The following is a 57,671-nucleotide window of genomic DNA, read 5'->3' as shown; positions in this document are numbered from 1 at the left end:
ACAGCTACAGCTTCGCCTGAACCACTCTCAAGCAAGCTTCTCAGCATCCATGCATTTTTCTCATGAATCTGCAAACGCTGGGTCATCAGGTCAATTGTTGGCTGATCGTTTGCCTTGTCGGCCAAATCCAGCACTTCCCGCGCCGTACGGGTTACTGTTTGCGAGGCAACGATAACATCGCGAATCATGTCTTCGGCCGATGGAACACCTTCTACTTCTTTAATAGCGGAAAGTGTGGCAAATTCGGCCATGGTTCCTGGAGCAGGAAAACCGAGCGAACGAATACGTTCGGCAATTTCGTCCAACGCATTCCACAATTCGGTATATTGATCCATAAACATCACATGCAATGTCTGGAACATGGGCCCTTTGACATTCCAGTGATAATTATGTGTTTTCAGATACAGGCAAAAACTGTCTGCCAGCATTCGCGACAAACCGTTACTGATGATTTCTCTGTCTTTGTCACTGATTCCGATTTCAATTGCCGGGATGTTCATGGTCACACTCCTTTTCCTAGATGAATTTTACGAAAGTCTGATCCGCGATGCGGACTTTTTGCTGGAAACTGTCGCTATCAAGGTGACAGGGTGACTTTTCCTTCCAAATCTTCCTGCCATTCTGATCTGCAGATATTGTACCCACATTTCAAAAAAGTTTTCGAAGAGGAAAATTTCCTTTCGGGCGATTTTATAAGGTAACTGGCTGAAAATGAACAACTTAGGCAAAAACGCTGTTGTCATCAAAAGAAATTTTTATTCATAATTGCTGAATAAATGGCTCGTTTTCCAAAAATTTTTCATATTTCCTCCTAATTAACTCAGGAATTTTCGTAAATCAGGGTATTTTCATCATATACTTACCCTTACTTGCTGTTTACCGAAATAAAGTCTGGTGATTTCATAATGGCCATATAAATCATGCTGAAAAATTCAGGCGTAGACGATATTTAAAAGGGAAAGAACATGAAAATTGCGATCATAGGAGCCGGAGCGATAGGAGGCTACGTTGGGGTGAAGCTGGCGTTGTCCGGAGAAGACGTGACCTTCATCGTGCGGGGTGCGAACCTGGAAGCCATCAGAAAAGACGGCATGAAGCTGATCATGGAAGACGGGACAGAACACGTTGCCAGGGACGTCAAAGCCACCAACAACTATGATGAAGTAGGACCACAGGACGTGGTCATTCTGGCTTTGAAAGCCCATCAGGTCGATGCGGTCGCCAACGACGTGCCCAAACTGTTCGGTCCGGACACCGTCGTTGTCACCATGCAAAACGGCATTCCGTTCTGGTACTTCCACAAACACGGAGGCCCCCATGAAGGCCAGCGCGTCCAAAGCGTCGATCCGAGTGGACTGATCAGTGCCAACATCCCGGCCGAACGTATTTTGGGTTGCGTGGTTTATCCCGCGTCTGCCCTGATTGCCCCGGGTGTGGTCAAACACATCGAAGGAGACCGTTTCCCGATAGGCGAGCTGGATGGAAGCGTGACCGAACGGGCCCAGAAAGTTTCCGAAGCCTTCATCAAAGCCGGCTTCAAATCACCCATTTTGGAAAACATCCGTGCCGAAATCTGGCTGAAACTGTGGGGCAACCTGAGCTTCAACCCCATCAGTTCCCTGTCGCACTCCACCCTGGTCGACATCTGCCAGTACCCCTTGTCGCGTGAACTGGCCGGAAACATGATGATAGAAGCCCAGCGAATCGCCAACAAACTGGGCATTGAATTCCGGGTACCGCTGGAAAAACGGATACGGGGAGCAGAAAAAGTGGGCAAACACAAAACTTCCATGCTGCAGGATGTGGAAGCGGGAAGAGCGCCCGAAATTGATGCGCTGGTAGGTTCCGTGGTCGAGCTGGGCCGCATCACCAACACGGCCACCCCGTCCATCAACGCGGTCTATGCCCTGGTCAAACTGCTGGCCAAGACGATGGAAGAAGAACACGGCAAAGTCAAAATGGAACCGTGTTGATCGTCAAAAAAGCGACAACTGCCCTGGACTGAACAGGCCGGGGCAGAGAAATCTGTTCCAGGAACAGAAAATGGTGGAAAATAATGGATTAGGACATTATTTGGGTCAGGCACCCCATCTCCTGACAAACTTTTTATTTCCTAGTGAGACAAAAAAAATCATGGCAGCAGCTTCGCATAAAAAAATTACCTCATTTCATCCGCCACAACGCGTCTTGATGGGGCCTGGCCCCTCCAACATCAATCCGCGCGTACTGGCGGCAATGAGCCTTCCCGTCATTGGCTATCTTGATCCGGCTTTCGTCGAGATGATGGACGAACTCAAATCCCTGTTACGGTATGCCTTCCAGACCGACAACCAGTTGACCTATCCGATTTCAGGACCGGGCTCCGTCGGTATGGAAAGCTGTTTCGTCAACATGGTGGCTCCGGGAGACAAAGTCGTCGTTTGTCGTAACGGCGTCTTTGGCGGGCGCATGATCGAAAATGTCGAGCGTTGCAAAGCCACGCCGGTCATCGTGGAAGGGACCTGGGGAGAACCGGTCGATCCGAACGCGCTGGAAGATACCCTGAAGAAAAACCCGGACGCCCGGGTCGTGGCTTTCGTCCATGCCGAAACGTCGACCGGTTGCGTTTCCGACGCCAAAGCCCTGGCTGAAGTAGCTCACCGGTACGACTGCCTGACCATCGTTGACGCGGTCACTTCGCTGGCTGGCTGTCCGCTTTATGTCAAAGAGTGGGAGCTGGATGCCGTTTATTCCGCCAGCCAGAAATGCCTGTCCTGCACGCCGGGTCTGTCTCCGGTCACGTATTCCGACCGGGTCATCGACTATGTGACTGGCCGCAAAGACAAGGTTCAGAGCTGGTTCATGGATTTGAACCTGATTCTGAACTACTGGGGCAATACAGTCAGAACGTACCATCACACGGCGCCGATTAACGGTCTGTTTGCCTTGCATGAAGCCCTGCTGTTGCTGAAAGAAGAAGGGATTGAAAATACCTGGGCGCGTCATCAGAGACACTATCAGGCGTTGAAAGCCGGCTTTGAAGCAATGGGATTGAAGTTCCTGGTGAAAGAAGAAAACCGGTTGCCGCAGATCAGTGCCATTATGGTGCCGGAAGGCATTAATGAAGCGGAGGTACGTTCGAAGCTGCTTTCCGAATTCAACCTGGAAATCGGGGCAGGGTTGGGCCCGTTGGCGGGCAAGGTCTGGCGTTTCGGTTTGATGGGATATACGGCCCAATCGGCCAATGTCATGTTGTGTTTGTCGGCTTTGGGGTCGGTCTTGTCCAAGATGGGCTATCCGGTCAAGGTCGGTGAGGCTGAGGCAGCCGCTCATCAGTCTTATGCCAATCAGCATGCCAGTGCCGCACAGCAGGCCCGATCCCGCTCCTGACCCCACTGCCTCTCTTTCTCTCAACTTGTACAAACGCCCTCTCCTCTTCTTACCTCGGGCGTTTGTATTTCTGACAGGTGAGAAAAACAGGATTAATCGTTGGGCCAGGCCAAAAGAAAAACATCCGACAAAAACGCGACCATCTGTCGCGTTTTTTGTCGGAAAAAGATTCGTATCTCAAAACTGATCCGGTTTGTCGCCCAGCCGGACAGCGTTGTTCAGTTTTTCCAAAGCCAGCAATGCCGCCGCCTGATCCGCTTCTGCATGATCCGCCAGCAAACCGTTAAACAAATCGGCTACAACAGCGGTCAACGGCAATTGTAATCCTGCATCCCGAGCTGCAGCCACAATATTGGCATGATCTTTTGCCTGGCTTTTAATCTGGCCGCCCGGTTTGAAATTACGGTCCAGCATACGTTGCCCATGCACTTCAAGTATCCTGCTTTCGGCAAACCCTCCACGTATCGCATTTCGCATGGCAGCCGGGTCGGCTCCTCCGGCCTGAGCCAGCAACATGGCTTCCGCCACGATAGCGACTGTTCCGCCGACAATGAGCTGATTGCACAATTTGGCAATCTGTCCGCTTCCGACAGGGCCGACCAAAGCAGGACGTCCCATCACTTCAAATACCGGTTTGGCACGCTGAAAATCTTCTGGACTTCCCCCGGCCATAATGGCCAAGGTGCCCGCTTCCGCGCCGACCACGCCCCCGGAAACCGGCGCATCCAGAAAAGAGACTTGCTTTGGCATCAGCAGTTGATGAACGTCTCTGGCTTCCGACTGTTTGGTTGAGCTCATGTCGATTACCAGGGTATCCGGCCGCAGTGATGGCAGCATCAGCTCTATGACGCTCTTGACTACCGGGCCTGCCTCCAGCATGGTAATAACGATATCTGCGGATCTGACCGCCTCCTCCAGGGAATAGGCAATGTTCGCGCCAAGCTGGGCCAATGGAAGGGCTTTTTCGCGAGTCCGGTTCCAGGCCCACAGTGGATAGCCCGCCCTGACCAGTCTGGCAGCCATAGGCAAGCCCATCAGTCCGATACCGATAAAGGCAATTCGGGGCAAAGTCGGGGTATTCAAGATATTCGTTCCGTATTGTCAGAAGTTGTCAGAAACGATAAGCGCCACGCAATACGATGAAATTTTCACCATCGTTCGGTTTGCTGATACCGGCATTGGAATAGTGCTGAACTCTCAGGCCCAAATCGAAATTGTTTCTGAAGACATATCCGACACCGATATGGTCGGCAAATTCAAAGGATGTCCCCATCTTGTTGCCGTTGTTATTGTAGTTTTCAGAGAAAAGACTGGCTCCGATACCGGCTTCGACATAGGCGCCTTTCTTGCTGGCGTTTTCCCAGCGGAATACCGGCGTAATACCGATGACACCGATATTTTGTGTTTCGTGTTCGTCGTTGTAGCGGGTTCCATGCCACCAGCCCAGGTTCAGGTCCCAGTACCCATTCAAATGCCAGCCACCTGCCGTTCTGAACCAGTCTTTGTTCCAGTCCCACTGGAAACCGACGCGGGCAAGCTGAACATGTTCGCCGACACCGACTTCGAAAGAAACGCCATCAACAAAACTGTTTGTATTTTGATCGGCCGCCTGGCTTGGTGCGGAAAGAAAAACCAGAGAAGCCAGTATGGCTCCCAGACAGTAACGAACGCCTCGCATAATTTACCCTTTCTTTAAATGATCGTTATTATTCAAATTTTCTTCGCCAATTTTGAAGCAATCCCGGTATAGGATGCCGGGGTCATTTTCAACAATTCTTCCCTGGCCGCCTGCGGCAAACCCAGCTGGCGAATGAATTCGTGCAAGTCCTCTTTTTCGATGCCTTTGCCGCGTGTCAGCGCTTTCAGTTGTTCATACGGGTTTTCTATACCGTATCGCCGCATAACGGTTTGTACCGGTTCAGCGAGTACTTCCCAGGCGTCTTCAAGATCGTGCGTGATTTTGCCGGCATTGACTTCCAGCTTGTTGAGACCGCGAAGGCAGCTGTCATAGGCCAAAACGCTATAGCCCAAGGCGATCCCTATGTTGCGCAACACGGTTGAATCGGTCAAATCCCGCTGCCACCGTGAGACCGGCAATTTTTCGGACATATGTCTCAACAAGGCATTGGCTATCCCCAGGTTGCCTTCCGAATTCTCGAAATCAATCGGATTGACTTTATGGGGCATGGTACTGGAACCGACCTCTCCCACTTTCGTAATCTGTTTGAAATAGCCGAGAGAAATATAACTCCAGATGTCCCTGTTCAAATCGATCAGAACAGTGTTGGCGCGAGCGATCGCATCAAAAAGCTCGGCAATGTAATCATGCGGCTCAATCTGGATGGTATATTCGTTGTACGTCAACCCAAGATGTTTTTCCACGACGTTTCTGGAAAATTTTTCCCAGTCGAAATCGGGATAAGCGGCAAAGTGGGCATTGTAATTGCCGACGGCGCCATTCATTTTCCCCATGATTTCCACTGCTTCGATTATTTTCGCCGACCGCTGCAATCGCGCGACGATGTTGGCCATTTCCTTGCCCAGTGTGGTCGGACTGGCTGTTTGCCCATGCGTTCTTGCCAGCATGGACAGTGAAGCGTGCTCATGAGCGATATTTCTAAGCTTTTCAATCAAGGCATTTAAGGCCGGCAAAACGACTTCATCCCGGGCAGACTTGATCATCATGCCGTGGGAAGTGTTATTGATATCTTCGGAAGTGCAGGCAAAATGAATGAATTCGGCTGCGGAGTGCAATTCTTCTGTTATTGCGCGATCAACATCCACCTTGCGCGGGTTCAGACGGGAGAGTTCAGGGGGCAATTGAAGACCGATGGATTCTTTTATCCAGTACTCAACCGCCTTGACATCGTGATTGGTAACGGCTTCTATTTCTTTTATTCGCGCAGCATCATCCACTGAAAAATTTTCGACCAGCGAATCGAGGAAATGGCTGGCCGTTTCGGAAAAAGGACGAATCTCTGCGAATCCGGATCGGGACAAGGCTTTGAACCATTCCACTTCAACTTTGACACGATGCCGCATAAATCCTGCTTCGGAAAGAATGGGTCTTAAAGCGCCCGTTTTTCTAAGGTATCTCCCATCAAGAGGAGACAATGCGGAAAGTGCAGAGAGTTCCATTTTGAAAAAGCTCATCAGATAAACAATACGATTGTTTAGTTTAACATTTTCCGCCCCGCAATGACCTGTTCTACCCGTTGTACTGACGTATATCCGACACGCAAATGCTATAATTTCCGGGTTTTTTATACATCGCATCCTATGAAACTGATCGGCATCCCTACCAGTCCCTACGTCCGAAAGACACGAATCGTCTTAATTGAAAAGAAAATCGAATACGAATTCGTCGTTACAGACCTGAATTCGCCTGATAACATCGCAACCCGATATAACCCGCTGGGCAAGGTACCTTGCCTGGTAATGGATGACGGAAAGGTCCTGTACGATTCACGTGTTATTGTGGATTATCTGGATACGACAACGCCTGTCGGCAAACTGCTTCCTGAAGGCAATCGGGCACGTACGGATGTGAAATGTTGGGAAGCGCTCGCCGATGGGATCATGGATGCCGCTATTCTTGTCAGGCTGGAAAGCAAACGTCCGGCCGCACAGCAAAGCCGGGAATGGGTCCGTTTGCAAACGGGAAAGATACACTCGGGATTGAAAGCACTGTCTGAGCAGCTCGGGAACAGGTTCTTCTGTCACGAAAACAGTTTTTCACTGGCAGACATCGCGACGGGATGCGCGCTGGGCTGGCTTGATTTCCGTTTTCCGGAAATCGCCTGGAAAAAAGACTACGACAATCTGGCCCGCTTTTTCGAACGCCTGTCCGAGAGACCGTCTTTCCGGCAAACCGTGCCACAATGAACCCGTATAGTCTTGCTGTGACACCCTGCAATACCGGTTCGTGACCAATCTACTTTTCGACAATGAGTGAATTGTCGATGATTCCGCCTCCGAGACAAACGTTTCCTTTATAGAAAACAGCAGACTGTCCCGGCGTAATGGCCCATTGCGGTTTTTCGAAACTGGCAGTAAGTTCCGAATTTCCGGTTACATTGAGCACACAGGGAACATCTTTTTGCCGATAGCGCGTTTTAACAGACAGTTCCCCATCTTCCGGTGATATGCCGGCAATCCAGCTTGACTGTCCCGCTTCGAGAGAAGGCGATAACAGCCAGGGATGGTCATGTCCCTGCACGACATATAAAGTATTGTTGTGCGTGTCTTTTCTGGCAACATACCATGCATCGCTGGTGCCGTCCGGTCTTCTGAACGACTTCAGCCCTCCGATCCCGATCCCTTTCCGTTGGCCAATGGTATAAAAACTGAGCCCGACGTGCTGGCCGATTTCATCGCCTTCCGGCGTTTTTATCGGGCCGGGTTCGTAAGAAAGATAGCGGTTCAGAAAAGCGCGGAACGGCCGTTCGCCGATAAAGCATATTCCCGTTGAATCTTTCTTTTTCGCATTGGGCAAACCGATTTTTTCGGCAATTTGCCGGACTTCCGTTTTTCTGATTTCTCCCAGCGGAAAAATCGTTTTCGACAACTGTTGCTGGTTCAAACGGTGCAGGAAATAGCTTTGATCCTTGGTATCGTCAACGGCCTTCAACAGTTCGAAAAAACCGTTGTTTTCACGAACCCGTGCATAGTGCCCTGTTGCGATCCGCTCCGCTCCCAGAGAGATAGCATGATCTAAAAACGCCTTGAATTTGATTTCGGCATTGCACAAGACGTCCGGGTTAGGCGTTCGGCCCGCTTCATACTCTTTTAAGAATTCCGAAAAAACCCGTTCCTTGTATTCGGCGGCGAAATTCACCACTTCGATATCGATGCCGATCACATCCGCAACAGTGACCGCGTCCAGCCAGTCCTGACGAGCCGAACAAAACTCGCTGTCGTCGTCATCTTCCCAGTTTTTCATGAAGAGTCCGATCACTTCATAACCCTGCTCTTTCAACAACCAGGCCGATACCGATGAATCAACCCCTCCGGACATGCCAATTACCACTTTTTTCCTGCTCACAATTCCTTATTCCTTTCCACAAAGCATGTGGACAATACTGAAAGAGGGACTCGTTGCCCTTTCAAATAATCTTCAACCGACTTTAAAACCAGTTTGCTGCGATGTCTGTGACGGCTGGCGACAAGCTCTTCGTAAGTCAGCCAGACTGCCCGCAATATATCGGAGTCCAGTGGTTGATCGCGTTTTGAAACAATTTTTCCTGAAAAGGTAAAGCGCAGAAAAGATATTTTCTCGCTCTTTTCAAGGGTATATTGCAGCAAATAGATTCCTACCAGCGAGTCAGGCGCAACGTGATAGGAGGTTTCCTCAAGCGTTTCCCGGACGGCCGCTTCCTGTATGGATTCATCCGCCTCCAGATGCCCTGCTGGCTGGTTCAACTGGATCCCCTGTTCCGTTTCTTCCTCTACCAGCAGAAAACGTCCGCCCTGTTCAATAACGGTGGCAACAGTAATTTCAGGCTTGTACATAAGATATGTTTATGAAATTCATGCTTATTTTAACGCAACAAGGACGCTGATCGCTTAAGACGGCAAAATGCGGCCTATTGTATTGCCCCCTCAACACCACTTGTACAGAACGAGTGGTCAAAAAGCCAATATTTGGATAAAGTTTTGAATGTTTTTGTTTTTTCGTTGAAAAAATTGTGTATTATAAAAAACTTTCCAAAGTGTGGAGGAATTGATAAAAGTCGGCTTTTCTACTATTTTACAATCTGGTAAAACGTGCGTTACGGCGATACCGGAAGCTGTCGAAAACTCCCAGTCACAAAAATGTCGTCAGACCCGGAACATTTGAAAGATGTACGAACAACCAGACCACCGGTATCTTTGGTTTCGATCTTATCGCCGGAAAGGCGCTAATTTCAGAATTCGAATTTTGCGGGCACCGAACCATCAGACGTTTCGGGACTCTTTAACCCATCACATAACGAAATATACGCTAAAAACCTAAAGACGTGTTTCGTAAACAGGAGAAATTGAAAATGCAACGGATTATGTTACGCGGAAAAATCCATCGTGCCACTGTCACACAATGTGATCTGGCCTATGAAGGTTCCTGCGCAATTGATGAAGATCTTATTGAAGCCGCAGGCATGACGGTTTTCGAAAGAATCGAACTTTACAACGTCAATAACGGTGAGCGTTTCGCCACCTATATCATTCCCGGAAAACGGGGAAGCGGAGAAATTTCCTTAAACGGCGCAGCTGCCCGTCGCGCCCATCTTGGAGACTTGCTGATCATTTGTACCTACGGCCTGATGGATGACGAAGAAATCAAGACCTTCAAACCAAAGGTTGTTCTGGTTGATGAAAAAAATAAAATTACCGGGCTGAAGTGAAAAAACAAGCCGCCCGGATCAGGCGGCTTGTGATTTACCGGCCATTCCTTCATTTCATCAACGAAGGGCCGCCCATACGATGATTTCCAAAAACCTGATTGTACTTCAATCAGGTTTTTTATCGGCCGAACTCACGGCGCCATTCACTTTCTCCAACTCCGCTATCGTATTGATGTTTTTCCATTCCCCGCGATAAATTTCGCCGCCGACCTGCCCTCTTGAAATATATTCCCGCAAAATCGTTCCCAACGGCATCTTTTCACCCGGTTTTACAGCATCGAACATGGACATCCGGTAAACGCCTATGCCGGAAAAAGTCCACCTGGGTTCGCCTTCGTTTCTGACTGTAAATGAATGAAGCGCGAAATCGCCTTCAGGATGAAAAGGGGGATTTTTCACCAGATACAACCATGCCACATCTTTCTTATCCACCTCATAGGGTCTTCCCCACACATCTTTATCCTCCAGAACCGTCTCAACCTGTTTGAAATCAAAGTAAGGGCAATAAATATCGGAGGCTACAGCAACAAAAGGATCTTCTCCCAGCAATGGTCTGGCCTGCGCAATACCGCCGGCCGTCTCCAGGGCTGTTTCCTCGCGGGAATAGGATATGGATGCGCCATAAGCGGAACCGTCACCCAGGGCTTCCTCAAGTTTATTTCCCAAATGGGCGTGATTGATCACGATTTCCGTTATTCCTGCACGGACCAGATTCAGAATATGCCAGACGATCAAAGGTCGGCCGTGCACCGTCAACAAAGGCTTGGGACAACTGTCGGTAAGCGGCCGCATGCGATTTCCGCGACCGGCAGCAAATATCATCGCTTTCATTCGTGTATTTTCAGGTTATGTTTCAAGGAATTTCACCTTCAGAAAGAATAGGCCACATCCTGCTTTTTATCCTGCAATTCGTCAAGCAGACGGGCAAGCGGCGCGAGTTCGGCATATCGATGGGCCGTTTTGCTGGCATATTTCATAACCAGAGGCATATCTTTCAGATAAGCGTCTTTTCCGTCCCGATGATATAGGCGCGCAAAAATGCCCAGTACTTTCAGATGACGCTGAACGCCCATGAATTCGAAATCCTTGTAAAAAAGGTCGATATCGGGATTAACCGGCATTCCTGTCTTTTTCGCTTTTTCCCAATAACGAATCACCCAATCCAGAACACGCTCTTCTTCCCATTCTATATAGGCATCCTTCAACAAGGACACCAGATCGTAGGTGATCGGCCCATATAAAGCGTCCTGAAAATCCAGAATGCCAGGATTCGGTCTGGATGTTTCCGCCATGTGCATCAAATTTCGCGAATGATAATCGCGATGAACGTAAACTTGTGGCTGTGACAGATTATTGGCCAGCAAGGTATTGAACGTTTTTTCAAGTTCAGTCTTCCTTTCCGGGGTGAGTGAAAACCGCAGATGTTTCGTCACGTACCACTCCGGAAAAAGATTGAGTTCCCCAAGCAAGGTCACCCGATCATATTCAGGCAGTACATGCGGCTGACTGAACGACTGGAACCGGATCAGTGCATTGATGGCATCCATATAGAGAGAACCCGCATTTTCATCGTCCAACCGGTCAAGATAGGTAAAAGCGCCCAGATCGGACAAAAGCAAAAAACCTTTTTCCGGATTCTTTGCCAGAATTTCGGGAACTGAAACCCCGCTTTTTCCGAATAGCGTCGCAACCTTTACAAACGGCTCGATCTTTTCTTTTTCAGGGGGGGCATCCATGACAATAAATGAATCCTTACCGGAATCGACACGGAAATAACGCCGGAAACTGGCGTCCGATGAGGCAGGTCTTACCGTTTTCGGATCAAGGGAAAATTCCGGCAGGGTTTCAAGCCATTGTATAAGAGAAACAAGGCGGGAATCCAAAGTAATATTTTCAGCTGTTATTGACATGAAAAGCAAAACTATACGTTATCGATGAGAAAGTTCTCATATAATAAGCGATTCCGGATAACATATTGTAGCCTTCTTATTTCGATGCTTTTTTCATGAGCCGTTTTTTTGCATCTTTTCCGCCGTGTGTCTTGTTTTCGTTGCTTGCAACGTTTTCGACGACCCTACTGGCGGCGCCAACGACGCCTGGAAAAGCAAAAAATACCCCCCCTCAACATGTCGAAAACCCGGAAGCCCCGACTATTCTTCAGGCAGAACAGATAACCGGTCGTCCGGCACGTGATCTTTATCTGGACTATGAAGTGGAAATCGAGCGCGACCAGACGCTGATCACCGGCGACCACGGCATTTTTCGACAGGAAGAAAACGAAGCGGAAATTATCGGAAACGTGTTCATCCAGCGCTTCGGCGACCAGTATACGGCAGACCGTGGCAACCTGAATCTCGATACGGGAGAGGGTTCATTAACGCATCCGACTTATAAACTGGCAGCGAACAAGGCTCGGGGTACGGCCAATCGTATCGAGCTGACCGGCAATGACAATACCGACATTTTCAAGGGAACTTACAGTACCTGTGAAGGCAATGATCCCGACTGGTATTTGAAATCCAGCAAACTGCATCTGGACAATGCCCGTAATGTTGGATACGCAACGAGCCCCGTTCTTTATTTCAAGGACGTGCCCATCCTGGCATCCCCGGCCATGACTTTTCCCGTCACGTCTGAAAGAAAATCCGGTGTCTTGCCTCCGACTATGGGAATGACCTCCAAAAATGGACTTGAAGTCATTGTTCCTTATTATTTCAATTTGGCGCCCAATTACGATTTGACAATTTTTCCGAATCTGATGGCACGACGCGGTTTACAGCTGGGCGCCGAAGCCCGCTATCTGGGAAACAATTACTCCGGCACTACCTATGTGGAATATTTGCCGAACGACAGGGAAGCGGATCGCGATCGTTATTTCTTTTCTTCAAGACACCAGCAAGCTTTTAATAACGGATGGTCATATTACTGGAACGTCAAGTCGGCATCCGATGACAATTATCCTGACGATTTTTCCAGTCCTCAAAACCGTTCCGAGCTGGAACGTCTGTTATTACGTGAAGGTGGTATCAACAAGTATTTTGGAATATGGAAAACCACTTTGCGTGCGACCAACTACAAAGTGTTACAGGATGTCGAATCACCTATAATCAGGCCATTTGACCGTCTCCCGCAATTAATGATTTCAGGTGGACAAGAAGACGTCAATGGCATCGACTGGCATTTATACAGCGATCTGACCCGTTTCTGGTTATCCAATTCCGAACTAGACAAAATGCCTTTGCAACAACAGTCACGTGGCAATCGTTTTATTATGAAGCCCGAGATTTCTTATCCGATTTATCGTGGCGGTTACTTCTTCACACCCAAGGCGATTCTGAACGTTGCCAAGTACGACCTGGAAGAGTCTCCTTATGACGTTACTTCCTTGACGCGGGTATTGCCGACGTTCTCTCTGGATGGGGGTTTGATCTTTGAAAGGGATGCGTCCTTTTTTGGCGAAAGCATGATCCAGACACTGGAACCCCGTCTTTTTTATGTCTACACCCCTTACAAAGACCAGAGTGAATATCCTATCTTCGATTCGGGTGAACCCAGCTTTGGTTATGCCCTTCTGTTTACGGAAAACCGGTTTGACGGATACGACCGCATTGCCGATGCCAATAACCTGACTGCTGCGGTCACAACCCGCTTTATTGAAAAAGACGGTGCAGAACGCATGCGTTTTACCATTGGCCAGCGCTACTACTTCAGTGATCAGCGTGTCTACCTTTACAACACCAACCGTGACGAATCCAAGAACCGTTCCGATCTTTTATTGATGGCTAACGGAAAAATTATTCCCACTGTCTCGATCGATACGTCTCTGCAGTACAATCAAAGCACACAGAAGGTATACAGCGCAAACTTCAGCACTCAATGGAAACCGGGCCGTATGAAGCTGTTGAATGCCGAATACCGTTATTTACGCGATACAGTTGACTTTTACGGCAATGAGCTGGACCAGATCAATGTCTCGGGACAATGGCCGATAGCCCAGCGCTGGTATGCTGTCGGACAGATCAGTTATTCATTGCCTGAAAACCGGACTATTGAAAATATTTTCGGTTTCGAATATAACGCAGATTGTTGGATTTTCAGATTGATGGCCCAGCGTTATGCCACTTCATCCATTGAAAGCAACACCGCATTCTATTTCCAGCTTGAATTGAAGGGATTGTCGAAACTGGGAACCAACCCTCTAAACGCTCTGCAAAGAAGCATTCCGGGTTATGAGCCTTTGTCACCCTGATTCCGTTTTTACGCTTCCTTATAAGGACTGCAAATGTTTTTATACCGTCTTTTCAAAAAACAGTCTGTCTTAAACTGGGCTGTTACGCTGCTTTTTGGTTTCGCCTGTTCCACCTGTGTTCTGGCACAGACGGAGAAACCGGTACAGGCGCCGGCACAGGCTCCCAAACCGGTAGTGGTGGACGCCATTGCTGCCGTGGTCAACAATGACGTCATCACTATGGGTGAACTTAATGAACGGATTCAAATGATCGAATCCCAGCTGCAAAAACAAAATGTCAATCTGCCACCCCGTGCGGAACTGCAAAAGCAGGTTCTCGAGCATATGATCGTTGAAAGCGCCCAAATGCAACTGGCCAAGGAAATGGGACTGCGTATCGACGATACCCAACTCGACAGGACGATTGCCAGAATAGCGGAAAGCAAACATATGACTGTTCCACAATTTCAGCAATATATAGAACGGGACGGTACTTCTTTTGAAAGCCATCGTGAAAAAATCCGGTCGGAAATCACCATGCAACGCCTGCGCGATCGGGAAGTGGTGAATAAAATCCAGATCAACGATGCCGAAGTCGACCATTTGCTGGGCGCCGATTCACAAATGCAAATGCCCGAGCAAGTCAGACTGGGACATATTCTCATCCGTATTCCTGAAAACGCCTCTCCGGAACAGATTGCGGAAAAGCGGGAACGGGCAGAAAAAGTTTTGCAGATACTGCAATCGGGAGGCGACTTCCAGCAAAATGCCGCCTCATATTCGGATGCCGATGAAGGCTTGAGCGGGGGGGACATTGGCTGGAGAAGTACCGATCGTTTGCCTAAAATTTTTGCCGATGCGCTGGTCGGCGTAAAACCCGGAAACATTACCGGTATCATCAAAAGCCCTAACGGCTTTCACATCCTGAAAGTTCTCGACAAGCGTTCAATGTCAACCGGCCCGGAACCGGTCGCCGGAGCCGCCGATGGCAACGCCGTTCAGCAAATTCACGCACGCCATATCCTTATCAAGGTCAATCAGCTGGTTTCGGCCGATGAAGCAAAGCGCAAACTACTCGATCTCAAACAACGTATTCAAAACGATTCGGCAAGCTTTGAAGAACTGGCCAAAACCTATTCCAACGATACATCCGCCAGCCGGGGGGGTGATCTGGGCTGGATATACCCTGGCGATACCGTTCCGGAATTCGAAAAAGCGCTGGTTTCCCTCCAGCCGGGAGAAATCAGTGAGCCTGTCGAGACACAGTTCGGTTTCCATCTGATTCAGGTATTGGACAAGAAAACGGACGATGTGTCGCTTGAAAGAAAACGGATCGCAGCCAAGCAGGCGCTTCGTGAACGCAAGATCGCCGAAGCGACGGAAGAGTGGCTCAGGCAATTGCGCGATCGCGCGTATGTCGAATATCGCCTGAACGACAACAAACAGGATATGTAATGTCCAAACCGGTTATTGCCATCACGACAGGAGAGCCGGCTGGCATCGGTCCCGAAATTTCCCTCCGGGGAGCGCATTGTTGTCGTGATATTGTCTTTCCTGTTTTGATTGGCGATTATGCGTGGTTAAAACAACTTGCCGGCAAAATGGACAGCGGCATTAAACTGCAAAAACTCGATTCGGCCCGCTTGCATGAAGCAATAGAAAAAAAAGAAACCGCCTCCATTGGGGTAATCGATTCTCCACTGCAAGCTCCGGTCATCGCAGGCCAGCTTGATCCCCGAAATGGCCAATCGGTGCTGGCTTTTATGGATATCGCCATCGCAGGCGCCATGAACAGACAGTTCGACGCTGTCGTGACCGCCCCCGTGCAAAAAAGCACCCTCAACGATGCAGGGATTGCTTTTACCGGACATACGGAATATTTTGCCGAAAAGACGGAAACAAAGCGTGTGGTCATGATGCTCGCCGGATCGGTCAGGAAACTGGCCGGTGACGGCCACGTCATGTTACGGGTAGCGCTGGCGACAACTCATTTGCCCCTTAAAAACGTTCACAAGGCAATTTCCATTGACTGCCTTCTTGAAACCGTTTCAATCATAAACCGTGACTTAAAAAACCGGTTCGGTATAGTATCGCCCCGAATTTTAGTGACCGGCTTAAATCCCCATGCCGGAGAAAACGGATATCTTGGCGACGAGGAAATCAGAATCATCACTCCGGCCATCCGGCAAATGCAGGAAACAGGTATCCGGGTTTCCGGGCCCTTTCCGGCCGACACGCTTTTCCAGCCCCGTTACCTCGAACATGCCGATTGCGTGCTCGCCATGTACCACGATCAGGGCCTGCCCGTTCTTAAATATGCCACGTTTGGACACGGCGTCAACATAACGCTGGGACTTCCCCTTATCCGAACGTCCGTCGATCACGGAACGGCACTGGATATCGCGTCACGAGGCCTTGGCATGGCCAATCACGGCAGCATGGTAGAAGCCATTCACATCGCTGCTGAAATGGCAGCCGTTTCATCGCAAAATCGCAGGCAAAACGGAAAATGAAGCACCTCCCCCGCAAACGTTTCGGTCAGAATTTTCTCAAAGATCCGTCTGTTCTGGACAAAATCATTGCTGCGATTGCACCGGCTGCCTCGGACATCATGGTTGAAATCGGCCCCGGCATGGGCGCCATGACCGGAAAATTGCTGCCCTCTCTGTCCAGACTGGAGGTTATCGAACTGGATCGGGATCTGGTCGTTTATCTCCGAAATACGTTTCCGCCTGAAAAACTGGTTGTTCATCAGGGAGATGCGCTGGCCTTCGACATGCGTTCGCTTAAAGAACAGAGCGGGGAAAAAATCCGGATTGTCGGCAATCTTCCCTACAATATATCCACCCCCCTGCTTTTCCATCTGCTGGAATTTTCTCTATTTGTCAAAGATCAGCATTTCATGTTGCAAAGAGAAGTGGTCGAACGCATGGTTGCCGAACCCGGCAGCAAGGCTTACGGAAGACTTTCCGTCATGTTGCAGTGGCAATACGACATGGATATGCTCTTTATTGTGCCACCGGAAGCATTCGACCCCCAACCCAAGGTCGATTCTGCTGTTGTACGAATGATTCCGAAAGAAAATCCGGAAAAATGTTCTTTTCCGGCTCTTGAAAAAACCGTAACACAAGCTTTTTCGCAACGAAGAAAAATGCTGCGAAACAATCTTGCCCCGTTTTTCACCGAAGCTGAATTGACTGGCCTGGGGATCGAGCCGACCAAAAGACCGGAAGAATTGTCCGTTGAACAATTTATCAGGCTGGCCAATCATCTGAAATGACATCCCTTTTCTGGCCGGTTTCAGTCCGCTTCTTCCATTATTTTGCGCCGAGCCTCCAGTATGGTTTCAACGGCGACATGCCGGATTTTCATCTCGGCGGAAATGGCATAATACTGTTCCCTTACCCCTTTCATTTCGCCTATCGGAACCGATCTGAACTGGTCTTTCATTTCATCCGCCAAAACAATGGGCGCATGAAACATACCCAATCCGATCCGTCCAAACGTCTTGAGTAAGGCGCTATCGGAAAATTCTCCGGCGATAAACGGACGTATACTGTTTACTTCAAACCATTGATCGAGACGCATCCGGATAGCATTGTTGCGAGTTGGCAACAAAACAGGCGCGCCATTCAGACAATCCGGAAAATTATCCCGATACTTTTCCGCCAGTTCTTCAGTTCCGAACAGCCAGACGGCACGGTCCCCCAACTCATGACTGAAGACACGCAAACTGCTTTTGACATTGGTAGGCCGGTCGGTCAGTACCACATCAAGTTTATGCAACGCCAAATCGGCAAGCAAATTTTCAAAAGTCCCGTCATAACATTCCATGCGTACGAATTGCGGCATTTTCAGGGCCGGTTCCAGCAGACGATAAGCAATCATCTTGGGCAATGAATCTGAAATACCGACAGTCAGGCGCAAGCTTTTTCCGACATCGTCTTCTGCCAGTCTTTCCTGCAATTGTTCTCCCAAAAGGAAAATCTGGTCTGCATAATTCAGCGCGACCCTTCCCGCCTCCGTCAAAACCAGTCTTCGTCCCTGTGGAGCGAACAACGTCTTTCCGACCGATTTTTCAAGAAGCGCCAGTTGCATACTAATGGTTTGTACTGCCACCCCCAGTCGTTCTGCCGCTCTGGTCACTCCCCCTTCTTTTGCCGCGACCCAAAAATAGTAAAGATGACGATAATTTAGATTAGAAGCATTCATTATTCTGTTTTTTTGAAGTAACATTACTATTATCTTCTCTTTTTACTTATTCTTCCATTGTTTAATATGTTTACATAGCAACACATTTGAAGCAGGAGCAAAAAATAGATGGAACCCACTATCATCACCAAAGGAATCAAGGCAGGTGAAGCCATACAGGAATATATAATGGAACGGCTGAACGCGATGCTGGCACGAACACAGGACAGTATCCATTACGTTACGGTTCGTCTGTCCGATACCAATCGCATCAAGAGCGGTTTCAAGAAACGTTGCCTGATTCAACTGGCACTGCCCGGCATGTCGCCTATCGTCGTCACCGAATTTGCCGCCGATGTGAAAGGCGCCTTCGACAGTGCCACCAGACGTGCATCCCGTCTTTTGAACAAGGCTATGTCCAAGACAAAATCGATACCGCACGACACCTTGCCGCTTTATTTCAACAAACCTTTTCTGGCAATTTAGATTCGTTACATGAATAAACGTTACCGATTCGATTCTGCAGCCCTCGCGACCGGACATGTCGGCAAAATACTCGACTATCCAGCAAGACGTGTCCTAAGAAACACTTATTTTCTCTTATCATTGTGTCTGGGTTTTTCCGCCCTGACTGCCGCCGCGGCAATTGCATTGCAACTGCCGCATCCCGGTTTTCTGATTACATTGATCGGTTATTTCGGATTGTTGTTTCTGGTAAGCCGAAATCGCAACAACGGTCTGGGGATCGTGTTCGTGCTGGTCTTGACCGGTTTTATGGGTTACACTCTGGGCCCGATTGTCGGTCACTATTTGCGCTTGCCCCACGGCGGCGAAACAGTGCTTATGGCACTGGGAGGCACCTCCCTGATTTTTATTGTCATGTCCGGTATTGCCCTTTTTTCCCGCCGTGATTTTTCATTTTTGGCAGGCTTTTTGACAACCGGTATACTAGTGGCTTTTTTCGCCGCTGTTATCGCTTTCTTTTTTGAAATACCGGCTTTGTCTCTCGCGGTTTCTGCCGTTTTCGTTTTACTGATGTCTGGACTGATCCTTTATGAGACAAACAGAATTGTCCGTAACGGGGAAACCAATTACGTTATGGCGACAGTGACCCTTTTTGTCGCGTTTTTCAATTTGTTTTCGAGCCTGCTGCACCTGTTGGGTTTTGCGGGCAATTCCGATTAAGGTCGCAATCATGAGCCTGACCATCCTTTCATGTACCAGTGGAGGATGGTCTTTTTTTACCGGCATTATCTCTTTAAATAGAAAGATGTATCCTGTACCCGAGTCCAAACCGGTAAAGTTGTCATGAAATCGCATCTTTCTTACTTCACAACCTCCTTTATCGTTTGCCTTCTCGCCTTGATCGCCGGTTTCATTATCGGCGGTACCGCAGCGGTTGCAACTATTTTTTTTCTGACCGTTCTGGAAGTGGCATTGTCTTTCGACAACGCTGTCGTCAATGCTGGCGTACTGAAGAACTGGAATCATTTGTGGCGCCAGCATTTTCTGATCTGGGGCATTTTCATCGCCGTTTTCGGCATGCGGCTGGTTTTTCCATTGGCCATTGTCAGCGTTGTCGCACACATCAATCCGATCGAAGCCGTCAATGTCGCCTTATACCGGCCGGAAATATACAGCCGTTTAATGGCTGCCGCCCATCATCAGGTAGCCGCTTTCGGCGGCGTTTTTCTGATGATGGTATTTCTCAGTTTTTTCGTAGCGCGGCACAAAACGGAGCATTGGCTCGCTTTCATTGAAAAACCATTGACTCGTCTTGGACAAATGGAAGCGATCCAGGCTGCACTGACCCTGATTACGCTGACAATGTTTTCGTATTTCGTTTCGCAAAGCGAACGCTTCGAGTTTCTTTTGGCAGGGATGTGGGGGCTGATCGTTTATGTTTTGACGAAAGGCATCGCTTCCCTTTTAAGCCCGCACGATGCACACATTGAACAGCACGTTGTCCATCAGGGTGTCGGCGGTTTTCTTTATCTGGAACTGATTGACGCCAGTTTTTCCTTTGATGGCGTGTTGGGCGCTTTTGCAATGACCAACAATCTGTTCATTATCGCCTTGGGCCTTGGAGCCGGAGCCATGTTTGTGCGGAGTTTCACCGTTCTGCTTGTCGAAAAAGGAACGCTGAATCATTACCGCTATCTGGAACACGGAGCCTTCTGGGCAATCGGATCCCTGGCTTTCCTGATGTTGCTGGGTGTGATTTTTGCGATCCCGGAGGCCATTACCGGCCTTTTGGGCGCTATTCTCATCCTGGCTTCGCTTGGCAGCTCCATTCTGGCCAATCGGCAGAAATCATAAAAATTTTGTTCCGAGCCACCAGGCTACGGCAGCAATAAAAGCGGAAGCCGGAATGGTCAGTATCCACGCCCAGACAATATTGCTGGCGACTCCCCACCTTACCGCCGACATTTTCTGCGCGGAACCGACACCGACAATGGCACCGGTAATGGTGTGAGTCGTCGAGACGGGAACCCCAAGCGCCGTGGCAATAAAAAGAGTGAGCGCGCCGCCTGTTTCGGCGCAGAAACCGCCAACCGGTTTCAATTTGGTGATTTTCTGCCCCATGGTTTTTACGATACGCCACCCCCCGAACAAGGTACCGAAACCGATTGCGCCATAACAGGAAACGATAACCCACATTGGCAGATGTCCATCGTCAGCCGCATAACCCGACGCGATCAGCAACATCCAGATAAGACCCATCGTTTTTTGCGCATCGTTTCCTCCGTGGCCCAGACTATACAAAGATGCCGAAACCAGTTGCAGCCGCCTGAACCATCTATCCACATTACGAGGCTGTGATCGTACAAAAATCCAGGAAACGAGCAACATCATGACCGATCCCAGGACAAAACCGAGCAGCGGGGAAATAACGATAAAAGCGATAATTTTCAAAAGACCGGAAGCGATCAGCGAACCGCTGCCCGCTTTCGCAATGGCCGCGCCGATCAATCCCCCGATAAGGGCATGCGAAGATGACGAAGGTATGCCGTAATACCAGGTAATGACATTCCAGCCGATTGCGCCTACCAAAGCGCCGAACACCACATAGTGATCGACAATCGCCGGATCGACTGTTCCTTTCCCGACTGTCGTTGCCACATGCAGATCGAATACGAAAATCGCGATACAGTTCATGAACGCGGTCATGGCGACCGCGGTATGAGGTTTTAACACACCTGTAGAAACGACTGTTGCAATAGCGTTGGCCGCATCATGGAAACCGTTCATGAAATCGAAAATCAACGCCAGGGCAACCAGAAAGACGAGGGCGTAAAGACTGACATGTATAGCTTGCATGAAAATTCAACTTTGTTTGGACATTAATGACTGGAAAAACCGGCAATCTGATTGTTTCAGATACTGATGTCAGGCATTTTCAACAACAATCCCTTCGATGATATTCGCGACGTCTTCACAAATGTCCGTCACATTTTCCAAAATCTCGTAGAGGGCCTTCAACTTGATCAGATTCCGTACATCCGGTTCATCGCGGAACAGCTTCGACAACGCGGCATGCATGACGTGATCCGCGTCGGATTCAAGTCTGTCTATTTCTTCACATATTTCCAGTATTTCACGGGAATGATTCATGTTGTGAAGCAGAGAAACCCCCTCTTTCAGTTTTTCGCAGCATCCCAGACACAATTCGGCAAGACGGATAGCTTCAGGAGTAATGGTCTGTATGTCATAAAGTGAAACAGTCTGCGCCGCATCTTCCATCAAATCCAGGATGTCGTCCATTTTGGTAATCAGACGATGAATGTCTTCCCGGTCTAAAGGCGTGATAAAGGTTTTGTGAAGAATACCGATAGTGTGATAAGTGACCTTGTCTGCCTGTTTCTCAAGCCCCTCAATAGCGTGTAACCGTCTTTCAATATTACTGAAATCTTTCATGAGCTCCAGCAATTCTCTTGCTCCTTTCACGCAGAATTCTGCATGCTGATTGAACAAGTCGAAAAACTTTTCTTCTTTAGGCATCAAACGTCCGAACATAGTCACATCCCATTATATTGAACTGGTCGCCTCAATCGTGTACAGACCATGCACGATCGGTTTTCTGTCAAGGAGATAACGATCATTCACCGTACATTCCTCCTCCACCAGCGTAGTTGTCGAATTTTGTGAATTGCCCGAGAAAAGTCAGTCTGACGCTACCGATCGGGCCATTACGCTGTTTCCCGACGATGATTTCAGCCATTCCCTTGTCAGGCGAATCGGGATTGTAAACTTCATCCCGATAAATGAATAAAATAAGATCGGCGTCCTGTTCAATGGCGCCCGACTCGCGCAAATCGGACATTACCGGCCGCTTGTTCGGGCGCTGTTCGACCGAACGGTTCAACTGCGACAGCGCAATAACGGGGCAATTCAGTTCTTTGGCCAGTGCTTTCAGGCCACGTGAAATTTCGGAAATTTCCGTGGCGCGGTTTTCCCCGGCCGAACTGGGAGCCATCAACTGCAAATAATCGACAATAATAAGCCCCAGTTTGCTGCACTGCCTGGCCAGCCTGCGTGCTCTTGCCCTCAATTCGGTACAACTCAATGCCGGAGTTTCGTCAATGTAGAGCTGTGCCTCATTCATTTTCTGAATGGCAAACGTCAGCCGCGGCCAGTCTTCATCGGCAAGCCGCCCCGTTCTCAAACGGTGCTGATCCAGACGTCCGACAGAACCCAGCATACGCATGGCCAGCTGCGCTCCGCTCATTTCCATTGAAAATACAGCAACCGGAAGACCGCTTTCGATAGCGACATGCTCGCCGATATTGACCGAAAACGCCGTTTTACCCATGGATGGGCGCCCTGCGACAATGACAAGATCTCCCGGCTGCAAACCGGACGTCATTCTGTCCAGATCGATAAAGCCTGTAGGCACGCCTGTTATGTCGTTTTGATTATCCCGATTGTACAACTCGTCAATCCGCTCAACGACCTGCGTCAGCAACGGCTGTATCTCCTGAAACCCTTGCGTTCCGCGTGCGCCTTCTTCAGCAATCGCAAAAATATTGGTTTCCGCTTCATCGAGTATCTGCCTGACTTCTTTTCCCTGAGATTGAAAAGCGCTTGATGAAATTTCATCCGATACCGTAATCAGACGGCGCAAAATGCCCCGGTCCCGGACAATCTGCGCATAATGGCGGATATTGGCGGCAGATGGGGTATTTTGAGCGAGCGCATTCAGATAGGGCAGACCCCCGACTTCTTCCGCTTTCCCTATTGTTTGCAACGATTCATAAACCGTAATGACATCGGCCGGTTTGGACAAGTTAATCAGCTTGGCAATATGCTGGAAAATAAGACGATGATCGAAGCGGTAAAAATCATCCTGATTCAGGAAATCGGCGATGCGATCCCATGCCGAATTATCGAGAAGAAGGCCTCCCAATACCGACTGCTCCGCCTCAATCGAGTGCGGTGGAAGACGCAAGGATTCAATCTGGGGATCAGTCGAAGTATTCATTGCGCGCATTATACTACCTTCTTGATTCTCTTCAGATATCTTTCTCGCCACAGATGACTTCAGGAGGCATTTTTTATCTTGTCGTATCACTAATGGCGCGTGAATACGATTCAGCCCGGCTTGCTTTTTTACATTTACAAAAAGACAAAACAACACGCCGCTATGATTGTGGGAAACAATGCGTATACAAAGAGCATTAACGGATTGATGGATTGATGTTCGAATGTGTTTTTCAACAACGAGAAACTGACCGGATTGGGCGCATTGGCAATCACTGTCAAACCGCCGCCAGTCACAGCACCTGCGACCAGGGCGTATTTGCTTGCGTCAGAGAGATCTTCTACAAGAGAACCCAGATAAGTCAGAGCCGCATTGTCGGTAATGGCGGTCAATAATGTCGCGCCGGTAAAAAGCATGGCACTGTTCAAGCTTGACAAAATCGGTTCAAGCCACCACTTTTGCATGCCGCCCAATACGACCAGACCAGCTAGGAAGAACGCCACCAGGAGCCCTTCCCGCAACATCAACGGACTCTGATAACGGTGGTAAGCTTCTGTAAAACCGAGAAAAAACAGGAACAGCCCCATGAAAACGACTGGATGGTGACTGAAAAGGACAACAAGCACCAGTGTCGTTAAATGAACAAGCATGACAAGAAGAGGAACGCGCCCGATTTCGTAGTCATCTTTCAAATCATCCATCGAAAGCAGGACTTTCCGGAAAACCCAGGAGGCAATCACGGCATTGATGAAAACGGCCAAAGCGGCTTTCCAGCCGAACATGCTCAGCATGAAATCCAGTCCCCACCCCCACTTGCCGGCAACCATCAGTACCGGAGGGGCCGCATAAGAAGTCAGGACGCCACCGATCGATACATTCACCAGCAAAATGGCGATTGTAGAATATTTCATTGTTTCCGGAATCTTTTTCGAGAAATAACGATCTCTCAGGATAATCGCTGCCAGTGTCATGGCAGCCGGTTCTGTAATGAAGGAACCCAGTAAAGGAACGATGGAAAGCGTCAGAAAGTAATACGTAATCGTTCCCGGCAATGGTATCAGCCGTTCCAGCGTATCGATCAAGAGCTGTGCAGCCTGGAGAATGGGTCGGGTACCTGCAATGACCAAAATAACAAAAACAAACAATGGTTCCGTGAAATTGCGGGTATCGAGATATTCCACAGCGCTTTCATAGCCGCCGATAAGCGCCATGAATCCAAGGAGAATAAAAGCCCAGAACCCGAATACCACTTCAACTTCGCCCAGCATCAGCCACAAACCGGCATGACGGCTATCCTGATGGGACAGCCTGACAAAATATTTTGTTGAAAACGTATGGATTAGCGCCAGAAAAAAAAGCGCGGCACCAATATATTCAATCCAGGGTGTGTGACTCATGTTCGGACAGGTTATTTGGTCAAAAAGCGGATCGTGGTTTGTCGCTTATCCCGGATTTCCGCATTTTTGATGGGCAAAAACGACAGACCGTTCTAACGACCGGTGTTCGATCGGTTTGATCGAGCCTAGCAGTTTACCATTATCTTGCTTTGAAGCGATATCAATAGCATCATTATGTATTAGTCTGCCTGAACAACCACCAAGTTCCTTTCTATTTTAGCGACCATGCTTTCCGAATTCGACCTCATCGCCAAATATTTCACAAAACCCGTTACGAACGCATCGCTTGGAATCGGTGACGATTGCGCTCTCTTGCGGCCGACGCCCGGCACCCAAATGGCCATATCCAGCGATATGCTGGTATCGGGAACCCATTTTTTTCCCGATACCGACCCCAGGCAGCTTGGCCACAAATCTCTGGCGGTCAATCTTTCCGACCTGGCTGCCATGGGCGCCGAGCCTGTCGCTTTTACGCTGGCGCTGGCTTTGCCGGAACCGGACGAAGCCTGGCTAAAACCCTTTTCGGAAGGTTTGTTTTCTCTGGCAAATCTTTGCCAATGCGAACTGATCGGCGGCGATACCACAAGAGGGCCTCTGAATATCTGCATTACGATTTTCGGACAAATTCCTCTTGGCCAGGCCTTGCGAAGAGACAAGGCCCAACATGGAGACGATATATGGATTTCAGGAACTATCGGCGACGCCCGGCTCGCTCTGGCACACTGTCGCCATGAAACCGTTTTAAGTGAAAACGAATTCAATATGGTACTGCAGCGTCTGCAAACGCCGATCCCCCGAATTGCGCTAGGCATTGCGCTCAGAAAAATCGCCAACGCTGCACTGGATCTTTCCGACGGCCTGCTAGGCGACCTGAGTCACATACTTGACGCATCCCGGGTAGGCGCTACCCTGAATATCGACGCCCTGCCCATCAGTTCGGTTCTGGAAAAACAGCCGGAAGCGTTCCGTTTGCAATGTGCACTGGGGGGAGGAGACGACTATGAATTGTGTTTTACGGCTCCAATAGCGAAACGCGGTCGTGTTCTGGAAGCATCCGAAAAGACAGGCGTTCCTGTAACCCGCATCGGATTCATTGAAAAAGAACCGGGATTGCGCCTCTGCAATACGCAAGGCGAACTGCAACATTTTTCCCATCGCTCATTCGATCATTTTTTAACGTCAAAAAAATGAAGCTTTCAAACACAGGCAGACCCGACATTCCGTTTTTGCTGTCCCATCCTTTTCATCTGGTTTCGCTGGGATTCGGAAGCGGGCTTTCCCCGGTCATGCCAGGGACGGCCGGGACCCTGTTTGCCTGGATAAGTTACGATTTGCTGACTTTCTTTTCCCCGGCGGTCTTTACGCCTTTGACGTGGGGAATTGTCTGTTTCGCCGGGTTCATGATTGGAATCAAAGCTTGTCAGGTAACGGGCACTGCACTGAACAGCCCGGACGATGGAAGTATGGTATGGGACGAGATAATCGCTTTCTGGCTGATCCTGTTACTGTTAACACCGGCCTCGCTCTTCACCGAGTGTGTAGCCTTTCTCGTTTTCCGGTTTTTTGACATGGTAAAACCGCCACCTATCCGGTTTTTTGATGAACGCATTCACGGTGGTTTTGGTGTTATGCTGGACGATATTATTGCCGCTTTTTTCACCTTGCTGGTTTTCGCTTTATGGAAAACCTGTTTCGTTGCCCCTTAAATTTTTTACGGAATAGCCATGACGAAAAATCCTTTTGAACTTGCCCAATACGCTGGTACCCTGCTTTCGCAGAAAAAACTTAGACTGGTCATTGTTGAATCCTGTACCGGTGGAGGCCTCGCCAAACTGGTAACCGATATTCCCGGCGCTTCGGAATGGTTCGAATGCGGATTGGTTACCTATTCAAACGAATCGAAAACAAAACTGGTGGGTGTTCCGGAAGAGCTGATCACCCAGCAAGGCGCTGTTAGCCAGAAAGTGGCACTTGCCATGGCCAAGGGAGGATTGAACGCTACCCGCGGCGACATTGCCCTTTCCACAACCGGTATCGCAGGCCCGAATGGCGGCTCACTTGAAAAACCGGTCGGGACGGTATGTTTCGGCTTCGCTACCCGGACTGGTGTTTTCAGTACTGACAAGCGCCAGTTCGGCGGCAACCGTTCAGAAGTCAGGGAACAAAGTGTTATACACAGTCTGCGGTGTCTCTGCCATTATCTGGAAACGGGTCATTTCTGAAAAGCGCAAAAGCCAGCAAAAAGCCCGGTATGCAACCGGGCTTTTTTTGTTTCAACCGCAACGCTTATTTCAGCGCGGCTTTCAACGTCTTGCCGATTTCGGCAGGATTACGGGTTACGGTGATACCACATTCTTCCATAACAGCCAGTTTTTCCTGCGCCGTACCTTTGCCGCCAGAAATAATGGCGCCGGCATGGCCCATCCGTTTTCCCGGAGGCGCTGTAACACCCGCGATAAAACCGACAACCGGTTTTTTCATGTTTTCCTTGACCCAAAGGGCAGCGGTTTCTTCATCGTTGCCACCGATTTCACCGACCATAATGACAGCTTCGGTTTCCGGATCGTCGTTAAACATTTTCAGAACATCAATGTGCTTCAAACCATTGATCGGATCACCACCGACCCCGACAACGGTTGATTGCCCCAAACCGAATTCAGCCAGCTGGCTGGCTGCCTCATAAGTCAGGGTACCGGACTTGGAAACGACACCGATGGAACCTTTCTTATGAATATGGCCCGGCATGATGCCGATTTTCAGTTCGTCCGGAGTGATGATGCCCGGGCAGTTCGGCCCAAGAAGAATGGTATTTTTACCCTGCATTTTATAGCGGGTACGCAACATGTCTTCCACCGGAATGCCTTCGGTAATGCAGATGACAAATTCAATACCGGCTTCAACCGCTTCGTCAATAGCCGCCGCAGCAAACGGAGGCGGAACATAGATAACGGAAACATTGGCGCCCGTCTGATCTTTGGCTTCCTTGACCGTGTTAAAAACCGGCAGATTCAAAAAGGTCGTACCGCCCTTTTTAGGAGTGACGCCACCAACATAGCACTCTTTACCGAAAGCATAATTCATGGACATTTCAGTATGGAATGCACCGGTTTTACCGGTCAGGCCCTGAACGATGACCCGGCTGTTCTTATTAATCAGAATAGACATATTAGTTACCCTTTGCTGCGTTAACCGCCTTCAATGCAGCATCAGCCATGCCGCTGGCAGAGATAATCGGTAAACCGGACTTGGCCAGAATTTCCTTGCCCTGATCGACATTGGTGCCTTCGAGACGAACAATCAGAGGCACTTTCAGTTCAACCTGTTTGGCTGCGGCCACAATACCTTCCGCAATAACGTCACATCTCATGATACCGCCAAAGATATTGACCAGAATAGCCTTGACATCCGGATTGGACAGCATGATCTTGAATGCTTCGGTGACTTTCTCGGTCGTAGCGCCACCGCCGACATCCAAAAAGTTTGCCGGAGCGCCGCCATACAGCTTGATAATATCCATAGTAGCCATGGCAAGCCCTGCACCGTTAACCATACAACCGATGTTGCCATCCAGCGAAATATAGGTCAGATCGAATTTCGATGCCTGGATTTCGTCAGGATTTTCTTCGTCCAGATCGCGCATTGCCTGAATTTCAGGCTGACGATACAAGGCATTGGAATCGAAGTTGAATTTCGCATCCAGCGCGATGACCCGATTGTCACCCGTCAACACCAACGGGTTGATTTCTGCCAGCGAAGCATCGGTTTCAACGAATGCCTTGTAGAGTCCCTGCATGAATTTGCAGGTTTCTTTTACGGCCGCTTCCGGCATGCCGATCTTGCGAGCGATGTCTTCACCTTCCGCATCGGTCAAACCGCTTGCCGGATCAATGAACACTTTGTGGATCAGCTCAGGCGTATCGCGTGCAACGTCCTCGATATTCATGCCGCCTTCGGAAGAAGCCATCAGAGCGACACGTTGTGTTGCACGATCAACAACCATCCCGACATAAAATTCTTTCTTGATATCCGCGCCTTCTTCAATCAGAAGACGTTTGACAACACGTCCTTCCGGGCCGGTCTGATGCGTTACCAGAGTCATACCCAGGATTTCCGTTGCGTATTTTCTGACTTCATCGATAGATTTAGCCACCTTGACGCCACCGCCCTTGCCGCGGCCACCTGCATGAATCTGGGCCTTGACAACCCAGAGATTGCCGCCCAGTTTTTCTGCGGCTTCGACAGCCTCGTCGACAGTAAAACAGGGAAATCCGCGAGGAGTGGTCACTCCATATTTACGTAAAATCTGTTTTCCCTGATATTCATGAATGTTCATACTTGTCCTTCAAAAAGAATGGATGGGTGGTGGTTTTTCCACCCATCCTGCTAAATGCCTAATGAATCACTTCATTAAAACAATTGGCCCACCCTTATTTTTTCTTTTTCGCGGGTACTTCGAAAGCGCCACCTGCTTTCAGTTCGGAAATTTTCTCTGCCGAGAATCCGCAAACTTCTTTCAGGATTTCTTCCGTGTGTTCACCCAACATCGGCGCCGGCGTGATCTTGTCTACGATGCCTTCGGACATCTTGACCGGCATACCTACTGTCCAGTAGTCTCCTTCCGGATGGCCTTCGACTTTGACGATCATCTGACGATGACGTGCATGTTCGTCTGTCATCAGTTCTTCTGTCGACAGCACCGGACCACATGGAATGTTCTTTTCGTTGCAGTAGGCGGTGAATTCGGTCTTGGTGTAGTTCTTCGCGAAGTCCGCTACCATTTTCCACAGGGTGTTCTGGTTCTTGCGACGTTCTGCCAGGGTGGCAAAGCGTTCGTCTGTTACCAGCGCTTCGTCTCCAATGGCTCTTGCAAAGATCGGCCAGTTGGCTTCCTGCACGACCAGGTAGACGTAGTCGTTGGTTCCAAAGGGTTTGCACGGAATGCAGTTGCCCAGCTGGCCACCACCCGAGTCGTTACCCGCACGCGGTACGGCGGTCAGTCCCAGGGTCGGACGGCTGTATTCTGCCAGCGCGCCTTTGCCTCCCATCAGACGTCCCTGGTCGCGGAATTTGACGCGGCACAGGTTCATGACGGATTCCTGCATGGCGGCTTCGACTTCCTGACCTACGCCTCCGTTGTGGGTGCGGTGGTACAGCGCAGCGCAGATGCCGATGGCCAGGTGCAGGCCGGTTCCGGTGTCACCAATCTGGGCACCGGTGATGGTCGGCGGGTTTTCCGGGAAACCGGTACAGGACATGGAACCACCCATCGCCTGGGCGATCGGCTCGTAGGCTTTGTAGTCACTGTAGGGACCAGAGGATCCGAAGCCTTTGATGGAGGCGTAGATGATGGCCGGGTTGATTTCGTGGATCTTTTCCCAGGTGTAGCCGAATCTCGCCAAAACGCCAGGCCCAAAGTTTTCCATGATGACGTCGCATTTTTTCAGCAGCGCTTCGAAGATTTCACAGCCCGCTTTGCTTTTCATGTTGGCTATGATCGAACGTTTGTTGCTGTTCAGCATGGTGAAGTACAAGCTGTCTTTGTTCGGATCGTGACGCAGCTGTTTACGTGTGATGTCACCTGTCGGATTCTCGAATTTGATGACGTCCGCTCCCATCCATGCCAACAACTGCGACGATGTCGGGCCGGCCTGTACGTGGGTCATGTCCAGAATTCTTACTCCGGATAATGCTTTGCTACCCATATTTCTCTTCCTCCAATGTTATTGGTCTGTCTTACTTTTTTCTGGCAAATGCCAGCTTTCCTACAACGAGGAAAAAGTTCCCTTTTCCCTACGCATTCTGCACTGTTACCGGCTCGCCAGACGGGCTTTGAGGCGAGCTTTCGTTCCGGGCGACCACTCCTGTGGATCCACCCAGACATTGATAACGGCACACTTTCCTGTTTTCGCAACCGCTTCGCGACCGCGACGCAAGGCTGGTGCGATATCGCCCGGACGGTGAACTTCTTCTCCATACCCGCCCATCATTTCCGCAAATTTACCATATGGCAAGTCACTTAACAAATTGCCAACGTTACCGCGATCGCCATATTTGGCCAATTGGGCATAACGAATCTGGTTCATGGCGGAATTATTGCCGACAACCGCCAGGTAAGGAACCTTGAACCGGTTGGCCGTTTCCATATCGAACGCGGTCATGGAAAAAGCGCCATCCCCATAGTAGCACACGACCTCTTTCCCGGGAGCCGCCAGTTTGGCGCCTATGGCAAAGCCGGTTCCCACCCCCAGACTTCCCAAAGGCCCCGGATCCATCCATTGTCCAGGATTACGCGGGCGAACCGCCTGTGCCGAAATGGTAACGACGTCGCCTCCGTCACCGATGTATACCGTGTTTTCATCAAGAAATTCGTTCAGTTCGTAAGCCAGCCTATAAGGATTGATCAGGCTGTTTTCCGATTTGAACAAAGGCATCAGTTTTTCAAGCGCTTCTTTCTCCGCGTTGCGAAGTTCTTTTATCCATTCGGCGCGTCTGGATTTTCCACCCTGTTCAACCCTGCCGGTAACAGCATCGATAACAGCCCTGAAAATAGTCCCGGCATGACCGAGCAATCCCAGCTCTATATCCCGATTTTTTCCGATTACCGCATAATTCTGGTCGATCTGCACCACTCTGGCTGCCGGGTTCAGCAATTTGCCATACCCCAGCCGGAAGTCGAAAGGCGCCCCAACGACAAGAATGACATCGGCTTCTGCCAATGCCTTGCTGCGGGTTCTGTCAAATGAAAAAGGATCGTCATTTTTAAAGATTCCACGCGCAGCGCCATTGGTATACGCGGGAATGTCGAAAGTTCTGATCAGTTCACGCGCTTCACGATGACTTCGCCCATTCCAGACCTGACTGCCAAACAGGGCAGCAGGTTTTTGTGCATGGACAAGGATATCGGCCAGTTTCTCGATTTCTTCCGGCGCGCACATCACTTTATTTGAACAACGATAATGGCCGGCTGCCGGAATAACGCAATTCTTCTGCTCGACAGTGCGGTCAAGAAGATCGCGCGGGATTTCCAGATACACCGGGCCGGGCACTTCTCCCCATGCTTCGCGACAGGCCATGGAAACCATGTCGGCAATCCGTTCGGTTGAACGGACGCTCGTTGCCCATTTCGTTACTGGCGACATCAGCCGGACATGGTCGAATTCCTGCAGGGATCCTTGCAGATGCTGGATAGTAGCACCCTGACCGCCAATGTGCAGCAAAGGGGTTTCCGACTGAAGCGCTGTAGCCAGGCCGGTGATGGCATTGCAACATCCGGGGCCGGCTGTCGTGACAAGGCATCCTGTCCTGCCTGTCTGACGCGCATAACCGTCTGCAGCATGCGCTGCCACTTGCTCATGACGAAAATCGATTATCCGGATCCCTTCACTGACACAACCATCGTAAATATCGACGATATTGCCACCGGACAAAGTGAAAATGGTATCGATGCCTTCATTTTTGAGTGCCTTTGCAACTAGATGGCCACCTGAAATGGTACCTGTATTCGTATTCCGGAATTTCAGTGAATCGTCTGTTGTCGCACTCATGGATTGTTTTAATGGAAATCCGCTGTCAATTTCAAACCAATCAGCATCGTCGCTTATCTTTTTTTGTTCCGTCAATTTCCGGAAACCGGACACGACGTTTCAAGTCTGCAAAACCACTTTTTACAGGCAGGTGAAGTGACATACCAACTTTTTAAGCTAACGATTATCATAGCTTCTCCGGTTAAAAACCATGCTTGACCACAGTCAATTTTTACATATCCATGCACCAAATCGCAGTCTGTCCGGAATTGACGGATTCTACTGCTTGCCATTTTCTTTTCAATCTTTCATGATGGACACTCGACAGGATGTTTTTATGTGTATATTGCTATCAACCCTGAACGCCAGATATGCTCATGCATCGCTTGGTTTGCGTTATCTTATGGCCAATATGGGTGACCTCCAGAAGCAGACGAAACTGCAAGAATTCGTGATTGGCGGAGATATTGCCGTCATTGCAGAAAAAATCCTTTTACAAAAACCTGCCATACTCGGACTCGGTGTTTACATATGGAATGTCGAAGACACCACAAAACTTGTCGCCCTGCTCAAAACAGTAGCGCCGGATATCCGCATCATATTGGGCGGCCCGGAAGTATCGTATGAAACGGCACATCAACCTCTCACGGAGCTTGCCGACTATGTCATCAAAGGCTGGGGAGAAGTTACCTTGCCTTGGCTCTGCCGGAATATTCTGGAAAACCGGCGTCCGGCAAATAAAATTCATGAAGGTGTCCAGGCGGCGCTGGACAGCCTCATCATGCCCTACTCTTTTTACACTGCAGAGGATATCGCTCATCGCACTCTCTACGTCGAGGCGTCACGAGGATGTCCTTTCCGCTGTGAATTCTGCCTTTCTTCACTGGACAAAACAGCATGGACTTTCGATACTGAAAAGTTCCTGCATGAGATGGAAACCCTTTATCAGCGGGGCGCCAGAAGTTTCAAATTCGTTGATCGCACTTTCAATCTGAACGTCAAAAGAAGTCTGCAAATCCTCCACTTTTTTCTGGAAAAGCTGGAAAACGAATCCGGAAATCCCATTTTCGTCCATTTTGAACTGGTGCCCGATCATTTGCCGGACGCGCTTAAAGACGCCATTTCCCGATTTCCACCCGGAACATTGCAACTGGAAATCGGCGTGCAGACCTTCAATCCGGAAGTTCAGGCAAACATCAGCCGGAAACAGGACAATAAAAAATCGGAAGAAAATCTTCGGTGGCTAAGCCGGCATTCTCATGCGCACCTGCATGCCGATCTGATTGTCGGGTTACCGGGTGAAGACATTGCCAGCTTCGGCAGAGGATTCGATCGCCTGGTCAGGATAGGCCCCGATGAAATCCAGGTCGGCATTTTGAAACGACTGCGGGGAACACCCATCCTGCGGCATACAGACGGTTATGAGCTAACGTTCGACCCGGCGTCTCCCTATAGCGTCTTATCCACGGCGGATATCGGATTTAACGACATGCAACGCTTAAAACGTTTTGCCCGTTATTGGGATCTCATCGCCAATTCCGGGCGATTCGTCAAAACCTTGCCTTATATTTTGCAGGATGAACCATTTGCCAGATTTCTGGCCCTGTCTGACTGGATATACGAAAAAACGAATGCCATGCACGGCATTTCTCTGGAAAGGCTCGCCTCACTGATTACCGAATGGCTGTCCCTGAACGGCGAAGAGGTATCGGTTGCAAGGACAATTGTCGGCGCCGATTTCATCCCGCGCAGGCAAAGAAACAAAATGAAGGCAGCGCAAGACGTTTCATCCATCAAGGCGACACCGATCCGGCAAACCCGGCATATGGCAACCGGCTGATCTGTCGTATCTGACGGCGCTTTCCTATTTGAGCCAGCCTCTGCGACGGAAATACCAGAAGGGCGCCAGTGCGCTCAACAGCATCAGTACCAGCGCAAAAGGATAGCCGAAATCCCAGCTCAGTTCGGGCAGAATACGGAAGTTCATTCCGTAAATACTGGCGATAAGCGTCGGCGGAAGGAAGGCGACACTGGCCACAGAAAATATCTTGATGATCTTGTTCTGGTTGATATTGATGAAACCGACTGTTGCATCCATCAGGAAGTTGATCTTTTCAAACAGGAACGACGTATGCCCGTCCAGCGATTCAATATCGCGAAGAATCTGCCGTGCCTCCTCGAACTGGTCGGAATCGAGCAGGCGTCCCCGCATCAGGAAGCTGACGGCACGACGCGTATCCATCATGGTTCTGCGGATACGCCCGTTAAGGTCTTCTTCCTTGGCTATCGTACTCAAAGTCGCTGCTGCATCCTGGTCGGTAAATTCCTCCTGCAATACCTTGCTGCTGACTTCTTCAAGATTTCTGTAAATGCCTTCTAGCGCATCGGCCGAATACTCGGCATCGGTAGCATACAGATCGAGCAGCACATCTTTGTAATCTGTAATGGAACCGGGACGCGAGCGGGCGCGCATTCTCACCAGCCTGAAAACGGGAAGATCTTCCGCATGCATGGAAAACAGGATATTACGCGCCAAAATGAAAGCGACTGTCACTGTCTGCGAAGGCCCTTCGTCGTCATCGATCCGGAAATCCGTTCTCAGATGAAGATCGCCATTTTCCGCCTCATAATAACGGGCAGAAGCTTCGATGTCCTTGACGTCGTCTTCATCCGGCATGGTCACGTCATATGTACTTTTGACCCATGATCGTTCTTCCTCTGTCGGGTCTGTCATATCCACCCAGACAGGCGCCACATTTTCAAGATCGGATTTTGAATCGATCGGCACTTGGTTCAAACGACCGTTTTGAAGTACGAAAACATTGATCATGGAGATAGTCTTTCAGACGCGTTACAGGGTGACTGCCGGCGGAATCTATGATGGATGGATCACATCATGCTCATATCACTATTTTATGACTAAAACGGAAAGCGATTGTGGCTTTCACAGGCAATAAAACTGCCGCCTAGCTGAAAATAGCGCAAGTGTACTGATAACGAATAGGACAGGCAAGAACTTCCGGCATTCCTGACAAGTCTAACGCGGCACATCCGCCGACCCCATCCGTCTTAGAATCAGCGCCGTCCGGTGCATCAGGTATCCCGAATTCCGGTGAGTATCGAAATAGCGCGGCTTCGGCAACATGGCGGCAAGCCGTGCTGCCTGTTCCGCACTCAGTGAAGAGGCCGATGTACCGTAGTAATGTCGTGCTGCCGCCTCGGCGCCGAAAACGCCCGTGCCGAATTCGACCAGATTCAGATAAAGCTCGAATATCCGTTCTTTTTCCATCCAGAATTCCAGCATGTATGTGATAATGATTTCCTGTCCTTTTCGGAAATAGCTTTTGCTTCCAGACAAAAAGAGATTTTTGGCCAATTGCTGGGTAATGGTCGATCCACCCGCCACTATTTTCCCCTTCCGGCTGTTTTTCTCATACGCTTTAAGGAGCGCGTCCCAGTCCACTCCCTCATGATCCGTGAAATTGGCATCTTCGGACGCAATAACCGCCCGTTTCAAATTACGCGAAATCCGTTTGTAAGGTATCCACTTGTGCCTTAATTTGGCCTTGGGATTTTTTTCCCGCAAAACGGACAGTTGCTGCCGCATGAAACTGGTTGATGAAGGATTGTGATGAACCCACCAGCCTATCTGAAAGAAAAAGTACAACTGGAACGCCAGAAACAGGCCCAGGGGTATCCATACTATCCACCGCCAGTATCTTCGAAACAGGCCGACCAGTTTGTCCATGAAAACTACCGCCCGAAAAATGCAAAAACGGGTTTGGTATCGGGCCGGACACCACGCCACACACAAAACGATTCAGCTGCCTGTTCAACCAGCATGCCGAAACCGTCCCTGACCTTTGCGCCATACCGGTTTGCGAAAGTCATGAATGGAGTAGGATTATCAGCGTATACCAAATCCAGCGCGAGCGTGTTTTCCTGAAAAACGGCAGAAGGAACGGGTGGCATGGCATTTTGCAATCCGGCTGAAGTTGCGTTGATGACAACATCAAAGCGTTCTCTCAAGGCGCCATAAGAAGATACGGCAATCTTTCCATAGGCAGAAAACCGGCCTGCCAGTTCCCGTGCCTTGCTTTCGTCCAGATTGGCGATATGGATAAAATCCGGTTTCCGCTCAAGCAGGGGCAACATGACGCCATACGCCGCGCCACCGGCCCCCAGTAACAGAATACGGGAACCGGACAATGACAGGCCGGCATTTCGCGTTATGTCGGCGACCAGTCCGGCGCCATCAGTGTTGTCACCGTAAATTGCCGCGCCATCGAAACGCAAGGTATTGACGGCTCCCGCCATTTTTGCCCGCAGAGTCAATTGCGAGGACAAGTCGAACGCTTCGAATTTGAAAGGAACCGTCACATTCATTCCATGCCCGCCTTCCCCGGCAAATCTCATGACAGTTGTCTTGAAATCATTTAAAGGAGCGAGCAGGCGCGTATATTCGATATCCTGTCCCGTCTGTTGCGCAAAAAGGGTATGTATTTCCGGGGACTTGCTGTGTCCAACCGGATTTCCGACAACGGCGTAACGATCACTCATTCTTTATAAACCGATTATAGAAATTTCTTCAAATTAGCGAAAAACCCATCTTTTTCAGGCAAAACCGCTTGCTTTATGTCAATGCACAGTCGAACGGATCTGCGATTGTATCCCTTGCTCCCGGGTAAATTTCAGGCGTGTGATAATAATCCAGACATCAGCACCGCCATTTTTGGAACGCATGCTTTTCGGAAACGGCCCGAAAGGCGCAGCCCGACGGATAATGCCCAGAGCCGCCTTGTCCAGCGCCGGATTTCCCGAAGACCTTTCAATACTGGGACCTCCTTCTTTTTCAAAAAGCGTTCCGTCTTGAAAAACAGGAATCCGCACCATCAATTCGCCATACAATCTTGACCCGTTTTTTTGAGGGAAATTGATCAGTCCAAGGTTTTCCACCCGTTTGCGCAACGCTTTGTAATACATGGCATAACCGACATCACGGGTACTGGCCGTGATCACTGGCCGGTTCGCCGCTCCGTATCCATTGGCGGTGTCGCCTCCATTTCGGTTGCCGTTCCGCCTGAAAACGACAGAGCGGCTATCGGGATCATCCGGTAATTGAAACGCGCCTGGCATTTGCCTTTTACTCATTATTTTTTTTTCAGCAGTGCCGCTTGCCTGAGCCCGTTTGGTGAATTTTTCAGAACCGGCTACTGTTTTTTTCTGATTTGGCGCTTCCCCTTTTTCCTTACCCGATCCCGGTGTTCCTGCTGCGTTCCCTCCGGACGATACTGCTTTTATACTGTCCGTTCCTTTTAACAATCCGGCATGTATTGTTTTGCGCGAAGGCGGACTGACCAGGACCACCTCAATTGCAGAGGCGCCTTTTTTCAGGTCGAACGATGTCGGGACTGCAAATCTGGCTGACAGCACAACCGCGTGTATCAGGACAGATACCGCAACCGCTATGCATAATCCACGATTTTGGAAAAGTGATTTCACAAGTTATATAAGCAAATAAACAGGGATCAGGCTGTCAGGCACGACGATGGACCCCTATAAACTATACACTGAATTATTCCGCGATTTCTTCCTCGCTTTCACTTAATTCATCTTCACTGGCGTCAGCGGACACATCCAGAAAACGCGCTTCAACAGACAGATCCACCTCATCCCACCGTAAAAGATCGACCTTGACCTGCGTCCCGCGAGCCAAAGCCCGCATTCCGGGCATTGGAATCGTCAACGGGATATCGACCAGCCGGATCATTTCCTCGCGGATAACAACCGCTTCCGTCTGGCGAATATCGTTTTGAGCCAGCCAGCGGAGACACCAGTACCGCTCCATTTTCGACTGGAATTCGCCGTATGCGCTATAGGCTGCGTCGAAAGCGCTTACGATGGCAAACAGACTGGCGTCTTTGGGCCGAAATGGCGCAGAAAGGGGAGCGGCTACACCATAATTGACGCACGCCAGAATCTGCCACTGATTGACCAGATCGGTATAGCGGCGCAAAGGCGAGGTACTCCATGCATACTGATCGACGCCAAGCCCCTGATGCGGCGCCGCATGTGTCACCATTTTGACCTGCATGCGACTCATCCATCCGCCGTTTCCGGTTCCCTGGCTCCGGTAAATACCCGGGATCCCGTGTTCGCTCAGCAGTTTTCCCCAGGTGCTGTTGGCGAAAATCATGAATTCCGCCACGATTTTGTCCAGAGGCGCCGTTCGTTTCCGGCGCTCAATAGTCACTTTCCCGTCATCGCCGACATAAAAATTGAAATCGACCCGATTGGTCTGCTCCGGTCGCAAGCCGAAAGCCTCCCGCTTTTCCATGCGTTTTTTCTCGAACACACGCGCACAACGCCATAAAATCCCGATATCTTCCTTATGCGGATAATCTCCTTCATTTCTGGCAAGACTGTCTTCCGTTATTAAACGATCGAGATCGTTATGGCGAAGATTTTCTGAAACCCGGATCATTTCAGCCCTTGTTTCCGTTTCCCTGACAGACCAGTCTGCCGGATCGACTGTGGCGTAGAGGCTGATTGCCGGCCGGTTTTCACCGGCGCTCAGCGTAAAACGGTTGACCAGTTCATCCGGCAGCATGGTAATCTTGTCGCCGGGCATATAAACCGTAGACAAGCGTTTTCTGGCAATCTCGTCCAGAGCGTCTCCCGGTTTTATCCCCAAGGCGGGCGCAGCGATATGCACGCCTATTCGGATCTGCCCATCCGGCAAATGCGTCACTGAAAACGCATCGTCGATTTCTGTTGTTGTGATATCGTCAATCGAAAAAGCCCTGACATCGGCGACAGGCAATTCAAAACGGGTATCGGGTATATCGATTTCGGGGAAGGAAATTCCCCGCGGAAAATGCTCGAACAGAAAACGCGACAGATGCAGTTCTTTTACGCCCGCGATCCCCCCCATGTTCAACAAAAGGCGTTCCGGTGAAACATGCATCTCATTGCACGCCATATCCAGCGCTTTGTACTCGATACTGTTTTTATCGGGTTTGCATATCAGTTGAAGGGCGTTTCCCTTTATTGAATCCGGCAAAATCCCCTGTTTCACTTGTTCAACGTACTGTTGCTGGATAATCGCTTGCTGTTTCTTCTTTTCGATGCTGGCTAATGCGGCTTTAAGCGATTTTTCCGGCGCAGCCTTGTACCGGCCTTTTCCCTTTTTATAAAAATACATGGGCGCCGAATGCAGCCTGAGCAACAAACCGGCCGCCTCGTCCGGTTTTGGATCGTGACCGAAATATTCCCTGCCCAGTTCAGCATAATCGAATTCGTTCTCTCCAGCGACTTCCCACAGAAAATCAGGATCGATTTCCGAAGCAATCTGACCGGCTTCGGCCAATAGCTGCGCCGGCTCATGCGAACCGAACTGGAACAGCACATCGCGTGCGCGCACTTTTGTCCGCTTCCCGCCTGGCAATTCGATCTGATATGCCTCACCCACCTGATTCAGAATACTGCCCGTTTTGAATTCTCCGGACTCTTCAAAGAATAAATTCATTTACCACTCTATCGCTAACTGATTGCACGAATACAGAACTTTACAGCTTTTCCGGACAGGATCAGGAAAACAGCCCTTACTCCATCCTATTTTTCACTCCGCAAAACAAAAGCACTTCGTCCAGATACTGGCTAAACACCGACAGTCCATGATCGCTTCCATCAATAATGATCTGATTGGCGCCTCTGTAATGCGATTGCATTAATTGCCAATCCAGCAATTCGTCCCCTTTTGCCGCCAAAAGCAGGTATCTTGCCGGATCAGTAAGACGAGTAATCCGAAGGGCTTTCAATTCTTTTTCGTATTTTTTCCGGAAATCAAGCCACTCCCGTACTTTCAAATCACTTTTGTCGGGCATATCGTCCAATATCTTTATTTTCCAGGGATCAATGACGGGATTTAACAGAACGGCCCTGCAATGGCATTGCTCCGCCAGCCAGCCCGCATAATATCCCCCAAGGGACGAACCGATAAGAGCGACTGAATCCGGAGGATGTTTTTCGATTTCATTAATTGCCATTTCTACGGATTTAGCCGGAGATAAGGGTAATTGAGGACAAATGTAGCGACAATCACTGCCGAGAGCGTCAAGTTCACGAGCAATCAGTTGCGCCTTGAAAGAAAGGGGAGAAGATTGAAATCCGTGTAAATATAAAATCATATCGGTTGTTTTCCTGCAAGCCGGTCGAGTATTTTCTGGTGAATTCCGCCAAATCCTCCATTACTCATGACAAGAATATGGTCTCCGGCTCTCGCGGATGAAACAATCTCCGTAACAAGCGAATCGATATCCTCAAAAGCACGCGCCTTTTCGCCCAATGGCCCCAAGGCTTCCTGCAAATCCCATCCCAAAGCATTTTTACCGGAGTGGGCGCCGTAACCGAAAACCAGATCCGCTTCCGCCAGGCTATGGGGCAATTTCTGTTTCATCGTGCCCAGTTTCATCGTATTGGAACGCGGTTCCAGTACTGCCAGTATGCGGGTATGGTTTCTTGCGCCAATTTTTCTTCTCAATCCGGCAATAGTGGCGGCAATCGCTGTCGGGTGATGGGCAAAATCGTCATAAACGGAAATTCCCCTGACCTCTCCCAGGCATTCCATACGTCTTTTGACGTTTTTGAAACGGGAAAGTGAAGCGATCGCCTGTTCAGGAACAACCCCTACATGTCGTGCAGCGGCAATTGCGGCCAGCGCATTCAAACGGTTGTGTTCACCCGTCAATTCCCATTTGACGGTTCCCTGCGCGACGCCGTCAAGAAATACCACGAAACCGTCGTCTCCGGCTTCCGCAAGCGTCCATCCATTATTCCCGCTCCCGCCGAACCATTCCTTTTCACTCCAGCATCCTCTGTCAATGACTCTTTTCAAGGCAGTATCACGGACATTTACAATAAGCCGGCCATTTCCCGCTATCGTTCGTACAAGATGATGAAACTGCGTTTCGATGGCCGAAATATCGGAAAAGATATCGGCATGATCGAATTCCAGATTGTTCAATATAGCCGTTTTGGGACGATAATGAACAAATTTGCTTCTTTTATCGAAAAAAGCCGTGTCATATTCATCAGCTTCGATGACAAAAAAGGAAGAATCCGCGTTCCCCCGCAAACGGGCTGAAATGCCGAAATTCAAGGGTACGCCACCGATGAGAAAACCCGGCGAATAACCCGCATCTTCCAGTATCCAGGCCAGCATGGACGTTGTGGTGGTTTTTCCATGAGTTCCGGCCACTGCCAGAACCCACTTGTCGTTCAGTATATATTCCCCTATCCATTGCGGGCCTGAAACATAAGGAAGCCCCCGATTTAAAATGGCCTCCATCAACGGGTTGCCTCGTGAAACGACATTTCCAACGACAAACAGATCCGGATTCAGTTCAATCTGTTTCTCATCGTATCCCTGTATCAACTCAATACCCTGCTCCTGCAATTGCGTGCTCATGGGCGGATAGACATTCGCATCGCAACCGGTTACTGTATGCCCTGCCGCCTTTGCCAAAACGGCAACCCCTCCCATGAAGGTACCGCAAATACCCAGGATGTGAATATGCATAATAGTTGACTAAATAATTGAATTGAAAATTTTACCCGCCATCCCGCCATTTACGCCTGTATCCGGAATAAAACGAATATGACTTCTTACCGTTTTCACGACATTGCCAATCTGCGACAGGAAATCGCCATTGCCGCTGCACGCATGATAGCAGAGGAAGGAACCAGTTATGACGTCGCCAAACGAAAAGCGGCCAGACTGGTTCTGGGCAATACACGTGTTACCGGCGAAATTTTACCGGACAACCCGACAATCGAGAATGAAGTCAGGTTATATAACGAACTCTTTCTTGCAGATACTCAGCCCGCCAGACTGCGCCACTTGCGGATGCTTTCCTTGCAATTGATGAAAAAGCTCGAAAAGTTCAATCCTTACATTACCGGAGCGGTCATGAAGGGAACCGGTGGCGAGCATAGCGAGATTCATTTACAGCTTTTTACGGAAAACGTCAAAGAAGTGGAAATTTTTCTTTTAAATCAGGATATCAATTTCAATGTCTCCGAATCGCCACATTTCCGCGGAAAGAGTCACGCGATAGAAACCATTCATTTTCTTTGGTGCGACGAAATGGTTCATGTTACGGTTTATGATCTTGATGATATACGCAGGCCGAACAAGTTTTTCGGAGCGCACAATGAAAGAGCCAATTTGAACGAATTGCAGGAACTTATCGATGAAAGCGGCAAGATCATCGGAAACAAATTTTAGAAATTCCCGGTTTTTTCCTTGCCTCTTTTTGTTATTTGACGGCAAATTGCTCACAATCCAATCCAAAAAGATTATTTTTTAAAGGTCATGGCAAAAAATATTCTTCTTCTTAACGGCCCCAATCTGAACCTTCTCGGTTCACGGGAACCACACATCTATGGAAAAACGACTCTGGACAACGTCGTTTCTTCCATACGCGCCGTTGTCGAAGCCGCCGGAGGAAAATTTGCCAGCTTTCAAAGCAATCATGAAGGCGATCTTATAGATCGGATACATCAGGCAAAACAGGACAAGGTCGACCTTATTGTCATCAATCCGGGAGGGCTGACGCACACCAGTGTTTCATTAAGAGATGCCCTTTCGGGTGTAAATATTCCATTTTATGAGGTTCATATCTCAAATATCCATCAACGTGAGCCTTTCCGCCATCATTCTTATCTGTCTCCCATTGCAGAAGGTGTAATATGCGGTTTTGGAACCGACGGTTACCGAATGGCTGTCGAATTCGCTCTCAAACATTAATTTCCAACCATTTAACTGTATTTTTGCGGGATTTCTATGGATTTACGTAAATTGAAAACTCTGATCGACCTTGTTGCCGACTCAGATATCGCCGAACTGGAAGTAACCGAAGGAGAAAGCAAGGTACGCATTGCAAAAACGTCTTCCATTCAGGGGCAGACTGTCGTCATGCAGCCGCAGCAGATCATGCCGCAGCAATACGTTCAGCCTTCCGTTGCCATGCCTCAGGTCAATGTAGCAACGCAAGCGATCGCTGCCGAAGCGGCCGCCGCGCCTGCCGAACCGGAAGGAAATGTGGTCAAATCGCCGATGGTGGGAACATTTTACAGCGCGCCTGCCCCTGGCAATCCCCCCTATGTTGAAGTCGGTTCTCCCGTCAAACAGGGCGATACGCTGTGCATTATCGAAGCGATGAAACTTCTGAACGAAATCGAGGCAGATACTTCAGGCGTCGTCAAACAGATTCTTGTTGAAAACGGCGAACCTGTCGAATTCGGACAACCTCTGTTTGTAATAGGATAAATCCGGCTAATATTGGCCAAAACAGCCTCATTTGCCGTTTATTTTCAGTTTACTGAACAATCTGCCACACTATGTTTGAAAAAATTCTAATTGCCAACCGCGGCGAAATCGCATTGCGTATCCAGCGTGCATGCCGAGAAATGGGTATCAAAACCGTCGTTGTCCACTCCGAAGCGGATCGTGAAGCCAAATATGTCAAGCTCGCGGATGAATCGGTCTGCATCGGCCCCGCTTCCTCGGCATTAAGCTATCTGAACATGCCGGCAATTATCAGCGCGGCGGAAGTCACCGATGCCGAAGCGATTCATCCTGGCTACGGTTTTCTTTCGGAAAATGCCGACTTTGCTGAAAGAGTCGAGAAATCCGGTTTTGTCTTCATCGGACCGCGGTCGGAATCAATCAGAATCATGGGCGACAAGGTCACTGCAAAACAGGCCATGATAAAAGCGGGGATACCGTGTGTTCCCGGTTCGGATGGCGCCCTTTCCGACGATCCGCAGGAAATCATTTCCACTGCCCGCAAAATCGGTTTTCCCGTTATCATCAAAGCCGCCGGAGGCGGAGGCGGACGTGGCATGCGTGTAGTTCATACTGAAGCGTCATTGCTGAACGCTGTCTCAATGACAAAAGCGGAAGCGCAATCCGCTTTCGGAAATCCTGAAGTTTATATGGAAAAATTTCTGGAAAATCCGCGTCATATCGAGATACAGGTTCTGGCAGACGATTTCAAAAACGCCATATGGCTGGGCGAACGCGACTGTTCGATGCAAAGACGCCATCAGAAGGTTATCGAAGAAGCGCCTGCCCCGGATATCCCGCGAAGACTGGTCGATCGCATTGGCGACAGATGCGCCGAAGCCTGTCGGAAAATCGGCTATCGTGGCGCTGGCACTTTCGAGTTTCTTTATGAAAACGGCGAATTCTATTTTATAGAAATGAATACACGCATCCAGGTCGAACATCCGGTAACCGAACTGATCACCGGCCTGGATCTGGTTCAGGAACAGATACGGATCGCTGCCGGTGAAAAACTCCGTTTCCGCCAGCGCGATATCCGGCTGATCGGACATGCTATTGAGTGCCGTATCAATGCGGAAGATTCGTTCACTTTTGTTCCCTCTCCCGGAAAGATCACGTCATGGCACGCGCCGGGCGGGCCGGGAATGCGTATCGATTCGCATGTTTATGCCGGCTACAAGGTTCCGCCTTATTACGATTCCATGATCGGCAAAATCATTGCCTACGGCTCAACACGCGAGCAGGCGATTCACCGGATGCAGGTCGCTCTGACCGAAATGGTGGTCGAAGGCATCCGGACCAATCTGGATCTTCATCGCGAACTGATGCACGATCCCAGTTTTATCAAAGGCGGCACAAACATCCATTATCTGGAGCAAAAACTGGCCGAAATGTTTCCTGAAAACGAAAAATGACGACAGGGAAAACGGCAGGAGAAACTGTGAACTGGATTGAAATCGTACTGGATGTCGCTTTCGAAGACACCAATGCCTTCTCGGATGCCTTGCTGGAAGCGGGTGCGCTTTCTGTCACGGTGGAAGACGCCGATGAAGGAACGCCTCGGGAAAAACCGATTTTCGATGAGCCGGGCGCAGACTCAAACGAGTATGCATGGGAAAGAAGCCGTATCATCGCCTTGCTTTCTCCGGATACCGTTATTGCAGAATTACTGAAAAACGCCGCAAATGAATGCAATTTAAGCGAAATTCCCTCGTATTCATTACGTGACGTTCCGCAAGAAGATTGGGTACGGGTTACACAGTCCCAATTCGACCCCATCCACATCGGCGAAAAAATCTGGATCGTTCCGAGCTGGCATGAAGTTCCCGACAAGTCCGGAATTGTGCTTGAACTGGACCCGGGACTGGCATTCGGAACGGGCAGCCATCCCACGACAAGCCTGTGTCTCGAATGGCTGGAAAAAAATGTGAAAAAAGATCTCAGCATTCTGGATTACGGGTGCGGATCCGGCATTTTGTCGATCGCCGCAAAAAAACTGGGCGCCAAAACCGTTACGGGTGTCGATATCGATCCCCAATCGGTTGCGACTTCCCGGGAAAATGCTGCCAGGAACCACTGCCAGATGTCCTGTTATTTGCCGGAAGAATTTTCCACTTCCGAACAGAGTATTCGATATGATATAGTCGTTGCCAACATACTGGCAGGTCCGTTAAAAACTCTCGTCTCTACTTTGTGCGGGCGTATTGCTCCGGGCGGTTTTATGGTATTGTCCGGTATTCTCGAAGGACAAGCCGATGACGTTATCGCCGCGTATGCTCCTTGTATTAAACTGTCGGTCTGGAAAAATCTCGACGGATGGGTCGCTTTGTCCGGGCAACTTGATTCATAATCCATTATAAGCATGGCACTGGCTACGCGTTGTCCACATTGCAAAACGGTATTTCAGGTTAGCGAAGCACAACTGAAGCTGCGTTCGGGAGCCGTCCGTTGCGGTGTATGCCAGAATCCTTTTAACGGTATCGACAATCTTATCGGCAAGGTTTCTTCTCAAACCGATGAGCCATCAAATAACCCTGAAACGACGAATCTCCCGGCTTCTTCAGATTCCGGCCCGATGGTAACGGGACAAAACCCCGTTAACCTGACAGATCAAAACGGCGCACGTCCTGCCAGCCTGCGGCAAGCCGATAGCCCCACAACAGCCGATGAGGAAGATTCTCCCGATGAAGCATTCATTCCGCCGAATGATGCGCTGAAAGAGGCTTTCGACAGGCAACTCCAGTCTCTCAGTCTGGACCTGAACGATTTTCCCGGCGTCAGCAACACTACGGGAACTTTTTCGTCTTCCATTTCCGCCATGCCTGGCACTGTCGAAAACAGTGGGGCAGAAGACGAAGGCGTTACTTCCCTCTCCGAAACGAGGGATATTTCCCCGGAAGTGGCGCCGGTTGATCGTGTCAAAAAAGGAGGGCCGGCAGAATCAGCCCCAAACGTTGACCCTTCTCTGTCTTTACCTCTTCCTCACGTCGGTGCCGATACATTGCCAGCCGCCAGCGCAATCCGTCACACGCCCGAAGAGTTGAGCAGGCTCCTTCACCAAAGAAGAAAAAAAGCGGCTATTTCCCGGACGTTATGGGCTTTTGGCATCATTTTACTTGCCGTTGTTCTGTGTGGGCAGCTTGTTTACCGCTATTCCGTGCAAATTGTCGCCTGGTGGCCTCCGGCAGGAGATCTTGTTGAAGCGACATGCGAAATTCTGTCATGCCCCGGCCCGAACCCCGTCGAATCACGACCCTGGAAGGTTGAATACGGCAACTTGACGGCAAGAGAAGGAACCAACGATCAGTTCACCCAACATATCACTGTTATCAATAAGAGCTCTTCTCCCCAATTATGGCCTTCACTGGCGGTAGAGATAACGGATGTGGACAATAATTTGCTCTCGCGGAAAATGATGGAGCCTCAGGAATACCTTCCGGAAGAATCCGGTGCCGCAAAAGGATTGCAACCTCACGAAAAAACGGATTTTGAACTTGCCCTTGAGTTCCGGCACGACTCGGCCATCAACAGCCGGGTCATTGTTATCAATCACTAATTACTTTAACCATTGAATATGACTTCTTTAATTTGCGGATCGCTGGCATACGATACCCTTATGTCGTTTCCCGAACGGTTTTCAGAATCCATCCTGGCCGATCAGTTACACAATATCAATGTCTGTTTTCTCGTTCCCCATATGAAGCGGGAATATGGAGGATGCGCCGGTAACATTGCTTACAACCTGAAACTTCTGGGCGGCAATCCCCTGATTATGGCCACAATCGGAATGGATGGCACTCCTTATCTGGAAAGGCTGGCCGAACTGGATATTTCCCGGCGCCATATCCGTACTATCAAGAAGACCTATACTGCACAGGCTTTTATTACAACGGACAAAAACAATAACCAGATTACGGCTTTCCATCCCGGGGCAATGGCTTTATCGTATGAGAACCGTATCGAGGACACCACCGGGGAAAATATTCAGCTTGCCATTATCGCTCCGGATGGCCGCGACGGGATGATCCAGAATGCCGACGATTGCGCAAAACTCGGGATACCGTTCATTTTCGATCCGGGCCAGCAATTGCCCATGTTCAGCCAGGAAGAACTGAGACATTTCATTGATCTTGCGACGTATGTCGCCGTCAATGAATACGAAGCCGAAATGCTGGCACAGCTTAGCGGGTGGACAACATCCGAAATCGCTTCCCGCGTCAAGGCATTTATTGTAACGTGCGCCGAACGCGGTGCCATTATTTATCAGAACGACGAAAAACTGGATATTCCCTGTGTCAAGGCGGCAAAAGAAGCTGATCCGACAGGCTGTGGCGACGCTTTCCGCGCCGGACTGATTTACGGACTGACGAATAACATGGATATGATGACTGCCGGCCGCCTGGGCAGCCTGATGGGTGCGATCAAGATCGAATATTCCGGCCCGCAAAACCATAAATTGGGTTCAAAAGAAATTGCCGACCGCTTTGAAAAAGAATTCGGCTATCGCTACCGGAAATAGAAACAACTTCAGGCGCGCTTGATATCAAGCGCGCCTGCCATAAAATCTTCCAAAACAGAAAACGTCTTTTCTTCAGGCTGCAGCAGACATTGCCTTCAGGGCAGCTGCAAGACGGCTTTTGTGACGAGCAGCCTTGTTTTTGTGGATTCGCTTTTTATCCGCAATCCGGTCGATAGTGGAAACCGTCTTCACAAACACGGAAGCGGCAACTTCCTTGTCGCCCGCCGCAATCGCTTTTTGTGCAGACTTGATTGCGGTACGCAACGCAGAACGCTGGCTGGAATTGTGTGCATTCAGTTTTACTGCCTGACGAGCGCGCTTACGCGCCTGTGCTGTATTAGCCATAGAATTTCCTAAAAACCTGTTAATTGTTTGTTTACGAGTTAATTCGTAATACAAAATTTGCTTAGCCTTTTATTTTATAGGATACAAAACCTTGTGACAATGCCTGTGTTGCACTTATGCCGTTTAAACCGGGAAAAAACCGGAGGAAAAATAACGGTCACCTCTGTCGGCGATTAGAAAAACGATCGTTGCCTCTTTCACGCTTTCCGACAAATTCAGCGCCACCTCGCAAGCGCACGCCGAGGATAGTCCGCAAAAAATGCCTTCATCGGACGCCAGTTTCCGGGCACGGTATTCAGCACAGGCCTGACTCACCGTTTCAATCCCGTCAATTTTCTTTTTTTCGTATATTCCGGGCCGCTGGTTGTCCTGCCACTTCATCATGCCGGAAATATAGGAGTTATTGCTTTCCGGTTCTACGCCAAGCACCCTGATTTTCCTGTTGCGCTCTTTCAGGTATCGGGAAACCCCCACAACAGTGCCGGACGTACCTATCGCACTGACAAAATGAGTCACTTTACCCTTGGTTGCCGTCCAGATTTCAGGACCTGTCGTCTTGTAATGGGCCAGTGGATTGGCAGGATTGCTGAACTGATCCAGCATGAAACCCTTGCCTTCAACAGCCATTTGCAAGGCAAGCGCCCGTGCATAGCGGATTCCGCCGCTCCGTGGCGTTAAAATAACTTCCGCACCGTACACTGCCATACTTTGCCGTTTAAAGACGTCTGTATTTTCAGGCATGATCAGTATGCTGCGGTATCCTCTGGTTGCCGCCTGCATTGCCAGGGCAATACCGGTGTTGCCGCTACTGGCTTCAATCAAGGTATCGCCCGGACGAATTTCCCCCCTTTCTTCAGCATCCTGGATCATCGCCTTGACGACCCGGTCCTTGACGGAAGCGGACGGATTGGCGCACTCCCACTTCCCAAGAATGAGATTATTCCGGTTTCTGGCCGATTCGGAGAGCGACCGCTGCAGTTTGACAAGAGGAGTAGCGCCAGTTGTATCGTCTATTGTACGGTAAGGCATAAAAACTCAAGTGGTTTTTCTGTCCAGAAAAGCGCGTGCAATGGTTCCAATATCCACATATTCAAGTTCCGCTCCGACCGGAACGCCTCGGGCCAGGCGGCTCACACGCAAGCCACGCGCTTTCAGCATCTCGCTGATATAGTGCGCTGTCGCCTCCCCCTCATTGTTGAAACTGGTTGCCAGAACGACCTCCTGCACGACACCGTCCGTGGCACGCCGGATCAACTTATCGAAACAGATTTCTTTCGGCCCGATTCCATCCAGAGGAGAAAGACTGCCCATCAATACGAAGTAGTAACCCTTGAACGTCAGCGTCTGCTCTATCATTATCTGATCCGCCGGGGTTTCCGTCACACACAGCAGTGAAGCGTCCCGCTCATTGTCCCGGCACATCTCGCAAATTTCTTCTTCGGAAAAGGTATTGCAACGTGCGCAATGCCGGATATTTGCAATCGCGTCGGACAGCGCGAGGCTCAATTTTGCAGCCCCGTCCCGGTCATGCTGAAGCATGTGGTACGCGATTCGTTGCGCAGATTTTGGCCCTATACCCGGCAAATGCCGCAAAGCCTGTATCAAGTTCTGGAGAGAGGAAAGCGGTTTCACTTTAGGTTTACTGTCAGAAAGGCATTTTAAAACCGGGAGGCATGGGCAAACCGGCTGAAATACTTGCCATTTTCTCCTGGGTGGTCGCTTCCGCTTTGCGAACAGCATCATTGAAAGCAGCCGTGATGAGGTCTTCCAGCATTTCCTTGTCGTCACTCATCAGTGCCGGATCAATGGACACACGCGACACATAAAATTTGCAGCTCATCAACACGGAAACCATACCTGCGCCCGATTGTCCTTCAACAATAGTCCTGCCCAGTTCTTCCTGCACTTTTTCCATGTTCTGCTGCATTGCCTGGGCCTGTTTCATCAAGCCTGCGAGTTGATTTTTCATATTCATTTCCCTTTAGAGTGGTTTAATGGAACCTTCGACAATATGCCCACCGAATTCTTGCGCAAGATTACGTAGGTAAGGATCAGCTGTCAGGGCTTCTTCTGCCTGCCTTTGTCTTTCGGCCCGCGCCTCTATGGCATTTTGGTTTGCGGTCTCTTCCACTTTTCCGATTTCAGTCGTTATCTTGACAGCGCATCCGAAATAGTCGCTCAGGACGCCGCCCAGTTTGCTCACATTATTAGGCGTACACAAGGTAGCGACAGGCGATTTCAAATGAAAAACGCAAGAGGATTCCGTTTTTTCCCAACGTATCAGTTCCGTCTGCTGCGCCAGTTGCTGAGTCAGGCCTCGCAGGGGTAATTCTGCGGCCAGTTTTGGCCAATTACAGTCCCATCCGGCCAATGACGGTTTTTCCTTAACCGAAGACGATACAACCGTCCGGTTTTCTGCGGTTTTTATGGCCTGTTCCTCAAAAGCGGGAAATTTGGCCACAGCATCTTTTGCAGCAGGGGAGGATACGGCCGCTACCGTATCCTCCGCTACCTCATCTATCCAGGGAGGAATATCGCTTGCATTATTCGCACTTTTGACGGCAGGCGCATCCATTTTGGGCGGCATCTTTCCTGCGAAGGCTTGTGGCTCGTGATTGAAACGCAGAGCGGTTTTTCCGTTTTCGCCAAGAGAAGCTGCCTGCAGCTTGTTTAATGAATCCCGTTTTCGCTGTACCGGCGCGAAAGCCAGCATACGCAGCAATGTCATCGTAAAGCCGGCATACTCATCAGGCGCCAGTCCAAGCTCATTGCGTCCATGAATGGCGATCTGATAATAAAGCTGCAGCTCTTCGGCACTGAATATGCCCGCAAGACGGGAAATATCCTGATAAGCAGGCACCTCTTCCGACAAATAACCCGGCACACTCTGAACCACGGCTATCCTGTGGAGCAACAAACCCAAATCCTGTAAAGCCGCACTGTATGAAAGGCTGCGAAAAGCCATTTCATCGGCTACTTTCAACAATTCTTTTCCATCCGTCGCCGCAAGACAGTCAAGCAAACGAACGAGATACGTACTGTCCAGCGAACCCAGCATGTCCTGAACCGCCTCGCCTGTCACCTTGCCAGCAGTATAGGCGATAGCCTGATCCGTCAGGGACAGGGCGTCGCGCATGGAGCCTTGCGCGCCCTGCGCCAGCAGTTGCAGCGCCGTTTTTTCGTACGGCACGCCTTCCCGATCCAGAACCCGTGCCAGATGATCCACGATATGAACCACCGGCATCTGTTTAAGGTTGAATTGCAGGCAACGGGACAATACCGTCACCGGAATTTTTTGTGGATCGGTTGTCGCCAGAATGAACTTGACATATTCCGGCGGCTCCTCAAGCGTTTTCAACATGGCATTGAAAGCCTGCGACGTCAACATGTGCACTTCGTCGATCATGTAAACCTTGAAGCGCGCGGCAGTCGGAGCATAAACAGCCTGTTCCAGAAGTTGGAGCATGTCGGCAATCCCACGATTGGAAGCCGCATCCATTTCAATGTAATCAACAAAACGGTCTGAATCGATCGCCTTGCAGGCTTCGCATTCACCACATGGCGCAGAGGTTATGCCTTTTTCGCAATTCAGTGATTTGGCCAGAATCCTCGATAGCGTCGTTTTGCCAATTCCTCGCGTACCGGTAAACAAATAGGCATGGTGCAAACGCCCGCTTTCAAGGGCATGCGTCAACGCACGGACGACGTGATCCTGGCCAACGATACTTTCAAAATTCTTCGGGCGGTATTTTCGGGCGAGAACTAAATAAGACATTCAGGAATTGTACCTTATTGCTTTCTGTTTCGTGAAAAGTTAGTAAATATCACGCGAAACGATCTTGTCAAATGTCTAACGACGATCCGGTCCCGTGATTTGGCGACATATTGGCCCGTCAAGCAGAACAATCAAGCCATGTAACACATATAACGGCAGATAAAAGAGTACGCAAGGAGAAAAGAAAGCAGAAAAGGCGAGCCTTGACTGCGGCACTCGTGGAGATTGGCTGTGGCTGCTTCGTTCCCGACCTGACCAGATTCACCATTCCACAATGCGCAGGGGCCCGCCAACCGGAATTGTACAGCAAAGAATGGCTTGCGCAAAAAGAAACGGCCATTTTACCAATCCAGTTCTTTCCAGATGCTGTCCACCTTCCCTTTTACTTCTGCCGACATCGAAATTTTCTTTCCCCATGTCCGGTCTGTTTCCCCCTGCCATTTATCGGTGGCGTCAATTCCCATTTTACCTCCCAGACCGCTAACAGGCGATGCGAAATCCAGATAATCGATGGGCGTATTATTTACCAGAACCGTGTCCCTTACCGGATCAACACGTGTCGAAATGGCCCAGAGAACTTCCTCCCAGTTACGAATATCGATATCTTCATCGACAACGATAATGAATTTTGTATAAAGAAACTGGCGCAGGTAGCTCCAGACGCCAAACATGACTCTTCGCGCATGGCCGGGATAGGCTTTTCTTATTTTGACAAGCGCAAAACGGTAACTGCATGTTTCGGCAGGCAGATAAAAATCGACAATTTCGGAAAACTGCTTTTGCAACAGGGGAACAAAAACCTCATTCAGCGCCAGCCCCAGCATGGCCGGCTCATCGGGCGGACGCCCCGTATAGGTAGAGAGGTACAGCGGATTTTTGCGCATGGTGATCCGCTCTACTGTCATGACCGGAAACCAGTCCGGTTCATTATAGTATCCGGTATGATCGCCAAAGGGGCCTTCAAGAGCGTGTTCATATCCGGAACCATGATTTCCGTCAGGATAAATATGGCCTTCAAGAACCATTTCGGCATTGGCTGGCACCATCAGATCACTCCCTAATGTCCTGACCAGTTCCGTGCGGCTTCCGCGCAATAATCCGGCAAACTGATATTCGGACAGTTCATCCGGTATGGGCGTCACGGCACTTAGCAAGGTAGCGGGATCCGCTCCGATCACGACAGCGACAGGAAAAGGCTTGCCTTTGTTCACGATTTTATGCTCCCGGAAATCCTGCGCTCCGCCGCGATGGGCCAGCCATCTCATGATAAGCTTGTTCCTGCCGATCACCTGCTGGCGATAAACGCCCAGATTCTGTCTTTTCTTGCCGGGCCCCTTGGTCACAACCAGTCCCCATGTAATCAACGGGCCTGCATCCTCAGGCCAGCACGTCTGAACCGGAAACGCCCCAAGATCGATTTCGTCATTTTCCATCACGATCTCACGACATGGCGCATCTTTGCGTTCTTTCGGTCTCATGTCCAAAACGGATTTCAACATCGAACCCATACCGAACAGTTCAGACAGGCTACCGGGCTGTTCCGGTTCTTTTAAAGAAGCGAGAAACAGTCCGATCCGCCTTAAATCCTGAACCGTCTCGCCACCCATTGCCCTGGCGATACGCCGCGTGTTTCCAAAAAGATTCGTCAATACAGGAATGGTATAACCCGTCGGTTTCCGAAAAAGCAAGGCCGGCCCATTTTGCGTCAGCACACGACTGGAGACTTCTGTCATTTCAAGATGAGGTGAAACGGAAACAACAATTTCCTTTAATTCGTTTTCTGCGGCAAGCTGATTGATGAAATCCCTCAAGTCGCGATATTTCATTTTATTTTCTCTTTATTTCCCCGCAAATTTCCCGGGATCAAATATTTCATAACTTATTGATTTATAAAAACTTTATTACCATTAACCGATTTTTTATTATTACAAAAAGAAATATATATTCATGTTTTTATAATTGACTTGATATAAAACCCCACATAAAATGCGCCCAGTTCCATAATGAAGAAATTTCCAGAAACAAATATATCATTCAATAAATTGATGCTCGTCATTACACAGCGGAAAAATTCCGCTTCAATAGGTGGCGCATCACGAGCTCTTCGGTAGGCAAAAGCCTTTCTGCAGTTTAAACAGTTGCCAAGCTCAACTCCACAAGCATACTGCAGCTCCATGGAGTTCATCCGTTTCACTTCACTTTTGACGTAAACGGACATTTTTCGGAAAACGATGCAAAAAAACGGCAAAAGACGCTTTTCCCGTTTGCGTCGTTGAGTGTATCCGGGAGGTTTTCATGTTTCATTCTTTTTTTAAACTATTTCATTTACCGAATTTGAAAAACAAGACAACACATCTGTTTTCCATCGCTCCCAAACGGTTGCTTATCGCCTCCCATCCCAGAATGTGGATAGTTGGCACTGGTCTGCTGCTGCTTGTTATTGCCTTTTTTTGCATCAGGCCGGAACTTGCCAGAAACGTCGGCGATTCATTACCGATCAGCGAGGCTCATGCAAGCGCGTCTCATACTTTGCCCGAAACCGCCAGCCTGATCAAAACCGACCTCATGCAAACGGAAGAACATTCCAAACTGGATGAGCTCAAGCAAAAGCAACGTGTAGCTTCATGGATATCCAAGCGATATCGTATTGCCGGCAAAGCGTCAAATCTGTTTGTAACAACCGCTTATAAAACCGCTTTCGATATCGGCCTGGACCCTCATCTCATTCTGGCAGTCATGGCCATTGAATCGCGTTTCAATCCATACGCCGAAAGCTCTGTTGGCGCGCAGGGCCTTATGCAGGTTATGGCCAAAGTCCATGCCGATAAATTCGAGGATCATGGCGGCATTCAGTATGCCCTGGATCCTGTCGTCAACATCAAGGTCGGCGCAAAAATCCTCAAGGAATATGTCAAACAGAAGGGTTCTGTTGAATTGGGACTGAAAAGCTATGTTGGGGCGGCGGCCATGAGTCACGATGGAGGGTACGGCGCCAAGGTTCTTACGGAATACCGGAAACTGAAAGCCGTTGCCAGTGGCTCGCGCGTGCCTGTTCTGGTCCAGGCGAAATCCGTCTCCAAACGTTCCATCCGGCAAAAGAAAGTCATCAATACCGCACCGCTGACCGGACAGGAAAAAAAAGAAAGCGCTATAAGTGACAACCCTGCGCTGCTGTAATGAGTGAGAAGGGAGAAATTCAGATGGCGATCGGATCGACTTCGATATGCCAGCGAACATTTGTCCTTTTGTTTCTGAGTTGCGGCACCCATTCTCGCAGCATGTGCTGAAGGTCTGGCCGCGACGCCGATTCAATCAGTAACTGCGCTCGTTCCATGTTGGCTATGCGCATCATGGCCATTGGAACGGCTTCATTAATGACAATTCCGTCCCTGTACGGAACAAGCGCACTGGCTTCTTGCAGAAAAGCCAGTGCCGTTTCGATTTTTCTGGCTTCTGCCGAAAGGAGGGCCTGATAACCGAAAGGGGGAAGCCGTGCGCTTTTTCTCTCAGCCAGCAACACATTCACATACTTTTCATAATTGTGTGACAGTGCCGCCTGATACAAAGGGTGTGCAGGATAACGCGTCTGTATCAATACTTCACTGGCGTTTGCTCCCGTTTTCTGCGAACTGCGCCCTGCACGCCCCGCCACTTGCATAAGTTGCGCGAACAATCTTTCGCCCGCCCGATAGTCATGCGAAAAAAGCGCTGTATCCGGATTCAGAACCCCTACCAGCGTCAGGTTCCGGAAATCGTGCCCCTTGGCAATCATTTGCGTACCGACAACAATATCGATTTCTCCGCGGTGCACACTTTGCAAGGCAGCCAGCAGGCTTCCCTTTTTGCTCGTTGAATCGGCATCAATACGCAAAACGCCAGCCTCGGGAAAGCAGATTTTCAGCCCTTCTTCAATCCGCTGCGTTCCACGGCCCAGCATTTGCAGGTCTGCATTTCCGCAATCCGGACATACGCGGGGAATAGGACGTTCCAGGCCACAATGATGGCAGCGAAGCAGCCGATGCGCTTTATGGTAAACCATGTAGGCGGAACATCGCGTACATGCGCTGACCCATCCACAGGCTTCACAAGTCATAACGGGGGCGTAACCTCTCCTGTTTAAAAAAAGCAGTGATTGCTCGCCTTTTTCAAGCCGCCGCCTGATTGCCGCTACCAGTTCAGGGGAAAGACCGTTATTCATTGCCTGCCTCGTTGTATCGATCAGACTGATGCTCGGAAGAAGTGCGTCCTTTACCGCCCGCTCAGGCAATTCAAGCTTGGTGTAATGCCCCGTCAACACGCGTTGCCAGCTTTCCAGTGAAGGCGTAGCGGATCCCAGCACGACAGGAATTTTCAATTGACTGGCGCGCCAGACTGCCAGATCCCTGGCAGAATAACGCAATCCTTCCTGTTGTTTATAGGAGGGATCGTGCTCTTCATCAACAATGATCAATCCCAGTTTGGGCGCCGGCGCCAGTATGGCCAGACGTGTGCCCAGAATAATACGCGCATTCCCGGTCAGAATCCCCAGCCAGTTTTTCAGCCTGTCGCTTTCCGTCAACCGGCTATGCAGTGTGGCGATACTTGCTTGCGGGAAACGATCCCGGACCGATTTTTCCAGCTGTGGCGTCAGGTTGATTTCCGGCACCATGATCAAAACCTGGACATCCGGCGTTTTTTCCAGCGTTTGCTCTGTCGCCTGCAAATAGATCTCCGTCTTGCCGCTGCCCGTCACGCCATACAGAACGAAAGGCGCAAAGCCGCCTGAATTCATTATTGCCGAAACAGCCTTCTGTTGAGCCTGATGCAGTTCGGGTTTGTCCACTTTTGCGCCCGGGATTTCGCCATCTTTTTTTTCAAGGGCTTTCAGAGCACGTTTGATAGCGAGTTTTTTATGCTGCCGTATTTTTTTGGGGACAGCAGGCAAGGCCACCTCACCCAGTGAACGCTGATAATAACGGGCCGCAAAACGACATAAATCAATCCAGTCTTTCGGGAGCGGCGGCACTTCCTGACAGAGAGAGATAACATCCTTCAGTTTGCTTTCATCTACATCGCTGTGATCTTTTATCCCCACAATCAGGCCCGTTTCCTCACGACGCCCGAATGGCA

55 protein-coding genes and 1 other RNA gene (2 of these 56 only partly in view) are annotated in these 57,671 nt (G+C 49.7%); 23 read left to right on the top strand and 33 right to left on the bottom strand.

Annotated features, from left to right (window positions below):
- Window positions 1-500: the 5' portion of a Dps family protein gene (locus OFAG_RS01730; RefSeq protein ID WP_005878579.1), read on the bottom strand. 22 nt of this gene lie to the left of the window's left edge; 500 of the gene's 522 nt are visible here — the first part of the coding sequence; the start codon lies at window positions 498-500; its stop codon lies beyond the left edge, outside the window.
- Window positions 501-965: 465 nt separating this feature from the next.
- Between OFAG_RS01730 and OFAG_RS01725 the strand changes: the two genes are divergently transcribed.
- Both OFAG_RS01725 and OFAG_RS01720 read left to right on the top strand, forming a co-directional pair.
- Window positions 966-1,973: a 2-dehydropantoate 2-reductase gene (locus OFAG_RS01725; protein WP_005879057.1), complete on the top strand. Its 1,008-nt coding sequence runs from the start codon at window positions 966-968 to the stop codon at window positions 1,971-1,973.
- A 160-nt stretch (window positions 1,974-2,133) separates the two neighbouring features.
- Window positions 2,134-3,369 (top strand): pyridoxal-phosphate-dependent aminotransferase family protein, encoded by a 1,236-nt coding sequence (locus OFAG_RS01720; RefSeq protein ID WP_040719313.1) that lies wholly within the window; start codon window positions 2,134-2,136, stop codon window positions 3,367-3,369.
- Between the two features lie 177 nt (window positions 3,370-3,546).
- Here the strand turns inward: OFAG_RS01720 and OFAG_RS01715 are convergent, their stop codons facing one another.
- The 3 genes from OFAG_RS01715 to purB are packed head-to-tail and all read right to left on the bottom strand — an operon-like array spanning window position 3,547 to window position 6,507.
- The gene (locus tag OFAG_RS01715; RefSeq protein ID WP_005877966.1) at window positions 3,547-4,452 is read right to left on the bottom strand and encodes an NAD(P)-dependent oxidoreductase; all 906 of its coding nucleotides are present in this window, start codon (window positions 4,450-4,452) and stop codon (window positions 3,547-3,549) included.
- 28 nt (window positions 4,453-4,480) lie between these two features.
- Complete coding sequence (locus OFAG_RS01710) at window positions 4,481-5,047, bottom strand: acyloxyacyl hydrolase (RefSeq protein ID WP_020994727.1); 567 nt, start codon at window positions 5,045-5,047, stop codon at window positions 4,481-4,483.
- Between the two features lie 32 nt (window positions 5,048-5,079).
- Window positions 5,080-6,507 carry an adenylosuccinate lyase gene (gene purB / locus OFAG_RS01705; protein WP_005877968.1) on the bottom strand — a complete coding sequence of 476 codons (1,428 nt, stop codon included), beginning with the start codon at window positions 6,505-6,507 and terminating at the stop codon, window positions 5,080-5,082.
- Window positions 6,508-6,648: 141 nt separating this feature from the next.
- Between purB and OFAG_RS01700 the strand changes: the two genes are divergently transcribed.
- Window positions 6,649-7,254: a glutathione S-transferase N-terminal domain-containing protein gene (locus OFAG_RS01700; RefSeq protein WP_005877969.1), complete on the top strand. Its 606-nt coding sequence runs from the start codon at window positions 6,649-6,651 to the stop codon at window positions 7,252-7,254.
- 49 nt (window positions 7,255-7,303) lie between these two features.
- Here OFAG_RS01700 and mnmA read toward each other — a convergent pair whose 3' ends face one another.
- Window positions 7,304-8,413, bottom strand: coding sequence for a tRNA 2-thiouridine(34) synthase MnmA (mnmA, locus tag OFAG_RS01695; protein WP_005877974.1), 1,110 nt, complete (start codon window positions 8,411-8,413; stop codon window positions 7,304-7,306).
- Window positions 8,410-8,880, bottom strand: coding sequence for an NUDIX hydrolase (locus tag OFAG_RS01690; protein WP_005877975.1), 471 nt, complete (start codon window positions 8,878-8,880; stop codon window positions 8,410-8,412). Before OFAG_RS01690 ends, mnmA begins: the two co-directional genes overlap by 4 nt.
- A gap of 515 nt (window positions 8,881-9,395) precedes the next feature.
- Here OFAG_RS01690 and panD point away from each other — a divergent pair.
- Entirely contained in the window at window positions 9,396-9,752 is a 357-nt protein-coding gene (gene panD, locus OFAG_RS01685) for an aspartate 1-decarboxylase (RefSeq protein WP_020994726.1), read from the top strand.
- A 105-nt stretch (window positions 9,753-9,857) separates the two neighbouring features.
- Here panD and murU read toward each other — a convergent pair whose 3' ends face one another.
- On the bottom strand, window positions 9,858-10,583 hold the full coding sequence (gene murU / locus OFAG_RS01680; protein WP_005877977.1) for an N-acetylmuramate alpha-1-phosphate uridylyltransferase MurU: 726 nt from the start codon (window positions 10,581-10,583) through the stop codon (window positions 9,858-9,860).
- 38 nt (window positions 10,584-10,621) lie between these two features.
- Complete coding sequence (locus OFAG_RS01675; RefSeq protein WP_005877978.1) at window positions 10,622-11,662, bottom strand: aminoglycoside phosphotransferase family protein; 1,041 nt, start codon at window positions 11,660-11,662, stop codon at window positions 10,622-10,624.
- 131 nt (window positions 11,663-11,793) lie between these two features.
- On the opposite strand from OFAG_RS01675, the gene OFAG_RS01670 reads away from it, so the two are divergent.
- Genes OFAG_RS01670 through rsmA form a run of 4 tightly spaced genes read left to right on the top strand, consistent with a single transcriptional unit; the run spans window position 11,794 to window position 17,260 of the window.
- The gene (locus OFAG_RS01670) at window positions 11,794-14,001 is read left to right on the top strand and encodes an LPS-assembly protein LptD (protein ID WP_231371646.1); all 2,208 of its coding nucleotides are present in this window, start codon (window positions 11,794-11,796) and stop codon (window positions 13,999-14,001) included.
- Window positions 14,002-14,034: 33 nt separating this feature from the next.
- Window positions 14,035-15,435: a peptidylprolyl isomerase gene (locus OFAG_RS01665; RefSeq protein ID WP_020994724.1), complete on the top strand. Its 1,401-nt coding sequence runs from the start codon at window positions 14,035-14,037 to the stop codon at window positions 15,433-15,435.
- On the top strand, window positions 15,435-16,493 hold the full coding sequence (gene pdxA, locus OFAG_RS01660) for a 4-hydroxythreonine-4-phosphate dehydrogenase PdxA (protein WP_005877981.1): 1,059 nt from the start codon (window positions 15,435-15,437) through the stop codon (window positions 16,491-16,493). Before OFAG_RS01665 ends, pdxA begins: the two co-directional genes overlap by 1 nt.
- Window positions 16,490-17,260, top strand: a complete 771-nt coding sequence (rsmA, locus tag OFAG_RS01655; RefSeq protein WP_005877982.1) for a 16S rRNA (adenine(1518)-N(6)/adenine(1519)-N(6))-dimethyltransferase RsmA — start codon at window positions 16,490-16,492, stop codon at window positions 17,258-17,260. Before pdxA ends, rsmA begins: the two co-directional genes overlap by 4 nt.
- A 20-nt stretch (window positions 17,261-17,280) precedes the next feature.
- Here rsmA and nhaR read toward each other — a convergent pair whose 3' ends face one another.
- Window positions 17,281-18,192 (bottom strand): transcriptional activator NhaR, encoded by a 912-nt coding sequence (gene nhaR, locus OFAG_RS01650; RefSeq protein ID WP_005877983.1) that lies wholly within the window; start codon window positions 18,190-18,192, stop codon window positions 17,281-17,283.
- Window positions 18,193-18,300: 108 nt separating this feature from the next.
- On the opposite strand from nhaR, the gene OFAG_RS01645 reads away from it, so the two are divergent.
- From OFAG_RS01645 to OFAG_RS01635, 3 genes are all read left to right on the top strand, one after another.
- Window positions 18,301-18,657, top strand: coding sequence for an HPF/RaiA family ribosome-associated protein (locus OFAG_RS01645; protein WP_005877984.1), 357 nt, complete (start codon window positions 18,301-18,303; stop codon window positions 18,655-18,657).
- A gap of 9 nt (window positions 18,658-18,666) precedes the next feature.
- Window positions 18,667-19,356 carry a Bax inhibitor-1/YccA family protein gene (locus OFAG_RS01640; RefSeq protein WP_005877985.1) on the top strand — a complete coding sequence of 230 codons (690 nt, stop codon included), beginning with the start codon at window positions 18,667-18,669 and terminating at the stop codon, window positions 19,354-19,356.
- A gap of 123 nt (window positions 19,357-19,479) precedes the next feature.
- Window positions 19,480-20,490 (top strand): DUF475 domain-containing protein, encoded by a 1,011-nt coding sequence (locus OFAG_RS01635; protein ID WP_005877986.1) that lies wholly within the window; start codon window positions 19,480-19,482, stop codon window positions 20,488-20,490.
- On the opposite strand, the gene OFAG_RS01630 is transcribed toward OFAG_RS01635, so the two are convergent.
- From OFAG_RS01630 to OFAG_RS01615, 4 genes are all read right to left on the bottom strand, one after another.
- A complete protein-coding gene (locus OFAG_RS01630; RefSeq protein ID WP_005877987.1) occupies window positions 20,485-21,492 on the bottom strand; it encodes an inorganic phosphate transporter in 1,008 nt (335 codons plus the stop codon). The genes OFAG_RS01635 and OFAG_RS01630 overlap by 6 nt on opposite strands.
- A 69-nt stretch (window positions 21,493-21,561) precedes the next feature.
- Window positions 21,562-22,188 carry a DUF47 domain-containing protein gene (locus tag OFAG_RS01625; protein ID WP_005877988.1) on the bottom strand — a complete coding sequence of 209 codons (627 nt, stop codon included), beginning with the start codon at window positions 22,186-22,188 and terminating at the stop codon, window positions 21,562-21,564.
- A gap of 82 nt (window positions 22,189-22,270) precedes the next feature.
- Window positions 22,271-23,662 (bottom strand): replicative DNA helicase, encoded by a 1,392-nt coding sequence (locus OFAG_RS01620; RefSeq protein ID WP_005877989.1) that lies wholly within the window; start codon window positions 23,660-23,662, stop codon window positions 22,271-22,273.
- Window positions 23,663-23,787: 125 nt separating this feature from the next.
- Window positions 23,788-25,050, bottom strand: coding sequence for a putative Na+/H+ antiporter (locus OFAG_RS01615; RefSeq protein ID WP_005877991.1), 1,263 nt, complete (start codon window positions 25,048-25,050; stop codon window positions 23,788-23,790).
- Between the two features lie 225 nt (window positions 25,051-25,275).
- Here OFAG_RS01615 and thiL point away from each other — a divergent pair, with 225 nt between their 5' ends.
- Genes thiL through OFAG_RS01600 form a run of 3 tightly spaced genes read left to right on the top strand, consistent with a single transcriptional unit; the run spans window position 25,276 to window position 27,272 of the window.
- Window positions 25,276-26,241 carry a thiamine-phosphate kinase gene (thiL, locus tag OFAG_RS01610; RefSeq protein ID WP_005877993.1) on the top strand — a complete coding sequence of 322 codons (966 nt, stop codon included), beginning with the start codon at window positions 25,276-25,278 and terminating at the stop codon, window positions 26,239-26,241.
- On the top strand, window positions 26,238-26,756 hold the full coding sequence (locus OFAG_RS01605) for a phosphatidylglycerophosphatase A family protein (RefSeq protein ID WP_020994722.1): 519 nt from the start codon (window positions 26,238-26,240) through the stop codon (window positions 26,754-26,756). Before thiL ends, OFAG_RS01605 begins: the two co-directional genes overlap by 4 nt.
- Before the next feature lie 18 nt (window positions 26,757-26,774).
- Window positions 26,775-27,272: a CinA family protein gene (locus OFAG_RS01600; protein ID WP_005878005.1), complete on the top strand. Its 498-nt coding sequence runs from the start codon at window positions 26,775-26,777 to the stop codon at window positions 27,270-27,272.
- Window positions 27,273-27,336: 64 nt separating this feature from the next.
- On the opposite strand, the gene sucD is transcribed toward OFAG_RS01600, so the two are convergent.
- The 4 genes from sucD to OFAG_RS01580 form a co-directional block, all read right to left on the bottom strand.
- Window positions 27,337-28,215: a succinate--CoA ligase subunit alpha gene (gene sucD, locus OFAG_RS01595; protein WP_005878006.1), complete on the bottom strand. Its 879-nt coding sequence runs from the start codon at window positions 28,213-28,215 to the stop codon at window positions 27,337-27,339.
- 1 nt (window position 28,216) lies between these two features.
- Complete coding sequence (gene sucC, locus OFAG_RS01590; protein WP_005878007.1) at window positions 28,217-29,383, bottom strand: ADP-forming succinate--CoA ligase subunit beta; 1,167 nt, start codon at window positions 29,381-29,383, stop codon at window positions 28,217-28,219.
- Window positions 29,384-29,477: 94 nt separating this feature from the next.
- On the bottom strand, window positions 29,478-30,752 hold the full coding sequence (gene frc, locus OFAG_RS01585) for a formyl-CoA transferase (RefSeq protein ID WP_005879067.1): 1,275 nt from the start codon (window positions 30,750-30,752) through the stop codon (window positions 29,478-29,480).
- 105 nt (window positions 30,753-30,857) lie between these two features.
- Window positions 30,858-32,594 (bottom strand): thiamine pyrophosphate-binding protein, encoded by a 1,737-nt coding sequence (locus tag OFAG_RS01580; protein WP_005878009.1) that lies wholly within the window; start codon window positions 32,592-32,594, stop codon window positions 30,858-30,860.
- A gap of 316 nt (window positions 32,595-32,910) precedes the next feature.
- On the opposite strand from OFAG_RS01580, the gene OFAG_RS01575 reads away from it, so the two are divergent.
- Entirely contained in the window at window positions 32,911-34,413 is a 1,503-nt protein-coding gene (locus OFAG_RS01575; RefSeq protein ID WP_005878010.1) for a B12-binding domain-containing radical SAM protein, read from the top strand.
- Window positions 34,414-34,437: 24 nt separating this feature from the next.
- Here the strand turns inward: OFAG_RS01575 and corA are convergent, their stop codons facing one another.
- The 7 genes from corA to mpl form a co-directional block, all read right to left on the bottom strand.
- Window positions 34,438-35,403, bottom strand: coding sequence for a magnesium/cobalt transporter CorA (corA, locus tag OFAG_RS01570; protein WP_005878011.1), 966 nt, complete (start codon window positions 35,401-35,403; stop codon window positions 34,438-34,440).
- A gap of 207 nt (window positions 35,404-35,610) precedes the next feature.
- Entirely contained in the window at window positions 35,611-36,321 is a 711-nt protein-coding gene (mtgA, locus tag OFAG_RS01565; protein ID WP_020994721.1) for a monofunctional biosynthetic peptidoglycan transglycosylase, read from the bottom strand.
- A 5-nt stretch (window positions 36,322-36,326) separates the two neighbouring features.
- Window positions 36,327-37,133 (bottom strand): shikimate dehydrogenase, encoded by an 807-nt coding sequence (gene aroE, locus OFAG_RS01560; RefSeq protein ID WP_005878013.1) that lies wholly within the window; start codon window positions 37,131-37,133, stop codon window positions 36,327-36,329.
- A 78-nt stretch (window positions 37,134-37,211) separates the two neighbouring features.
- Window positions 37,212-37,724: a TonB family protein gene (locus OFAG_RS13625; RefSeq protein ID WP_147617717.1), complete on the bottom strand. Its 513-nt coding sequence runs from the start codon at window positions 37,722-37,724 to the stop codon at window positions 37,212-37,214.
- Window positions 37,725-38,148: 424 nt separating this feature from the next.
- Window positions 38,149-40,101 (bottom strand): ribonuclease catalytic domain-containing protein, encoded by a 1,953-nt coding sequence (locus OFAG_RS01550; protein ID WP_005878015.1) that lies wholly within the window; start codon window positions 40,099-40,101, stop codon window positions 38,149-38,151.
- A gap of 76 nt (window positions 40,102-40,177) precedes the next feature.
- Entirely contained in the window at window positions 40,178-40,762 is a 585-nt protein-coding gene (locus tag OFAG_RS01545; RefSeq protein WP_005878016.1) for a YqiA/YcfP family alpha/beta fold hydrolase, read from the bottom strand.
- Window positions 40,759-42,153, bottom strand: coding sequence for a UDP-N-acetylmuramate:L-alanyl-gamma-D-glutamyl-meso-diaminopimelate ligase (mpl, locus tag OFAG_RS01540; RefSeq protein ID WP_005878017.1), 1,395 nt, complete (start codon window positions 42,151-42,153; stop codon window positions 40,759-40,761). The genes OFAG_RS01545 and mpl overlap by 4 nt, the downstream gene beginning before the upstream one ends.
- Window positions 42,154-42,231: 78 nt before the next feature.
- Between mpl and OFAG_RS01535 the strand changes: the two genes are divergently transcribed.
- The 7 genes from OFAG_RS01535 (at window position 42,232) to OFAG_RS01505 (ending at window position 48,442) form a co-directional block, all read left to right on the top strand.
- The gene (locus tag OFAG_RS01535; RefSeq protein ID WP_005878018.1) at window positions 42,232-42,861 is read left to right on the top strand and encodes a hypothetical protein; all 630 of its coding nucleotides are present in this window, start codon (window positions 42,232-42,234) and stop codon (window positions 42,859-42,861) included.
- 87 nt (window positions 42,862-42,948) lie between these two features.
- Window positions 42,949-43,383 (top strand): type II 3-dehydroquinate dehydratase, encoded by a 435-nt coding sequence (aroQ, locus tag OFAG_RS01530; RefSeq protein WP_005878019.1) that lies wholly within the window; start codon window positions 42,949-42,951, stop codon window positions 43,381-43,383.
- A gap of 36 nt (window positions 43,384-43,419) precedes the next feature.
- The gene (accB, locus tag OFAG_RS01525; protein ID WP_005878020.1) at window positions 43,420-43,905 is read left to right on the top strand and encodes an acetyl-CoA carboxylase biotin carboxyl carrier protein; all 486 of its coding nucleotides are present in this window, start codon (window positions 43,420-43,422) and stop codon (window positions 43,903-43,905) included.
- A 71-nt stretch (window positions 43,906-43,976) separates the two neighbouring features.
- Window positions 43,977-45,338, top strand: coding sequence for an acetyl-CoA carboxylase biotin carboxylase subunit (accC, locus tag OFAG_RS01520; protein ID WP_005878021.1), 1,362 nt, complete (start codon window positions 43,977-43,979; stop codon window positions 45,336-45,338).
- Window positions 45,339-45,364: 26 nt separating this feature from the next.
- On the top strand, window positions 45,365-46,273 hold the full coding sequence (gene prmA, locus OFAG_RS01515; protein ID WP_020994720.1) for a 50S ribosomal protein L11 methyltransferase: 909 nt from the start codon (window positions 45,365-45,367) through the stop codon (window positions 46,271-46,273).
- Window positions 46,274-46,285: 12 nt separating this feature from the next.
- Window positions 46,286-47,479 (top strand): zinc-ribbon and DUF3426 domain-containing protein, encoded by a 1,194-nt coding sequence (locus OFAG_RS01510; protein WP_005878023.1) that lies wholly within the window; start codon window positions 46,286-46,288, stop codon window positions 47,477-47,479.
- A gap of 18 nt (window positions 47,480-47,497) precedes the next feature.
- On the top strand, window positions 47,498-48,442 hold the full coding sequence (locus OFAG_RS01505; RefSeq protein WP_005878025.1) for a carbohydrate kinase family protein: 945 nt from the start codon (window positions 47,498-47,500) through the stop codon (window positions 48,440-48,442).
- A 72-nt stretch (window positions 48,443-48,514) separates the two neighbouring features.
- On the opposite strand, the gene rpsT is transcribed toward OFAG_RS01505, so the two are convergent.
- The 8 genes from rpsT to OFAG_RS01470 form a co-directional block, all read right to left on the bottom strand.
- On the bottom strand, window positions 48,515-48,787 hold the full coding sequence (gene rpsT / locus OFAG_RS01500) for a 30S ribosomal protein S20 (protein ID WP_005878027.1): 273 nt from the start codon (window positions 48,785-48,787) through the stop codon (window positions 48,515-48,517).
- A gap of 123 nt (window positions 48,788-48,910) precedes the next feature.
- Window positions 48,911-49,816, bottom strand: a complete 906-nt coding sequence (locus OFAG_RS01495) for a pyridoxal-phosphate dependent enzyme (RefSeq protein ID WP_005878034.1) — start codon at window positions 49,814-49,816, stop codon at window positions 48,911-48,913.
- A gap of 6 nt (window positions 49,817-49,822) precedes the next feature.
- Window positions 49,823-50,419 carry a recombination mediator RecR gene (gene recR, locus OFAG_RS01490; RefSeq protein WP_005878036.1) on the bottom strand — a complete coding sequence of 199 codons (597 nt, stop codon included), beginning with the start codon at window positions 50,417-50,419 and terminating at the stop codon, window positions 49,823-49,825.
- A 13-nt stretch (window positions 50,420-50,432) separates the two neighbouring features.
- Entirely contained in the window at window positions 50,433-50,756 is a 324-nt protein-coding gene (locus OFAG_RS01485; protein ID WP_020994718.1) for a YbaB/EbfC family nucleoid-associated protein, read from the bottom strand.
- Between the two features lie 12 nt (window positions 50,757-50,768).
- Window positions 50,769-52,562: a DNA polymerase III subunit gamma/tau gene (gene dnaX / locus OFAG_RS01480; RefSeq protein ID WP_005878040.1), complete on the bottom strand. Its 1,794-nt coding sequence runs from the start codon at window positions 52,560-52,562 to the stop codon at window positions 50,769-50,771.
- A 192-nt stretch (window positions 52,563-52,754) separates the two neighbouring features.
- Window positions 52,755-52,853: signal recognition particle sRNA small type (ffs, locus tag OFAG_RS13180), an RNA gene on the bottom strand.
- 50 nt (window positions 52,854-52,903) lie between these two features.
- Complete coding sequence (locus tag OFAG_RS01475) at window positions 52,904-54,388, bottom strand: UbiD family decarboxylase (RefSeq protein WP_005878042.1); 1,485 nt, start codon at window positions 54,386-54,388, stop codon at window positions 52,904-52,906.
- A gap of 119 nt (window positions 54,389-54,507) precedes the next feature.
- Window positions 54,508-54,780: a hypothetical protein gene (locus tag OFAG_RS01470; RefSeq protein WP_020994717.1), complete on the bottom strand. Its 273-nt coding sequence runs from the start codon at window positions 54,778-54,780 to the stop codon at window positions 54,508-54,510.
- Window positions 54,781-54,857: 77 nt separating this feature from the next.
- Between OFAG_RS01470 and OFAG_RS01465 the strand changes: the two genes are divergently transcribed.
- Entirely contained in the window at window positions 54,858-55,739 is an 882-nt protein-coding gene (locus tag OFAG_RS01465; RefSeq protein ID WP_005878044.1) for a transglycosylase SLT domain-containing protein, read from the top strand.
- A 19-nt stretch (window positions 55,740-55,758) separates the two neighbouring features.
- On the opposite strand, the gene OFAG_RS01460 is transcribed toward OFAG_RS01465, so the two are convergent.
- Window positions 55,759-57,671, bottom strand: partial view of a primosomal protein N' gene (locus tag OFAG_RS01460; protein WP_005878046.1) — the 3' portion only. 118 nt of this gene lie beyond the right edge of the window; the window shows 1,913 of its 2,031 coding nt (coding positions 119-2,031); the start codon falls outside the window, past its right edge — the gene reads right to left on this strand; it ends in the stop codon at window positions 55,759-55,761.

It is taken from the genome of Oxalobacter paraformigenes (genome assembly GCF_000158475.2).
GTDB lineage: Bacteria > Pseudomonadota > Gammaproteobacteria > Burkholderiales > Burkholderiaceae_D > Oxalobacter > Oxalobacter paraformigenes.
The sequence above is the reverse complement of the archived record's forward strand: the minus strand, read 5'-3'. Positions and strand labels throughout refer to the sequence as shown.

Excerpts from the sequence above, each read along its gene's own strand:
- OFAG_RS01725 (WP_005879057.1), top strand. The coding sequence starts at position 966 with ATGAAAATTGCGATCATAGGAGCCGGAGCGATAGGAGGCTACGTTGGG.
- OFAG_RS01720 (WP_040719313.1), top strand. The coding sequence starts at position 2,134 with ATGGCAGCAGCTTCGCATAAAAAAATTACCTCATTTCATCCGCCACAA.
- OFAG_RS01710 (WP_020994727.1), bottom strand. The coding sequence starts at position 5,047 with ATGCGAGGCGTTCGTTACTGTCTGGGAGCCATACTGGCTTCTCTGGTT.
- purB (WP_005877968.1), bottom strand. The coding sequence starts at position 6,507 with ATGGAACTCTCTGCACTTTCCGCATTGTCTCCTCTTGATGGGAGATAC.
- OFAG_RS01700 (WP_005877969.1), top strand. The coding sequence starts at position 6,649 with ATGAAACTGATCGGCATCCCTACCAGTCCCTACGTCCGAAAGACACGA.
- OFAG_RS01690 (WP_005877975.1), bottom strand. The coding sequence starts at position 8,880 with ATGTACAAGCCTGAAATTACTGTTGCCACCGTTATTGAACAGGGCGGA.
- panD (WP_020994726.1), top strand. The coding sequence starts at position 9,396 with ATGCAACGGATTATGTTACGCGGAAAAATCCATCGTGCCACTGTCACA.
- murU (WP_005877977.1), bottom strand. The coding sequence starts at position 10,583 with ATGAAAGCGATGATATTTGCTGCCGGTCGCGGAAATCGCATGCGGCCG.
- OFAG_RS01675 (WP_005877978.1), bottom strand. The coding sequence starts at position 11,662 with ATGTCAATAACAGCTGAAAATATTACTTTGGATTCCCGCCTTGTTTCT.
- OFAG_RS01665 (WP_020994724.1), top strand. The coding sequence starts at position 14,035 with ATGTTTTTATACCGTCTTTTCAAAAAACAGTCTGTCTTAAACTGGGCT.
- pdxA (WP_005877981.1), top strand. The coding sequence starts at position 15,435 with ATGTCCAAACCGGTTATTGCCATCACGACAGGAGAGCCGGCTGGCATC.
- rsmA (WP_005877982.1), top strand. The coding sequence starts at position 16,490 with ATGAAGCACCTCCCCCGCAAACGTTTCGGTCAGAATTTTCTCAAAGAT.
- nhaR (WP_005877983.1), bottom strand. The coding sequence starts at position 18,192 with ATGAATGCTTCTAATCTAAATTATCGTCATCTTTACTATTTTTGGGTC.
- OFAG_RS01645 (WP_005877984.1), top strand. The coding sequence starts at position 18,301 with ATGGAACCCACTATCATCACCAAAGGAATCAAGGCAGGTGAAGCCATA.
- OFAG_RS01640 (WP_005877985.1), top strand. The coding sequence starts at position 18,667 with ATGAATAAACGTTACCGATTCGATTCTGCAGCCCTCGCGACCGGACAT.
- OFAG_RS01635 (WP_005877986.1), top strand. The coding sequence starts at position 19,480 with ATGAAATCGCATCTTTCTTACTTCACAACCTCCTTTATCGTTTGCCTT.
- OFAG_RS01630 (WP_005877987.1), bottom strand. The coding sequence starts at position 21,492 with ATGCAAGCTATACATGTCAGTCTTTACGCCCTCGTCTTTCTGGTTGCC.
- OFAG_RS01625 (WP_005877988.1), bottom strand. The coding sequence starts at position 22,188 with ATGTTCGGACGTTTGATGCCTAAAGAAGAAAAGTTTTTCGACTTGTTC.
- OFAG_RS01620 (WP_005877989.1), bottom strand. The coding sequence starts at position 23,662 with ATGCGCGCAATGAATACTTCGACTGATCCCCAGATTGAATCCTTGCGT.
- OFAG_RS01615 (WP_005877991.1), bottom strand. The coding sequence starts at position 25,050 with ATGAGTCACACACCCTGGATTGAATATATTGGTGCCGCGCTTTTTTTT.
- thiL (WP_005877993.1), top strand. The coding sequence starts at position 25,276 with ATGCTTTCCGAATTCGACCTCATCGCCAAATATTTCACAAAACCCGTT.
- OFAG_RS01605 (WP_020994722.1), top strand. The coding sequence starts at position 26,238 with ATGAAGCTTTCAAACACAGGCAGACCCGACATTCCGTTTTTGCTGTCC.
- OFAG_RS01600 (WP_005878005.1), top strand. The coding sequence starts at position 26,775 with ATGACGAAAAATCCTTTTGAACTTGCCCAATACGCTGGTACCCTGCTT.
- sucD (WP_005878006.1), bottom strand. The coding sequence starts at position 28,215 with ATGTCTATTCTGATTAATAAGAACAGCCGGGTCATCGTTCAGGGCCTG.
- sucC (WP_005878007.1), bottom strand. The coding sequence starts at position 29,383 with ATGAACATTCATGAATATCAGGGAAAACAGATTTTACGTAAATATGGA.
- frc (WP_005879067.1), bottom strand. The coding sequence starts at position 30,752 with ATGGGTAGCAAAGCATTATCCGGAGTAAGAATTCTGGACATGACCCAC.
- OFAG_RS01580 (WP_005878009.1), bottom strand. The coding sequence starts at position 32,594 with ATGAGTGCGACAACAGACGATTCACTGAAATTCCGGAATACGAATACA.
- OFAG_RS01575 (WP_005878010.1), top strand. The coding sequence starts at position 32,911 with ATGTGTATATTGCTATCAACCCTGAACGCCAGATATGCTCATGCATCG.
- corA (WP_005878011.1), bottom strand. The coding sequence starts at position 35,403 with ATGATCAATGTTTTCGTACTTCAAAACGGTCGTTTGAACCAAGTGCCG.
- mtgA (WP_020994721.1), bottom strand. The coding sequence starts at position 36,321 with ATGGACAAACTGGTCGGCCTGTTTCGAAGATACTGGCGGTGGATAGTA.
- aroE (WP_005878013.1), bottom strand. The coding sequence starts at position 37,133 with ATGAGTGATCGTTACGCCGTTGTCGGAAATCCGGTTGGACACAGCAAG.
- OFAG_RS13625 (WP_147617717.1), bottom strand. The coding sequence starts at position 37,724 with ATGAGTAAAAGGCAAATGCCAGGCGCGTTTCAATTACCGGATGATCCC.
- OFAG_RS01550 (WP_005878015.1), bottom strand. The coding sequence starts at position 40,101 with ATGAATTTATTCTTTGAAGAGTCCGGAGAATTCAAAACGGGCAGTATT.
- OFAG_RS01545 (WP_005878016.1), bottom strand. The coding sequence starts at position 40,762 with ATGATTTTATATTTACACGGATTTCAATCTTCTCCCCTTTCTTTCAAG.
- mpl (WP_005878017.1), bottom strand. The coding sequence starts at position 42,153 with ATGCATATTCACATCCTGGGTATTTGCGGTACCTTCATGGGAGGGGTT.
- OFAG_RS01535 (WP_005878018.1), top strand. The coding sequence starts at position 42,232 with ATGACTTCTTACCGTTTTCACGACATTGCCAATCTGCGACAGGAAATC.
- aroQ (WP_005878019.1), top strand. The coding sequence starts at position 42,949 with ATGGCAAAAAATATTCTTCTTCTTAACGGCCCCAATCTGAACCTTCTC.
- accB (WP_005878020.1), top strand. The coding sequence starts at position 43,420 with ATGGATTTACGTAAATTGAAAACTCTGATCGACCTTGTTGCCGACTCA.
- accC (WP_005878021.1), top strand. The coding sequence starts at position 43,977 with ATGTTTGAAAAAATTCTAATTGCCAACCGCGGCGAAATCGCATTGCGT.
- OFAG_RS01510 (WP_005878023.1), top strand. The coding sequence starts at position 46,286 with ATGGCACTGGCTACGCGTTGTCCACATTGCAAAACGGTATTTCAGGTT.
- OFAG_RS01505 (WP_005878025.1), top strand. The coding sequence starts at position 47,498 with ATGACTTCTTTAATTTGCGGATCGCTGGCATACGATACCCTTATGTCG.
- rpsT (WP_005878027.1), bottom strand. The coding sequence starts at position 48,787 with ATGGCTAATACAGCACAGGCGCGTAAGCGCGCTCGTCAGGCAGTAAAA.
- OFAG_RS01495 (WP_005878034.1), bottom strand. The coding sequence starts at position 49,816 with ATGCCTTACCGTACAATAGACGATACAACTGGCGCTACTCCTCTTGTC.
- OFAG_RS01485 (WP_020994718.1), bottom strand. The coding sequence starts at position 50,756 with ATGAAAAATCAACTCGCAGGCTTGATGAAACAGGCCCAGGCAATGCAG.
- dnaX (WP_005878040.1), bottom strand. The coding sequence starts at position 52,562 with ATGTCTTATTTAGTTCTCGCCCGAAAATACCGCCCGAAGAATTTTGAA.
- OFAG_RS01475 (WP_005878042.1), bottom strand. The coding sequence starts at position 54,388 with ATGAAATATCGCGACTTGAGGGATTTCATCAATCAGCTTGCCGCAGAA.
- OFAG_RS01470 (WP_020994717.1), bottom strand. The coding sequence starts at position 54,780 with ATGTCCGTTTACGTCAAAAGTGAAGTGAAACGGATGAACTCCATGGAG.
- OFAG_RS01465 (WP_005878044.1), top strand. The coding sequence starts at position 54,858 with ATGTTTCATTCTTTTTTTAAACTATTTCATTTACCGAATTTGAAAAAC.